This window comes from Streptomyces sp. NBC_01808, assembly GCF_035917395.1.
Classification (GTDB): domain Bacteria; phylum Actinomycetota; class Actinomycetes; order Streptomycetales; family Streptomycetaceae; genus Streptomyces.
In genome coordinates this window covers 2831544-2887482 of the sequence record NZ_CP109072.1, presented here as the reverse complement: position 1 = coordinate 2887482, position 55939 = coordinate 2831544, and the positions used below count along the sequence as shown (strand labels likewise).

Here is a 55939-nt window from a genome sequence, read left to right as displayed (position 1 = left end):
GATAGCGGGCGTCGGCGGGGGTGATGGTCGAGGCGGGTACGCCGCGGGCGGCGGCTCCTGCGGAGGTGGCGGCGGCGAGCTGGCCGGTGCCGAGGGCGGCGGCACCGCCCACGGCCGCGCTCGAAAGAAGTACTTTCCGGCGTGAGACGTTGTCCATGAGAAAACTCCCGTCGGCGCAGGGGGAAATGGGCAGCACAAAGTCAGGCGGCACGCATTTGCGTAGGCAGAAGAATTTCGTCGGGGCGGCGCTCGATGCGGGAAGATGCTAATCCGGGGCGACCGGGACGTAAATCCCGGTTTGGGAATGCCCGTATCCAATTCCCTGATACTCGGCGGGAGTCGACCCCGCCGGAAAGGGGCTGCGGTGGGGCGTTGCGCGGAGCGCAGCCAACGGAATGTAACAGACCGCCTGGGAAAACGCCGGGGCCGGGGATCTGCTTCAGGCCGCGGGGCGGCGCGTCGCGTTGAGCGCGGTGGCGGCGAGTGCGGCGGCGGTGGCGGCGGCGAGGGGGACGGCATACGCGGCGGCGGGCGTACCGGCGGCCCAACCGCCCGCGGCCCAGCCGCCGGTGGCGGACCCGGCGGCGATGCCGGCGAGGAGGGCGGTGACGGCGAGGGTCATGCCCTCGTTGAGGCGGCCGGCGGGGGTACGGGCCTGGACGAGGGACATGCCGGTGATCATCGTCGGGGCGGTGGCCATGCCGGCGAGGAGGAGGGCGGGGGCGAGGAGGACGAGGCGGCCGGTGGCCGCGGCGAGGAGGGGGAGGAGCATGAGGGAGGCCATGGCGAGGACGCAGCGGAGGAAGAGGGGCTCGGGGGCGGACGTGTCCGCGGCCTCCGGCGTCTCCTTGACCGGCTTCTCCGTGACCGGCGCCTTCGCAACCGGCGTCTCCGTAACCGACGCCTCCGTGACCGGCGCCTTCGCAACCGGCGTCTCCGTAACCGACGCCTCCGTAACCGGCGCCTCCGTGACCGGCGTCTTCGCAACCGGCGTCTTCGCAACCGATGCCTCCGCCACGTCCGAACTCCCCGGGCCCGCGGGGGAATCCGCGTACCCCGGCCGCCGCGCCCCGTAGACGAGGCCCGCCAGGCAGGAGCCCGCGGCCAGCAGCGCGAGGATGCCGCCCGCCGCCGCCGGCCGGCCGAGGCGGTCCGCGTACGCGATCGTGACGACCTCCATCGACCCGAACACCGCCCCCGCGCAGCAGAACGCCGCCAGCAGCGGCGGAAACCCGGGCCGCCGCAGCGGCGACCGCGCCCGCTCGCCCGGCGCGCGCGGCAGGGGCGGGGGCTCGGTGGCGCGCTGGGCGGCGAAGAGGAGGATGCCGCTCATCAGCAGGACGGCGCCGGTGACCGTGCCCGCCTCGGGGAAGACGGTGGTGCAGAGGAGGGCGGCGAGGACGGGGCCTGTCATGAAGCAGAGTTCGTCGGCGGCCTGTTCGAAGGAGTTGGCGGTGTGCAGGGCGGCGGCGTTGCCGGGCTCGGGGCCGCGGAAGGCGTGGGCCCAGCGGGCGCGGGACATGCCGCCGGTGTTGGGGGTGGTGGCGGTGAGGACGTAGGCGGCGAAGAGCGTCCACGCCGGGGCGCGCAGGTGGACGCAGAGCGCGAGCACCAGCGAGCCGACCGCGGCGATCGCCGCCGCGGGCACGGCGATACGGGCCTGGCCGCGCCGGTCGACGAGCCGGGCGGTGAGCGGCCCGACGACGGCGGTGGCGGCGAGCCCGGCGGCGGGGACGGCGCCGGCGAGGGCGTACGAGCCGTAGCGCTCGGCGACCATGATGACGGCGCTGACGGAGAACATGCCCATGGGCAGCCGGGCGACGAGGTTGCCCGCGGTGAAGGCGCGGGCGCCGGGGACGGCGAAGAGCCGCCGGTAGGGGGCGAGGAGGTGCCGCGGCGGGCTTATGGGGGACATGCGGAAAAGCTGGCCGCAGGCGGCCGCGCGGGTCCAACACCTGATCGCTGGCCATTCACGCGCGTACGTTGTGAAATGGCCGGATGCCGACCGCACCCCGGGACGTCGAGCCGCGGCTGCTGCGCGCCTTCGCGGCGGTGGCGGACGAACTGCACTTCACCCGCGCCGCGGGACGCCTGTACGTCGCGCAGCAGGCGCTGAGCCGCGACATCCGCAGGCTCGAACGCGAGCTGGGCGCGGAGCTGTTCGTGCGCACCACCCGCCAGGTGCGGCTGACCGCGGAGGGCGAGCGGCTGCTGCCGTACGCCCGCCGGGTGCTCGCCGCGTACGACGACCTGGCCGCCGCGGCGGACCCGCGGACCCGCCCGCTGCTCGTCGACGTCGGCGCCCGCTACAGCACGGGCCAGCGGGTCCTGGACGCGGCGCGCGCGGCGGCGCCGGAACTGGAACTGGTCGCGCGGTTCCACAGCGGTCTGACGGGCGCGGCGGCGGAGATCGCGGCGGGACGGCTGGACGTGTCGTTCGGCCGGGTGGCTGGGCTGGCCCCGGAAACGCGGGCGGGCCTGCGGCACGAGCTGGTACGGCTGGAGCCGATGGCGGTGCTGCTGCCGTCGGCCCACCCGCTGGCGGCCCGCCCCGAGGTGCCGCTGGCGGCGCTGGCGGGCGAGACCCTGTACGGGGCCGACGGCAACGCGGCGACGGCGGAGTGGACGGACCTGGCCCGGGAACTCTTCGCCGCCCACGACATCTGCCTGGCGGCACCGTTCCCGGAGATCGACGGCGAGGCGGAGTTCGTGCGGCTCGTCCACAGACACGGCTGGTCGGTCCTGGCCACCACGGAGTTCGCCCCCATCCCCGCGATGACCCTCCGCCCCCTCACGAACCCGGTCCCGCTGTCCCCGGTCAGCCTCGCCTGGCGCAGCGGCCTGACCCACCCGGGGCTGACCGCGCTACGCACGGCAGCGCGGAAGCTGGCAAGGCAGCACGACTGGCTGCACCACCCACCCGACGCCTGGCTCCCAGCCGCAGACCAAGCCCTGCACACCCCGTGAGCGATCAGGCGCCCGCGTTGGACTACCTGACAGGACAAGTCAGTTCACGCTTCGAGCGACTCGGTGAGCAGGTCACCACGGCCAGGGACAGATACGTGGGGCGTTCGAGGGAGAAGCCGAACGACACGTCCGTTCCAGAATCCGACCGTTCTGCAGCGGAGTCGCCCAGCATGGTCAGCCGAGTGGTGTCGCGGTCCGTCTCCGACGCGAACCGGGGCGCGTACTCGGCCAGCCGCTCCCGACGTGGGGAACTCGGCGGCGACCGCGCCGTACCCCTTGCTCAGTTCCGGCTTGCTTCCGGCCGGGGGCGGCTCGGGGTACGGAGGCCGCCGCAGGGCTTCCTGGTCGAAGTGCTCTTTCGGCCCGGTCCAGAGATAAGCGTGGTGGTGCACGAGTCGTTCCCGTTCGAGAAGTGCCAGCCGGGCCGGACCTTTTTCGGGGACGCGGGTGGAGCCGGCCCGGCTGGGAGGAGGGAGGATCAGGCGTTCAGGCCGAAGCGCGCCGGGTCGATCCCGGCCGCGTCCAGTTCCTCCGTGGTGAATCGCAGCGGCTGCGCCTCCGGCCGCTTGCTGTCGCCCAGAGCCCAGGCGTCGTCAGCGATACGGGCCAAGGTCACGCACCCCTCGGTGCACGGGCCCCCGCACGCCTTCACGAACGAGGCTCCGCCGATGTCGAGCGCATACAGCTCGGAACTTTTCTGCATCACTGCACCTTCCTGCTCGACTGATCGCGGCCACGTTGGACCGCCTCAAGCCGTCCGTTGATCGTCGGCGAGAGGCCGTCCTCGCTCAGATCGTGGCGCCGCAGAACCGCTCGGATGTATTCCGGTGTCTGGAGCAGGCCGGGGATCAGCGCCGGTTGAAACAGCCGCAGCGTCGTCATCGCTCTGTTCACGCCCCGTACGCGGCCCACCATTCGGTGAACGGTTCGGCGTGGGCGAGTGCCGCGTCACGGTGCCGTGCGAATTCCGCAGTTCGTTCCGGTGGCAGCACTTCCGAGCCCAGGTACTTCCCGGCTTCGTCGTATCTCATCACGGCCACGGCCGCTGAGTCGAAGAACCAGAAATCCGGTACGTTCTCCAGGGGGTTGGCTTGCCGGTGATATCGAGGATGAAGAAGTCCTCGCCGCCGGTCATGTTCTTCCGGTAGCCCCAACCGAGTTCGAACCTGAGGTACTCCGTGAGCGGGCGGGACAGGATGTGCACTCGGTAGACGCGCTTCCCCTTCCCGGTGTGGGAGCGCAGTTCCTTGACCCAGCCCGCGTTGTAGTCGTCCGGCTGCGGTTCCCCGGCAAGGTAGGCGTGGTAGGCGTCGACGTTCCCGGACTGGCTGTAGTCGTCCGGGGTCTCCAGGCGGAACGCCTCCCGCTCGAACCTATTGCAGAGGTCGCCGAGAGTTCTAGATGAGGTTGTCACGGATGGCCTTCTGGATCAGTTCCATGGGGATCTCGACGAGGGTTTCGTGAGCGGGAATCTGAAGCCCGTGATCGGCCGGAGTCTCGCCCTGCACCAGGAAGGTGCCGCGATCCGTCGCATAGATCGTCGGGCAGTCCTTGATATCGCACGTGCTCACCAGCTTGGTGACCTTCATGGTCCCGGTGCCCTCTCGCGTGCGCCGCTGCCAGTACCCCGCGTGTGGCTCGATGCTCCCGAGCCTGAGGTACGCGGGTCAAGCGATCACGGTTGACGGAACAGGAAACCGCGTAACCCGCCCCCGCGCCCTCAGGCGCAGTCGGTACGGTGCGGGGGTGGCGGGGTTTCTGGAGCAGGTGCCTGCGCTGGTGGGTGTGGTGGTCGGGGCTGTCGGGTCGTACGTGGCCGTCATGCACGGCGAGCGGGTGCGGTTCCGGCGGGAGCGCGTCGTCCGGTGGGAGGAGCGGCGTCTCGCCGCGTACCAGGGCTACGCCCTCGCCGTGAAGTCGGCCGTCAGCCTGCTGTTCCGCGTCGGTGCCCACCTCGGCAACGACGGCAACCCCCATCCGCTGCCGCCGCAGGAAGCCGCTCCCCGGCTGGGCGATGCCTCGCAGGCCCGCGATCTGGCCTGGGAGGAGATGCTGTTGCTCGGCTCGCCCGAGGTGGTGGAGGCGGGCCGGGCGTGGGCCGAGGCGGTCGCGGCGATGGAGCGGTTCGTACGGGACGGGACCCGCGATCCGGGTGCGTGGTCGGCCCTGGTCGGGGAGCAGCGGGTGGCGCGCGAGGCGTACTACGCGGCGGCGCGGCGGGACATGGCCCTCGGGCCCGGGCACTCGGGCCGGTGGCAGCCGGGAGACAGGCCGTGAGCCGGCGGCCGGGCCGGAGCGGGGGAGGGGCGAGGCCGCGGGCGAGGGGTTCGTACGGGACGGGACTCGCGATCCGGTGCGTGGCCGGCCGGGGCGGACGCCTCCTCGCGACTGCAACAGGGCCCCACCCGGCGCACCTGCGATCACGGCGACGGCATCAGGTGAGCAGGCCGAACTCGGCGGTCACCACGGCCGAGAGGCGTTGCGCGGTGGCGAAGTCGGGGGTGAGGCGGTTCTTGGTGACCGCGAACGACGTCTCCGTGGCGGGGTCGGCGTAGGCGTAGCTGCCCCCTCCGCCGGGCCAGCCGAACGTGGTCGGTGCCTCGTCCGCCGGGGCGCCGAGGCGACCGAGCGGGTAGCCCAGGGCCAGCCGCGCGGGGTTGCCGAAAACCTGGTCGGTGCCCTCGAAGGCGACCGCCGACAGCTCCTCCAGTTGCTCCGCGGCGATCAGCCGGCCGTCGAGGACCGCCGCGTAGACGGTCGCGATCCCCCGTGCGGTGAAGGTGCCCACGGACGGGACGTCGGCCTGGAGGAAGCCGCGGTCGTGGCCCATCGACGCGCGGGGTTGCCGTTCCCACGGGGCGAGGAGGCCGTCGTGCTCCGCCGGTTCCGCGGGCTGCGGCTCGGCGTCCTCCAGCCGGGCGAGCCGGGCGAACTCGGTCGGGGGCACGCCGAAGTACAGCTCACCGGCGATCCCGAGGGGCACGGCGATCCAGTCGTGCAACAGCCGCCGCACCGGCTGCCCGGTGACCCGGCGCGCGATCTCGCCGACCAGGAAGCCGAAGGTGAAGGAGTGGTAGCCGGTCCGGGTGCCGGGCCGCCACCGCGGTTCCGCGCCGGCGAGGGCCGCGCAGATGCGTGGCCAGTCGGCGAGGTCGGCGGGGCCGATGCCGCCGGGCATCGCCGGCACTCCCACCGTGTGCGTCAGCACCTGCCGCAGGGTCGCGGTCTCCTTGCCGTGTGTCCCGAACTCCGGCCACACCTCCGCCACCGGCGTGTCGTAGCCGATCAGGCCGTCCCTGACCAGCAGGTGGCCGATCAACGCGGTCACGCCCTTGGCCGTGGAGAAGCTGAAGAACAAGGTCTCCGGGGACACCGGCCGTCCGGTCGTGCCGTCGGCCACGCCGGCGACGGCGTCGACGACCCGACGGCCCCGATGGTGGACGGCGACCTGCACGCCGGTCTCGGCCCCACCGGCGGCGAGTTCGTCCAGGACGTCCTGGACCCGTTGCCGGAGGGTCAGCACAGCTCGCCGCGCGGCACGGTGTGGCCGGCGGCTGCGGCGGCGGCCGACCGGGGGCCGGACGCCCGGGTGCGGGTCTCCGGCGACTCGTGGGTCCGCCGGCCGCCGTCCACCGTCATCGCCCGGCCACCTGACGGCCGAGGGCGTCGAGCCAGTCGCCGGTGCCCTGCTCGCGCCACTCGGGCTGTTCCCGATCGTCAAGGAACGTGCCCTGTTCGGTGAGGACCAGGCTGGTCCCGTCGCCGTCACGGGTGAACCGCACGGTGGTCAGCGACACGGTCGACAGGACCTCGCCGGTGAACAGGGCCGTGGTGTAGACGATGCGCTCGTCAGGCACGATGTCGTGGTACTCGCTCCGCGCGACGAGGCCGGTCCCGTCGCCACCGTGTACGGCCTCGGTGCCGCCGACCCGGAAGTCCAGCGAGTAGCGGTCGTCCTGGGCCGCGAACCACTTCGCCTTCGTGTCGCGGTCGGACCAGGCCGCGAAGACCGCGGCGGGGGAAGCGGTGTACGTCCGCTCCAGGGTGAACGTGCTGTGCTTCACCGGGTGGTCGGTCATGATCCTCACTCCTTCGTCTGGTCGTCGAGGACCGCGCCGAGGCGGTCCAGGCGGTGCTCCCACGCCGTGCGCCGACGCTGCAGCCACGCCTCGGCGCTCCGGAGGCCGGCCGGATCGAGTTGGCAGGTACGGACCCGCCCGGCCTTCTCCGACCGCACCAGCTCGCTGTCCTGCAGCACCCGCAGGTGCTGGACCGTCGCGGCGACGGTCACCCCGAGGTGGGCCGCCAGCTCGCTCACGGTGGCCGGGCCGTGGGTCAGGCGCTCGATCACCGCCCGCCGGTTCGCGTCCGCGAGCGCGTGGAACACCCGGTCCGCCGCCTCCTCATACTTAAGCATGTACTTAACTTTACTCGTTCGAGCCGCGAAGTCGAGGAGGCTGCGAGTTTCCGGTCCCGGGGGCAACGCACCGGCTGCGCTGGACCGGGACCTGAGTTGGGTCAAACGCGTGAGTGCGTGACGCCGTCGCCGGGTGGGTTCAGGGCGTCCAGGATCGCCTGGTGCCCGGGCGTTGCGGGCCGGGCCGGCAGATCAGCCGGGGGCGCTGACCGGGCTGGTAGCAGACCAGGGCGGCGACGGATAAGCGGCGGCGGGAGCGGCCCCGCACGCGGACAACGGGGGTGTGTCCGCGGCGGGACCAGGTGCGGGTGGTCGGCGGCGTCATCGAGAATCCGGCTTCGTCGCTGAGTAGGCCCGGGGCGCGGTGCCGGGATTGCTCCCGGTCCGTTTCCCCGGACCTCTCGCCGAACCCGCCGTGCGCCTCTCGACGCAACGGGCTCTCCACGGTCTCTGCCGTCAGACGGTCTCGCAGGTCCATGGGGTGGGGATCGTGTTGCCGCGGTAGCGATACCGGGTGACCGGGATCGCGCTGATCTTCCGCAACTCGATCTCGCCCGCGCTGATCGGCCGCCACCGCCCGGTGGGGGTGGTGAGCCGTCTGCGGACGTCCGTCCAGTTCCAGTGATGCCGCTCTTGCAGCAGCCGGACGACTCGCCACCAGACGAGGTTGTCCAGGCTGCTGAAGGTGCGCTTCGCGACGGCATGCCTGAAGTAGTTGGCCCATCCGTGGGTGACCTGGTTGAGGTTCACCAGGACCACGGCCAGGTCCTGCTGCGACGTTCTGTGGGTGAGGGTACGGATCTTCGCCTTCACCGACCGGAGAGGCCGGTCGGCGATGAAGGTGTAGACGTACCACTTGTCCGTTCCGCGTTTGCGGCGCCACTGGATGTGGAACCCCAGGAAGTCGAACCCCTCGCTCAGATGCACCAGCTGGGTTTTGGCTTCCGAGAACCGCAACCCCATCGGTGCGAGGACCTGGGCGACCTCCTCGCGCAGTGCCTCGGCGTCCTGCCTGGTCCCCTTGACCAGGACGACGAAGTCATCCGCGTAGCGGACCAGCCGCCACGAGGGCAGGCCCTTGGCACTCCGCCGTTCACGCCGACCGCTGGTGGACAGCTCCCCGTCCGGCTCCCATGCCCGGTGCAGGTGCTCATCAAGCGCCGACAGGGCGATGTTCGCCAGGAGAGGGGAGACGATGCCCCCTTGCGGCGTGCCGGTGAACGTCTCCTGCTGTTCCCCGAGCTCTGTGAGGAGCCCGGACTTCAGGAACGCCTTCACCGGCGCCAGCACCCGCTTGTCCTTGACCCGGCCCCGGACACGGTCCATCAGCGCGACGTGGTCGAGCTCGTCGAAGCACGCCGCGATGTCCGCGTCCAGCACCCACCGATAGCCGTGGGTGCCATAGAAGTGGATCTCGGCAATCGCGTCCTGGGCCCGCCGCTTGGGGCGGAAACCGTAGGAGACCGGCTTGAAGTCGGCCTCGAAGATCGGCTCCAGCACCAGCTTCAGCGCGGCCTGGACGACCCGGTCGGCGATCACGGGAATCCCCAGCCGCCGAACCTTCCCCGACCCGCCCGGCTTGGGAATCTTGCGCTCCCGCACCGGCAGCGGCCGGAACGAGCCCAGCCTGAGCTGGGCCCGTAGGTCGTCCAGGAACCCCGGGACCCCGAATCGCTTCTCGACGTCGGCGGCCGTCAGGCCGTCCACGCCGGGAGTGCGGGCGCCCCGGTTGCCGGCGACCCGTTCGAACGCCACGATCAGCGTCGCCGGGTCATGCACGAGGTTGAACAGATCATCGAACCGGCGACCAGGATCGGCCACCGACCAACGGTGAAGCTTGGCCTGCATCTCCGATACCCGCTGGCGTGGACCCACCGGGTCCGCCTCCAGCAGAGCACTGCTGTTCAGCGGTGCGTCTTTCGGCATTGCAGCCTCCTTCCCTTCTCGATACCGCTGCCGCCCTTCCCCATGTGCGCGGGCTTTCCCCGGCTCGGAGTACTACGGCGGCTCCGCCCCACCCGGACCGTTCGGCTGTCGATGCACCTATCCCCAACCGGGCACTGGCCGTGCACGACCGGGGAGTTGAGAACGGGTGGTTCCCGTGTTCACTGTGATTCGCTCGTTGGAGTAGGAGCCCGACTGTGTCCCTGCGGCATCGCCACGAGTACGCCGTAGACCTTCCTCGTGGCCTCCCGACCGGCTTCGAAACACCGGCCCAGGAGTTCCCCGCCGCCACCAGGCGACGAGTGCGCACCGCTTCCGGCCCAGATCCGCCAGGTTCGAGCCGGTGTAGTCGTTAAGAGACGTAAAGACGCCGGTTCCTCGCGTACTCCTCTCCATCCCGCTCGCCGGACCCGCACCATCTGGCAGTACTGGCACGTCCCGGCTTTGTCAGGGCCGCTCCCGCCCTCCCCGGCATCACCCGGATCAGGCTGCCCTCAGCTCCACATCCCTGCTACGACAGGTCAGCGGTGAAGGTCTCTCACCTCCACACGAATCACAGCGCCTCACGGCGCAATTCGAAGACGAGCCAGGCGCCGAGCGCCGCCGCGGTCCTTCCCCCTGTGGCCAGGGCTCCTTCACCCAGCCGGCCACCGCCGCCTCGTTGCGCTCCATCGCGCGGCGGGCCGGGACCTGGCAGCTCCAGCCGTGCCGCCTGAGCAGCGCGGCCACGCCCTGGACGGTGTAGCTCTTGTGGAGGCGGCGTCCGATGAAGGTCTTGATGCGCGACAGGGTCCAGGTCTGGTCCGGCCAGCCGTGCGCGAGGGCGCCCTTGGCCGGCTCCGCCTCCAGCACGATGAACAACTCGTCGCTCAGCAGCGGCCGTGACGCCGGTCCCTTGGATGCAAGGGCTCGTGTTCCGCCCTGTGACCAGACCTGCGCCAGCGCTGCACCGACCGCACGCTGATCCGCAGGTCACGGGCGATCACCGCGTTGTCGTCGCCGGCCCGGAACCGCTCGGCTGCCTCAAGTCGTAACTTCTCGCGGAAGGCCCGCCGTTCCTCGGTCAGCCCACCGCCTTGTGCGTACCTCACCCACCCGGCATACCTGCAGGGATCACGAGGCGTCAGCCCACACGACACCACCCTTTGAAGCTCAGTAGTGCGTGAAAAACGCACCAACCCGAACACGCTTCCCCAGGCCACAGCCCTACAGCCTGGCGAAACCCGACCGCGTGACCAAGTCAGGAGGCCGCCGGGTCGCGCCGGACGGGCTCAGCGGCTCGCGGTCGGGCTCAGTCCTCCGGGAAGTACGGCGCGACAGCCTCGGCGATCGCCTGAGCTGTGTCACACATGCCCTCAGCGCCGGCGGACTCGACCGTCGCCAGTTCCACGCTGACCGAGTCGTCGCCTCGGCTGAACTCCACCAGGCAGCCAACACCGGGCGCCTCTAGGACCTTGGCATCACGACCGTCGATGGTGGTTCCGTCACCACCGACCTCGGTGTCGGCCGAGAACTTCACCGCGGTGGTGATGTCCTCGTTGTCGGTGCGGTCGATCATGCATTCGACCAGCGAGGGGTCGTCGAAGGGTTTCAGTTCGTCGACCGGGACCGGCAGTTCGGCGACGGGGATCGCCCCGCAGACCTGCTCGGTGGTGACGTCGCTCTGATCAGCCGGGACCACCGTGGCTCCCGTCAACTCATTGGCGTCGCCGGAACCGTCCTCGGCGCCACCGGTCTGGTCCTCGGCCCCGTCCTCGGCCCCGGCCGACGGGCTCGACCCGTCGCTGTCCGAGCCATCCTCGGACGCACCAGCCTGGCCCTCGGTCACGGCCGACGGGTTCGACCTGTCCTCGCCGCCCGTGTCGTCACCACATGCGGACAAAGTGCACAGCGCGGCCAGCACGGCGGCCGCGATCGTCAACCTTCGTGTCATGACGCGACTATGACAGCCTCGACGGCTCTGCGTCGCGCTCACCCCCGGCGGGTGCGTGAGCGTTGCGGAAACACGCAGCACTGGCCGGCGAAAATTCGGTTGCGCCTGCCGTCGTGGATCGGCGATTGATGAACGGTCATGAGGGCGTCGCGTGATCTGCGACGCGGTCACGACCACCCCGACCAGCGCGGTCATCATGGCCCTGCTCACCACGCGAGTGCTGCCCCGCAACGTCGAACAGGACCGGCTCGCCGGGCTCGGGCACCAGTCCTGTCACCGTCGGCGTCGGCTCGACCCGTGCGGACCCGGCGGATGAACGCCATCCCGGCACCCTGAACCGACACCGCTTAGTGCGTGAAAACGCACCAACCCGAACACGCTTCCCCAGGCCACAGCCCTACAGCCTGGCGAAACCGCCGAGGCGGTCGGCAGTTGTACGGACCTCCAGGCCACGGTCGTGCGGCCGTTGCGCCTGCGGTACGGGGCGCGGTTCCGCGTCGCGCCGCTGCTGACGGTGGTGGATCCGGCCCGGTTCGCGGCCCTCGGCCGGGCCGGGGAGGCGGGCCTCGCGTACCTCTTCGACCGGCAGCTCGCCGACGCCGACGTGATCGCGCTCAACAAGGCGGATGCCGTGGACCCGGCGCTGTCGGCCGCGGTACGGACCGCGCTGGCGTCCCTGCACCCGGGCACACCTCTGCTGACGTACTCGGCCCGTACCGGCGCGGGCCTGCCGGCCCTCGCCGAAACCCTGACGGGCCGCGCGGACGCCGTGCACCTCCCCGCTCCCGCGGACCCGATCGCCCCCGCCGACCCGGCCGTTCACGCCGGCTCCGCCGCCCCCGCGCCGCCCCGCGTCCCCGCCGTACCCGGCGTACCCGGCGCGGGCGCCGGCCGCGACCGCGACCTCGTCATCGACTACGACCGCTACGCCGCCGCCGAGGCCCGCCTCGCCTGGCTCAACCACACCGCCGAGGTCCGCGCCCCGCACTCCGCCGCCGGCTTCCCCTCCGCCCGCTGGGCCGCGACCCTGCTCGCCGAACTGACCGCCGGCGCCGCCCTCGTCGGCCACGCCAAGGTCCACCTCACCGCGCCCGACGGCCGGACGACGAAGGCGTCCGCGGTCGGCGACGGCCGGGCGCCGGCGGTGGACGCCGACGGCGGCGCGATGCGGTCGGCGCGGGTGCTGGTCAACGCGCGCCTCGCCTGCCCCGCGGCCGAACTGGACGCCGCCCTGGCCGCCGCGGTGCGCGCCGCCGACGCCCGGGCGGGCGCGGCGACGTCGGCCACTGCACCCCCCGCCGCCTTCCACCCCGCCTACCCCCGCCCCGTCCACCGGCTCCCGGCCACCGCCCCGCCCCCTGTTACATCCAGGTGAATCCCGGTAAACACCCTGGTCCAGCCCCCGAACCAGGCCCGTCCACCCGCCCTGAGCACCGTTTCCTCACCTGTCAAGTCCCCCTTGAGTGAGGGCAAGGTTGCGCGTGCGTCACTTGTCAACACAGGGTGGAAACCCACCGTCCCTACGGTCACCCTGAACCAGATCCGCCGCCCCGCCCGCGGGTGGCGGCACGCCGACGAAGGGCAGGGACGGCTGCGATGACCGGCTCCGGGCAGACCGCGCGCAAGGGGAAGCGCTGGATCGAGGAGTGGGATCCCGAGGACGAGGCGTTCTGGGCGGAGACAGGCGAGAAGACCGCCAACCGCAACCTCCTCTACTCCGTCTTCTCCGAGCACATCGGCTTCTCCATCTGGACTCTCTTCTCCGTCCTGGTCCTCTTCATGGGCGACGAGTACGGCATCGACGCCGCCGGGAAGTTCTTCCTCGTCTCCGTCGCCACCCTGGTCGGCGCCTGCGTGCGGGTGCCGTACACCTTCGCCGTCGCGCGCTTCGGCGGCCGCAACTGGACGGTGTTCAGCGCGCTGATGCTGCTGCTGCCGACCGCCGCCGCGTTCGCCGTGATGGAGCCCGGGACCTCGTATGGCACTTTCTTGCTGGTCGCCGCGCTCGCCGGAGTCGGCGGGGGCAACTTCGCCTCCTCGATGACGAACATCAACGCCTTCTTCCCGCTGCACCGCAAGGGCTGGGCCCTCGGGCTCAACGCCGGCGGCGGCAACATCGGGGTGCCCGTCATCCAGCTCGCCGCCCTGCTCGTCATCGCCGTCGCGGGCGACGGGCGGCCGCGGGTGCTGCTGGGGATCTACATGCCGCTGATCCTGGTCGCCGCGGCGCTCGCCTGGTGGCGGATGGACAATCTGGCGCCGGTACGGAACGACACCGGGGCGGCGAAGGAGTCGGTCAGGGACGCGCACACGTGGATCATGTCGTTTCTGTACGTGGGCACCTTCGGCTCGTTCATCGGCTACAGCTTCGCCTTCGGTCTTGTGCTGCAGACCCAGTTCGACCGCACCCCGCTCCAGGCCGCGGCCGTGACGTTCATCGGGCCGCTGCTCGGGTCGCTGATCCGGCCGGTCGGCGGCTGGCTGGCGGACCGGTACGGCGGGGCGCGGATCACGCTGTGGAACTTCGCGGCGATGGCCGGCGCGACGGCCGTCGTCGTCTTCGCGTCCGTACGGGAGTCGCTGCCCGTCTACCTCGTGGGCTTCGTCGGGCTGTTCCTCTTCTCCGGGCTCGGCAACGGCTCCACGTACAAGATGATCCCCGGCATCTACCAGGCCAAGGCGTTCGCCCTCGGGCTGCGCGGCGAGCAGGCCAACGCGTACGCGCGGCGGCTGTCCGGCGCCGCGATCGGGCTGATCGGCGCGGTCGGTGCGCTCGGCGGGCTGGGCATCAACCTCGCCTTCCGGCAGTCGTTCCTCGCCAACGGCAACGGCACGGCCGCCTGCGTGGCGTTCCTCGTCTTCTACGCTGTGTGCTTCGTGGTGACCTGGGTCGTGTACCTGCGCGGGCCGCGCACGCCCGCGGCGCGCGCGGACGGCGCGGACGGCCCGGAGCCGCGGCAGCCCGCCTACGCGGGGGTGTGAACGGAGCACCATGGCACGGCACGAACGGCACCGACCGGGGGAGCAGCGAACCATGACCGTACCCGCCGAGGTCAAACCCCTGGAGGGCTTCTCCGTCGGAGTCACGGCTGCCCGCCGCGCGGACGAGCTGAGCACGCTGCTGGCCCGCCGCGGCGCGGTCGTGCACCGCGCGCCCGCGCTGCGGATCGTGCCCCTGCACGACGACGACGAACTGCTCAACACCACCAAGGCGCTCATCAGCGACCCTCCCGACGTCGTCCTCGCCACCACCGCCATCGGCTTCCGCGGCTGGGTCGAGGCCGCCGGCGGCTGGGGACTCGGCGACGCGCTGCTCGACAAGCTGGCGGGCGTCGAACTGCTGGCGCGCGGGCCCAAGGTGCGCGGCGCGATCCGGGCGGCGGGGCTGACCGAGTCGTGGTCGCCGGCGTCGGAGTCGATGGCGGAGGTGCTGGAGCGGCTGCTCGCCGAGGGCGCCGAGGGCCGGCGGGTGGCGCTGCAGCAGCACGGCGAGCCGCTGCCGGGGTTCGTCGAGTCGCTACGGGCCGCGGGGGCGGAGGTCATCGTCGTACCGGTCTACCGCTGGATGCCGCCGGAGGACCCCGCGCCGCTGGACCGGCTGCTGGAGGCGGTCGCCGCCCGCGGCGTGGACGCCGTGACGTTCACCAGCGCCCCGGCCGCCGCGAGCTTCCTGGACCGGGCGGCCGCCCGGCACTGCCGCGAGGAGGTCCTCGACGCCCTGCGCCACGACGTGCTGCCCGCCTGCGTCGGGCCGCTCACGGCGCTGCCGCTGGAGCGGCACGACGTGCCGACCGCCCAGCCGGAGCGCTACCGCCTCGGGCCGCTCGTCCAGCTCGTCGCCCTCGAACTCCCCGGGCGCGTACGGACGCTGCCGGTGGCCGGACACCGCATGGAGATCCGCGGCCACGCCGTGATCCTCGACGGCGCGCTGCGCCCTGTGCCGCCGGCCGGCATGTCGCTGCTGCGCGCCCTTGCACACCGGCCCGGCTGGGTCGTCTCCCGCGCGGAGCTGCTGCGCGCGCTGCCGGGCGCGGGCAGCGACGAGCACGCGGTGGAGACGGCGATGACCCGGCTGCGTACGGCGCTGGGGGTGCCGAAGCTCATCCAGACCGTCGTCAAGCGCGGCTACCGGCTGTCCCTCGACCCGCCCACGGACGACAAATACGCCGAGGTCCGGCCATAACGCATCCGCGCGGGCGGACCGTTGAACGCCCCGGCGGCGGACCCCGTACTCCTCGACCCGGAGGTGAGGGATGCGGGACGATGCCGTGGTGGCAGCGCAGCGCTCGAAGCCGACTCCCGACGAGGAGTTGATGCGGGTCCTCTACCGCGAGCACGCGGGCCCGCTCTTCGGCTTCGTGCTGCGCCTGGTCGCCGGGGACCGGCACCGGGCGGAGGACGTCGTACAGGAGACGCTGCTGCGCGCCTGGCGGCACGCCGACGAACTGGCGGCCGCCGACGGCTCCGTGCGGCCCTGGCTCGTCACCGTGGCCCGCCGGATAGTGATCGACGGGCACCGCAGCCGGCAGGCGCGCCCGCGCGAGACGGACCCCGCGCCGCTGGAGAGCGTCCCGGCCGCAGACGACACCGACCGGGTGCTGCGGCTGATGACGATCTCCGACGCGCTCGCCGACCTGACGCCCGCCCACCGCGCCGCGCTGGTGGAGACGTACTTCAAGGGCCGGACGGCGAACGAGGCGGCCGAGGTGCTGGGCGTACCGGCGGGGACGGTGCGCTCACGGGTGTTCTACGCGCTGCGCTCGCTGCGGTTGTCGCTGGAGGAACGGGGAGTGGTGCCGTGACCGGACAACGGCATCCGGACGTCGGGGCGTACGCGATCGGCGCGCTGGAGCACGACGAGGCGGAGCGGTTCGAGGAGCATCTCGCCGGCTGTGAGCGGTGCGCCGCCGCGCTGGCGGAACTGGTGCCGGTCGCCGGCATGCTGGCGGACGTACCACCGCCGCAGGAGCCGCCGCCGGGCGCGCTCGACCGGCTGCTGACGGAGCTGACGGCGGTACGGGCCCGGCAGCGCCGGGTGCGCCGGCGGCTGATCGTCGCGGTGACGGCGGCGGCGGTGGTGGCGGTCGCGGCGCCGGTGGTGACGGCGGTGGTGCTGACCGGCGACGACCCGGCGCCGGAGCAGCGGCGCGCGGACGTCGCGGGACAGGAGGTCAGGGCCGTGGACCCGGAGACGGGTGTGGAGGCCAGGATCAGCATGCGCCCGGTGACCTGGGGCACGAGCGTGGACCTGGATCTACGCGGGGTGAGCGGCCCGCGCCGCTGCGACCTCCAGGCCGTGGGCAAGGACGGCTCGCACGAGACGGTCACGAGCTGGGGCGTCCCGGCGGACGGCTACGGCGCCGGAGACGGCAGGAACGCGGGCGCGAGCGGCCAGGGCGGCGGCAACAGCCTGCGGACCTCGGGCGGCACGAGCATGTCCCCGGACGACATCGACCACTTCGAGGTGGTCACGTCGGAGGGCGACAGACTGGTGATCGTCCCGGCGGAAGCGGGCTGACGGCGGCGGCCCGGCCGTGTCGTGTGACGTGACGGCCGCGACCCGCCGCCGCACCCCCGCCCCACACCCCCGCCGACCTGGGCTGACCTCCGGTCGCCCCCTCGCGAGAGGTAAGGTGAACGGCTGCCTTGTCCGCACGAAGGGGGCCGCGGGTGACCGCGCACATCACCGCCCCGGACTCCGTCCGGGATCGCGAGATCCAGGCCGAGCAGGAACATCTGGACCGCGTGTACGACCGCCTTGAGGAGAAGATCCACGAGGCGGAGTTCCTCATGAGCGACGCCGCCAAGCGCGGCCAGGTCGGCACCCCCGGCGCGCTCGCCGAGCGCGACGCCCAGGTCTTCCGCGCCGGCGTCCATCTCAACCGGCTGAACAGCGAGTTCGAGGACTTCCTCTTCGGCCGCATCGACCTCCTGCCCGGCAAGGACGGCGTCCGCGGCCCCGACGGCGCGTACACCTCCGTCGAGCCCGCCGACGACGCCGTATCGGCCTCCGGCGAAGGCGGCGAGCAGCGCGCCCGTATCGCGGAGACCCTGCACATCGGCCGCCTCGGTGTCCTCGACGCCGACTACGCCCCGTTGGTCATCGACTGGCGCGCCCCCGCCGCCGCGCCGTTCTACCGCGCCACCCCCGTCGCCCCCGGCCGGGTCGTGCGCCGCCGCGTGATCCGCTCCAAGGGCCGCCGGGTGCTCGGCGTCGAGGACGACCTGCTGCGGCCCGAGCTGTCGGTGACGCTCGCCGGCGCCGCGCTGCCCGTCGTCGGCGACGGCGCGCTGATGGCGGCCCTGGGCCGGGCCCGTACGCACGCGATGCGCGACATCGTCTCCTCGATCCAGGCCGAGCAGGACACCGTCATCCGCGCCCCCGCCGCGTCCGTCACGGAGGTCGAGGGCGGCCCCGGCACCGGCAAGACGGCGGTGGCGCTGCACCGCGCCGCGTACCTGCTCTACCAGGACCGGCGGCGGTACGCGGGCGGGATCCTCGTCGTCAGCCCGACGCCGCTGCTCGTGGCGTACACCGAGGGCGTGCTGCCGTCGCTGGGCGAGGAGGGGCAGGTCGCGATCCGCGCGGTGGGCTCGCTCGTCGAGGGCGCGGAGGCGACGCTGTACGACGAGCCGCGGGTGGCCCGGGTCAAGGGCTCGGCGCGGATGGTGCGGGTGCTGCGCCGGGCCGCGCGCGGGGCGCTGACGGCGGGCGACGTGCCGCAGCGGCTGCGGGTGGTCGCGTTCGGCGCCCGGGTGGAGCTGGACGCGCGGGACCTGCGGCGCGTACGGCAGGCGGTCCTCGGCGGTACGGCGCCGGTGAACCTGCTGCGGGCCAGGGCCCGCCGCTTCCTGCTGGACGCGCTGTGGCAGAAGTCCGGCGCCAGGCCGCGCTACGACGACCCGGAGCTGGCCGCGGAGGCGCGCGCGGGGTTCGACGAGGACATCTCCACCGAGGACGACTTCCTCGCCTTCCTCGACGCCTGGTGGCCGGAGTTGACGCCGCGCGCGGTGCTCGGGGCGCTCGCCGACGAGCGGCGGCTCGCGGGCTTCGCGCGGCGCGTGCTGAACCCCGGCGAGGTCCGCGGCCTCGCCCGCTCGCTGGCCCGCGACGGGCTGACCGTGCACGACGTGGCGCTGCTGGACGAGTTGCAGGTGCTGCTCGGCGCGCCCGCGAAGCCGGCCAGGCCGCGGGAGCTGGACCCGCTGGACCAGTTGACGGGCCTGGAGGAGCTGACGACGTACGGGGAGCGCACCGCGCCCGCCGTACGCAGGCGGGACGAGGAGCGGCAGGAGTACGCGCACGTCATCGTCGATGAGGCGCAGGACCTGACGCCGATGCAGTGGCGGATGGTGGGCCGCCGTGGGCGGCACGCGACGTGGACGGTCGTCGGCGACCCGGCGCAGAGCTCGTGGCCGGACCCGGACGAGGCGGCCGCGGCCCGTACGGAGGCGCTGGGCCGCCGCCCGCGCCGCCGCTTCACGCTGACCGTCAACTACCGCAACCCGGCGGAGATCGCCGAGGTCGCCTCCCGGGTCCTGGCGCTGGCCATGCCCGGCACCGAGCCGCCGGAGGCGGTGCGGTCGACCGGGGTGGTGCCGGCGTTCGCGGCGGCGGGGGCGGATCCGTACGACACGGTGCGCGCGGAGGTCGGGCGGCTGCTGGCGGACGTGGACGGCACGGTGGGCGTCGTGGTGCCCATGGGCCGCCGCGAGGAGGCCCGCGGCCGGCTCACGGAGCTGGGGGAGCGCGTGGTGGTGCTGGGCAGCCTGGAGGCCAAGGGCCTGGAGTACGACGCGACGGTGGTGCTCTCGCCCGCGGAGATGGCCGACGAGTCGCCCGCGGGCCTGCGGGTGCTGTACGTGGCCCTGACCCGGGCGACGCAGCGGCTGGCGGTCGTCGCCACGGCCCCTGACCTCCCGGACGCCGACGGCGTCCCCGACCTGCTGCGTCCGTGAAAAGGCGCCACAGGGGCCGCCGAGACGGGAATGGCCTTACGGGGAGGGTTTGTTAGCCTGGGTACGGCACCGGCCCGATCCATGCCCCCGGGCCCAACCATCGGCGCTTCGAGCGCCCACTTGCCGCGAGGCGAGCTGGCGGGTCGGTGCCACCAGGCTCGTACGGGCCGGGTGTGCGGCAGCGGCCGCGCACCCGGCCTGCGGCCTGTCCCGGCCCGGTCCCGGTCCACCTCCCGGCCCGTTCCCCGCGATACCGTTCTGCGGAAAAATGATTCCGCCTTCCGGAGGGTTTCCGGATACCGCCCAGTAGGTGCGACCATCGATCCGATCCGCAGCGGGGCGTGTCACGCCCCGTGGCTTCACCACACAAGAGGGAACACACGGCCATGGCAACGGCGCCAAGCGTCTCCTACTCGAACACGGTCCGGCTGGAGGTCCCCGCGGGGGGCAACGCCGTCAGCCAGCTCACCTCTGCCGTCGAGTCCTCCGGCGGCAGCGTCACCGGCCTCGACGTCACCGCCTCAGGACACGAGCGGCTGCGCATCGACGTCACCATCGCCGCGGCCTCGACCGACCACGCGCGCTCCATCGTGGAGAAGCTCCGCGGCATCGAGGGCGTCGTCGTCGGCAAGGTCTCCGACCGTACGTTCCTCATGCACCTCGGCGGCAAGATCGAGATGCAGTCCAAGCACCCGATCCGCAACCGCGACGACCTGTCGATGATCTACACCCCCGGCGTCGCCCGCGTCTGCATGCAGATCGCCGAGAACCCCGAGGACGCCCGCCGGCTGACCATCAAGCGCAACAGCGTCGCCGTCGTCACCGACGGCTCCGCCGTCCTGGGCCTGGGCAACATCGGGCCCAAGGCCGCGCTGCCGGTGATGGAGGGCAAGGCGGCGCTCTTCAAGCGGTTCGCGAGCATCGACGCCTGGCCGCTCTGCCTGGACACCCAGGACACCGACGCCATCGTGGAGATCGTCAAGGCCATCGCGCCCGGCTTCGCGGGCATCAACCTGGAGGACATCTCCGCGCCCCGCTGCTTCGAGATCGAGGCGCGGCTGCGCAAGGCGCTGGACATCCCGGTCTTCCACGACGACCAGCACGGCACCGCCATCGTCGTGCTCGCCGCGCTCACCAACGCGCTGCGGGTGGTCGGCAAGGAGCTGGCCGACGTGCGCGTGGTGATGTCCGGGGCCGGCGCCGCCGGGACGGCGATCCTCAAGCTGCTGATCGACGCCGGCGCCAAGCACGCCGTCGTCGCCGACATCAACGGCGTCGTCCACTCGGGCCGCGCCGACCTGGTGGACGCCCCGCCCGGCAGCGCGCTGCGCTGGATCGCGGAGAACACCAACCGCGACGGCCTCACCGGCACCCTCAAGGACGCCGTGCGCGGCGCGGACGTCTTCATCGGCGTCTCCGCCCCCGACGTCATCGACGGCGGCGACGTGGCCGCCATGGCGTCCGACGCGATCGTCTTCGCGCTGGCCAACCCCGACCCCGAGGTCGACCCGGCCGCCGCCCGCGAGCACGCCGCGGTCGTCGCCACCGGGCGCAGCGACTTCCCGAACCAGATCAACAACGTGCTCGTCTTCCCCGGCGTCTTCCGCGGCCTGCTCGACGCGCACTCGCGGACCGTCAACTCCGAGATGATGATCGCCGCGGCCCGCGCCATCGCCGACGTCGTCCAGGACGACGAGCTGAACCCGAACTACATCATCCCGAGCGTCTTCAACGACCGGGTGGCCCCCACGGTCGCCGACGCGGTCCGCGACGCCGCCCAGGCCGCGGGCGTGACGGCGCCGCCCACCACCGGGCCGTAACCGCCCCTGCACCCCGCGTGGGAACGGGCCGGGCCCCGGCGCGTCGGCTGGCTTTCGGGCCGCGCGTACGTCATAAGTGTGCGGATGGACGGGCTGCGGCGTACGACGCGCCAGGGCGCCGGATTGGCGTTTCCGCCGCAGGTGAGGGCAGGATGCGTAGTCGGGCGCGAGGCGCTGTCACGGGACCCGGTTACGGGGACTGTCAGCGGGTCCTGGCAGCATCGGCTTTGATCTCACGCCTCAATGGCAAGAAAACACGGGAGACAGATATGAACCGCAGTGAGCTGGTGGCCGCGATCGCAGAGCGCGCCGAGGTGACCCGCAAGGACGCCGACGCCGTGGTGGCCGCCCTCGCCGAGGTCGCCGGGGAGGTCGTCAGCAAGGGCGACGAGAGGATCACCATCCCCGGCTTCCTGACCTTCGAGCGCACCCACCGCAAGGAGCGCTCCGCCCGCAACCCGCAGACCGGCGAGCCGATCCAGATTCCCGCTGGCTACAGCGTGAAGGTCACGGCCGGCTCGAAGCTCAAGGAAGCGGCGAAGGGCAAGTAAGGCCCGCAGACCGAAGAAGGAGGGCGGCCGGACCCAGCGGGGGCGGCCGCCCTTCGCCTTCTCCACCCGCCCTCCTTCCGTACGCGGACGGGGGCGGGCGGCGCTCAGCCGGCCGCCGCGGCGGCGGCCGGGACGTCCGGCAGCTCCGCGCGGGCGCCGAGGTCCGCGAGCTTCTGCAGGAAGTTCTCGTAGCCGCGGTTGATCAGGTCGATGCCGTGCACCCGCGAGGTGCCCTGCGCCGCCAGCGCCGCGATGAGGTACGAGAAGCCGCCGCGCAGGTCCGGGATGACCAGGTCGGCGCCCTCCAGCTTGGTCGGCCCCGACACGACCGCGGAGTGCAGGAAGTTGCGCTGCCCGAAGCGGCAGGGGGTGCCGCCCAGGCACTCGCGGTAGAGCTGGATGTGCGCGCCCATCTGGTTGAGCGCGGAGGTGAAGCCGAGGCGGGACTCGTACACCGTCTCGTGCACGATCGACAGCCCCGAGGCCTGCGTGAGGGCGACGACCAGCGGCTGCTGCCAGTCGGTCTGGAAGCCGGGGTGGACGTCGGTCTCCAGCGCGATGGCGTTCAGCGGGCCGCCGGGGTGCCAGAAGCGGATGCCCTCGTCGCCGATGTCGAAGGCGCCGCCGACCTTCCGGAAGGTGTTGAGGAACGTCATCATCGAGCGCTGCAGCGCGCCGCGGACGAAGACGTCGCCCTCGGTCGCCAGCGCCGCGGACGCCCAGGAGGCGGCCTCCAGCCGGTCCGGCAGGGCGCGGTGGGTGTAGCCGCCGAGCTGGTCCACTCCGGTGATGCGGATGGTCCTGTCGGTGTCCATCGCGATGATCGCGCCCATCTTCTGCAGCACGCAGATGAGGTCCTCGATCTCCGGCTCGACGGCCGCGTTGGACAGCTCGGTGACGCCCTCGGCCAGCACGGCCGTCAGCAGCACCTGCTCGGTGGCCCCGACCGACGGGTAGGGCAGCCGGATCTTCGTGCCGCGCAGCCGCTGCGGCGCCTCCAGGTACTGCCCGTCGGCGCGCTTGTCGATCCGGGCGCCGAACTGGCGCAGCACGTCGAAGTGGAAGTCGATGGGCCGGCCGCCGATGTCGCAGCCGCCGAGGCCGGGGATGAAGGCGTGGCCGAGGCGGTGCAGCAGGGGGCCGCAGAAGAGGATCGGGATACGGGACGAGCCCGCGTGCGCGTCGATGTCGGCGACGTGCGCGCTCTCGACGTACGTCGGGTCGAGCACCAGCTCACCGGGCTCGTCGCCCGGACCCACGGTCACGCCGTGGAGCTGGAGCAGACCGCGCACCACCCGCACGTCGCGGATGTCCGGGACGTTGCGCAGCCGGCTGGGGGAACTGCCGAGCAGCGCGGCGACCATCGCCTTGGGCACGAGGTTCTTGGCCCCGCGGACGTGGATCTCGCCCCGGAGGGGCGTACCGCCGTGGACGAGGAGGACATCGGCGCTGTCAGGAGCTGTCATGAGGCTCGCGATCCTGGAGACGGACTGGGACAGACAGAAATGCTAATGCCCCGCCGACCCCCTTCCCCCGGGCCGGGGCAGGGCGGGGAACGTCATGAATTCGCTACAGATTCGGAGGGACGAAGCCGGGGAACTCTGCGTACGGCGCCCGGGCGCGCAGGGTGACGGGGCGGGCGTGGGGTTGCGCCTGACGGGTTCGGGGCCTGGTGGGTGGGGGAGTCCCCTCGGGTTGGCGCGGCTGTGTGCGAGGGCCCCGGGGGTTTGAGGGCGGAGCCTCGGGGTTGATGTGCGCCGCGTACGGCGGGCCCGGGCGCGCGGGCCGGCGAGCGCGAATCCGCGGCGCGGCTGGGGGGCCCGCTGGACAGGGGTCCGGGGGGGCGGAGCCCCCGTGGGTTCGCGCGGACGCGCGCGGCGGGGGTTGGGGGCGGAGCCCCCGGTTTCGGGAAGGGGCGGGATCGGGGACAACCCCCCGCCCCGTGCCCGCGGGCGGGGGCGTGAAGACCCCGGGGCCCGGTGGGGTGCGCGCCCCGTCCCGCGCCGGTGCGCACCCCCTGCGTCGCGAGAGGCGGCCGGGGCCGGCCCCCCGGGGCGTGCGTGCGCGCATTGCCGTATTCCTCGGCCGTCCGCTCCCCACGCGCCCGTAACTGCGGGATCATGTCCGCATGACGGAGGTGTCATCCCTCACGGGCCGGTTGCTGGTCGCGACGCCGGCCCTGACCGATCCGAACTTCACCCGGACCGTGGTGCTCCTGCTCGACCACGACGACGAGGGGTCGCTCGGCGTCGTGCTCAACCGGCCGACCCCCGTCGGCGTCGGCGACGTGCTCCAGGACTGGGCCGACCTGGCCGGCGATCCCGGCGTGGTCTTCCAGGGCGGCCCGGTCTCCCTCGACTCCGCGCTCGGCCTCGCGGTGGTCCCCGGCGACAAGGGCGGCGTGCCCGGTGGCGAGGGTCCGCTCGGCTGGCGCCGGGTGCACGGCGCCATCGGCCTGGTGGACCTGGACGCCCCGCCCGAGCTGCTCGCGGCGGAGCTGGGCACGCTGCGGATCTTCGCGGGGTACGCGGGGTGGGGCCCCGGGCAGTTGGAGGAGGAGCTGGACGACGGCGCGTGGTACGTCGTGGAGTCCGAGCCCGGCGACGTGTCCTCGCCCGCGCCGGAGGGCCTGTGGCGGGCGGTGCTGCGGCGGCAGCGCAGCGAGCTGGCGATGGTCGCGACATATCCGGACGACCCGAGCCTGAACTGATCCGCGGTGCCGTCGGTACCCTTGGCCACCATGAGCACTCCTCTCCCCGAGCCCGAACGCGGAACCGGCACCGGCACCCTCGTCGAACCGACGCCGGAGGTGTCGCACGGCGACGGCGACCACGAGCGCTTCGCCCACTACGTCCAGAAGGACAAGATCATGGCCAGCGCGCTCGACGGCACCCCCGTCGTGGCGCTGTGCGGCAAGGTGTGGGTCCCGGGGCGCGATCCGAAGAAGTACCCCGTCTGCCCCATGTGCAAGGAGATCTACGAGTCCATGGGCGCCGGCGGCGGCAAGGACGGCGGTAAGGACGGCGGCAAGAAGAAGTAGCGGCTCTCCGGCCGCGGCCCCCGGGTCCCAGGGTCCCCGGGCCGCGGCCGGAATGGTCTAGTCCAAATCGCCGTCCTGGGGCAGGATGAGGCCATGGATCTCATCCCCGCGCCCCGCAGCGCCGCCCGCACCAGCGACACCGCGACCTTCGTCCTGGGCCAGGGCACCGTCCTCGCCGCAGGCGAGGGGGCCGAAGGCGTCGCCCGGTGGCTGCGCGCCGAGCTCGGTGCGGCGACCGGGCTGCCGCTCGCCCCCGGAGACCCGGCCGCCGCGGACGCCGCCGACGACGCGGACGCCCCCGGCGTCATCCGCCTCGCCGTCGACCCCGCGCTCGCCCTCGCCGGCCGCCCCGCCGGCGCGGCCGGCGCCGAGGCGTACCGGCTGGAGGCCGGCCCCGGCGGCGTACGCCTCACCGGCGGCGGCCCCGCCGGGCTGTTCTGGGGCGCGCAGACCCTGCGCCAGCTCCTCGGCCCGCAGGCGTACCGCACCGCCCCCCTCGGCGAGCGCACCTGGGAGCTGCCGCACTGCCGCGTCGAGGACGCCCCGCGGTTCGGCTGGCGCGGCTTCATGCTCGACGTCTCCCGGCACTTCCTCACCAAGCGCGAGGTGCTGCGCCACCTCGACCTGATGGCCGCGCACAAGCTCAACGTGCTGCACTTCCACCTCACCGACGACCAGGGCTGGCGCATCGAGATCAAGCGCCACCCCAAGCTCACCGACGACGCGTCCTGGCGCCCGCGCACCAAGGTCGGCCACCGCGCCTCCGACATCTGGGACGAGCGTCCGCACGGCGGCTTCTACACCCAGGACGACCTCCGCGAGATCGTCGCGTACGCCGCCGCCCGGCACATCACCGTCGTCCCGGAGGTCGACATCCCCGGCCACTCGCAGGCCGCCATCCACGCCTACCCCTGGCTCGGCAACACCGACGTCGTCGACACCGCGGCGCTCGACGTGTGGGGCGACTGGGGCGTCTCGGAGAACGTCCTCGCGCCGACCGAGGAGGTGCTGCGCTTCTACGAGGGCGTCTTCGAGGAGGTGCTCGACATCTTCCCGTCGGCGTTCGTGCACGTCGGCGGCGACGAGTGCCCCAAGCACCAGTGGAAGTCCTCGCCGGCCGCCCAGGCCCGTATCCGCGAACTCGGCCTGGCCGACGAGGACGAGCTGCAGTCGTGGTTCATCCGGCACTTCGACCGCTGGCTCGCCGACCGCGGCCGCCGCCTCATCGGCTGGGACGAGATCCTCGAAGGCGGCCTGGCCGACGGCGCCACCGTCTCCTCCTGGCGCGGCTACGCCGGCGGCATCGCCGCCGCGCAGGCGGGACACGACGTCGTCATGTGCCCGGAGCAGCAGGTCTACCTCAACTACCGCGAATCGGGCGCCCCGGACGAGCCCGTGCCGATCGCCCAGGTGCGTACCCTGGAGGACTTCTACCGCTTCGAGCCCGTGCCGCCGCAGCTCGAAGGCGCGGCGGCGGAGCACGTCATCGGCACCCAGGCCAACGTCTGGAGCGAGGTGCTGGAGAGCCCGCAGCGCTTCGACTACCAGGTCTACCCGCGGCTCGCTGCCTTCGCCGAGGTCGCCTGGTCCGCCCTGCCGCCGTCCGCCGAGCGGGACTTCGCCGGCTTCGCGGCCCGCATGGAGGAGCACTACGCGCGCCTCGACGCCCTCGGCGTCGACTACCGCCCGCCCGGCGGCCCGCGGCCGTGGCAGCGGCGCCCGGGAGTGCTCGGACGCCCGATCGAAGGACCGCCCCCGATCGTGTGAGCCTCGACGGCCGTCCCGAAAGTAGTACAAGACTCCCCGAAGAGTGACAATCCCCTCGTGGTGTGGAGCAGGTCCCCATCCGGGCCCGCGAGTTGGGCGCCGAGCGGGGTACGCTCGTGTTCTTCCGCGCCGCCGGAGGCGGCCCCGGACCGTGACGGATGTGCCAGAGTTGCCACGTCCCGGCCGGGAGCCCGTACCGTACGGCGGAACGGCCGGAACTCCTGGGGGACACTGCGGAAGGGGCAGCCGGGTTGACCACTCATGCACCGCAGGCCGCACAGACGGTGGTGCTGCCGGACTCGCTCGACGAAGCGGTCGCGGCGCTCGTCGCCATGCCCGCCGCCGTGCCCGTCGCCGGCGGGACCGACCTCATGGCGGCCGTCAACGCGGGCCTGCTGCGCCCCTCCGCGCTCGTCGGCCTCGGCCGGATCAGCGAACTGCGCGGCTGGCACTACCAGGACGGCGCCGCCCTCCTGGGCAGCGGCCTGACCCACGCGCGCATCGGGCGGCCCGACTTCGCCGCGCTCATCCCCGCGCTCGCCGCCGCCGCGCGCGCCGCGGGCCCGCCGCAGGTGCGCAACGCGGGCACCCTCGGCGGCAACATCGCCTCCGCCGACCGCACCGGCGACGCGCTGCCGGTGCTGGCCGCGCTCGACGCCACCGTGGTGATCGCCGAACCTGCGGGCGGGCACCGCGAGATCCCGGTCAGCCACCTCCTCGCGGGCGTGGAGATGCTGCGCACCGGCGAGTTGATCGCGTTCGTACGGGCGCCGCTGCTGCACGCGCCGCAGGTGTTCCTCAAGGCCACCGGGCGTACGGGGCCGGGGCGCGCGGTCGCCTCGGTCGCGTTGGTGGTCGACCCGGCGCGCCGCTCGGTGCGGTGCGCCGTCGGCGCGGTGGCGCCCGCGCCGCTGCGGCCGATGGAGGCCGAGCAGTGGGTCGCGAGCCTGATGGACTGGGACGGCCACCGCGGGCTGCCCCCGGAGGCGCTGGCCGCCTTCGGCGAGTACGTCGCCGCCGCGTGCATCCCCGACCCGCCGCCGGGCGCGGAGGGCGAGGAGCCGCCGCGGCTGCCGGCGGCGGCGCTGCACCTGCGGCGTACGGTGTCGGCGCTGGCCCGCCGGGCACTGGGGAGGGCGCTGTCGTGAGCCGGGACCACGTGGACGACCAGCAGCCGCAGTACGGCACCGGGGGCTGGCAGCCGATGCCGCACGGTGCCGACGGCGACCCGGACGCCACGGCGTTCGTGCAGTTGCCGCCGGAGGCGTTCCCCGAGGCCGACGCGGGCGCGCCGCTGGCGGCGCCCGGGCACGGGTACGTGCCGCCGCCGATAGCGGTTCCGGCGACGGACCCGGGGCAGACGGGGCAGTTCCAGATCCCGGAGGGGCTGAGCGGGCAGACGGCCCAGGAGGCGCCGGAGACTTACGGGCACGGCGAGGCGTACGGGTACGGGCCGGAAGCGGCCGGGCCCGGCCCGCACGAGGGCCACGGCGGGGGCCACGGCGACCAGTACGGCGACCGCGGGGCCCGGCCCCGGCGGTCCGGGGCCGGGGGCTTCGGGCAGGCGGGCATGCGCGCGGTGGCGGAGAGCAGGCGCGCGGCGGCCGATGGGGGTCCCCCCGCCGGTGAGAGTGGGGGCACCCCCGCCAGTGAGGGCGTAGCCGGCGGGGGAGTAGCCGGCGGGGGAGTAGCCGGTGGGGGAGGGTACGCGCAGGACGCGCCGGGCGGCGGGCAGGGCGCGTACGGACTGCAGCAGGACACCGGCCCCGACGGCGGCGCACAGCGGTGGGCGGACCCGGCCTACCCCGCGGACCAGGACCCGGGTACGGGCACGTGGCCCGGCGCCGCCGCGCACGCGGACGCCGGCGAAGGACCGTACGGCGAGGTCCCCCCGGGCGCCGCGCAGCACCCCGCCGACCGCGAAGGGCCTCCCGCCGAGGGGCAGATCAGCGCCTGGCGCCCGGTGCCGCAGGACGGCGACACGTCGCCCGGCTGGGCGATCCCGACCGCGCCCGACGACCTGCCGGAGGACTCCGGCGAGTACGCGCTGCACGACCGCTCCGCGGGCGAAGGGCAGCCGGACGGCGACGCCCGGGAGCACGCGGCGCCGGAGGCGGACGTACCGCGGCCGCCGGAGACCGGCGAGACCGGTCCCGTAGCGGAACCGGCGCCGGAAGCCGCCCCGGCCGAGACCGGGCCGGAGCCCGCCCCCGCCACCGCCCTCGCGGCGGACGAACACCCCCTCGCCTCGTACGTGCTGCGCGTCAACGGGGCCGACCGCCCGGTGACCGGCGCGTGGATCGGCGAGTCCCTGCTCTACGTGCTGCGCGAGCGGCTGGGCCTCGCCGGCGCCAAGGACGGCTGCTCGCAGGGCGAGTGCGGCGCGTGCTCGGTGAAGGTCGACGGCCGCCTCGTGGCGGCGTGCCTGGTGCCGGCGGCGACGGCCGCGGGCGCCGAGATCCGCACCGTCGAGGGCCTGGCCGACCAGGGCGTGCACTCCGACGTGCAGCGCGCGCTGGCCGCGTCGGGCGCGGTGCAGTGCGGGTTCTGCGTGCCGGGCCTGGCGATGACGGTGCACGACCTGCTGGAGGGCAACCACTCGCCGAGCGACCTGGAGGCCCGCCAGGCGCTCAGCGGCAACCTGTGCCGCTGCACCGGCTACCGCGCCGTGCTCGACGCCGTCCAGGAGGTCATCGCGGGCCGCCGCGCCCCGGACACCGAGGACGACGACGCCGACGACGCCGACGACACCGAGCGCGCCCGCATCCCGCAGCAGGCGGGCCCGGGCGAAGGCGGCGCCCACCCCGCCCCCGACACGGTCCGCATGCCCCCGCCCCGCTCCCCGAACCCCCACGAGGGAGGCCCCCGGTGACCCCCTCCCCGGAGCACACGGCCACGACCCCCATCCCCCCGGGCGGCCCCGAGGCGCACGGGATCGGGGCCTCGCTCCCCGCCGCGGACCTCGTCGCCAAGACCGAGGGCACGTTCCCGTACGCCGCCGACCTGTGGGCCGAGGGCCTCCTCTGGGCCGCCCTGCACCGCTCCCCGCACGCGCACGCGCGCATCGTCTCCGTCGACACCTCCGCCGCCGAGACCATGCCCGGCGTCCGCGTCGTCGTCACCCACCGCGACCTGCCCGACGCCGCCGACCACGGCAGGGGCGTACGGGACCGGCCCGTCTTCGCGCACGACGTCGTACGGCACCACGGCGAGCCCGTCGCCGCCGTCGCCGCCGACCACCCCGACACCGCGCGGCTGGCCGCCGCCGCCATCGCCGTCGAGTACGAACTGCTCGACCCCGTGACCGACCCGCAGGCCGCCTTCGAGGCCGAGCCCCTGCACCCCGACGGCAACCTGGTCCGGCACATCCCGCTGCGCTACGGCGACCCGCAGGCCGCCGGCGAGGTCGTCGTCGAGGGCATGTACCGCATCGGCCGCCAGGACCCCGCGCCCATCGGCGCCGAGGCCGGTCTCGCCGTGCCGCGTCCCGACGGCGGCGTGGAGATCTACGCGGCCGCCACCGACCCCCACTCCGTACGCGACCAGGTGTCCGCCTGCCTGGGCCTCGCCGCGGACCGGGTCAAGGTCGTCGTCACCGGCGTCCCCGGCGCCACGGGCGACCGCGAGGACGGCTCCATGCAGTTGCCCCTCGGGCTGCTCGCGCTGCGCACCGGCTCGCCGGTGAAGCTCCTCGCCACCCGCGAGGAGTCGTTCCTCGGCCACGCCCACCGCCACCCCACCCTGCTGCGCTACCGGCACCACGCCGACGCCCGCGGCAAGCTCGTCAAGGTCGAGGCGCAGATCCTGATGGACGGTGGCGCCTACGCCGACACCTCGGCCGATGCGCTGGCCGCCGCGGTGGCGTTCTCCTGCGGCCCGTACGTCGTCCCGCACGCGTTCGTCGACGGCTGGGTGGTCCGTACGAACAACCCGCCCTCGGGCCACGTCCGCGGCGAGGGCGCCATGCAGGTCTGCGCGGCGTACGAGGGGCAGATGGACAAGCTCGCCGCCGCCCTCGGCATGGACCCCGCGGAGCTGCGCGCGCGCAACGTGATGGCCACGGGCGACCTGCTGCCCACCGGCCAGACCGTCACCTGCCCCGCACCCGTCGCCGAACTCCTCACCGCCGTACGCGAAGCGCCGCTGCCGCCCGACGAGGGGACGCTGCTGCCCGGCGGCCCCGAGGGCGCGGGCGAGCCGGGCATCGTGCGCCGGGGCGTGGGCTACGGGCTGGGCATGGTGCACATGCTGGGCGCCGAGGGCGCCGACGAGGTGGCCACCGCGACCGTCCGCGTCAGCGGCGGCGTCGCCACCGTCATCTGCGCGGCCGTGGAGACCGGCCAGGGCTTCGCCACCCTGGCCCGGCAGATCGTGCAGGAGATCCTCGGCGTCGACGAGGTGCACACCGCGCCCGTCGACACCGACCAGCCCGCGGCCGGGCCCGCCTGCCACGGGCGGCACACCTGGGTCTCGGGCGGCGCGGTGGAGCGGGCCGCGAAGATGGTCCGTACCCAACTCCTTCAGCCGCTGGCGCAGAAGTTCGGCATGTCCGCGGAGCTGCTGACGATCGCCGACGGCAAGATCACGTCGTACGACGGCGTGCTGTCGACGACGGTCGCGGAGGCGCTGGAGGGCAAGGAGCTGTGGGCCACGGCGCAGTGCCGCCCGCACCCGACGGAGCCGCTGGACGCCAACGGGCAGGGCGACGCGTTCGTGGGCATGGCGTTCTGCGCGGTGCGCGCGGTGGTGGACGTGGACGTGGAGCTGGGCGCGGTGCGGGTGGTGGAGATGGCCGTCGCGCAGGACGTCGGCAAGGTGCTCAACCCGCGGCAGCTCGCGACCCGGATCGAGGCCGGCGTCACGCAGGGCGTGGGCGCGGCGCTGATGGAGAACCTCCGTACGAACAAGGGCATCGTCCGCCACCCCGACCTCACCGGCTATCCGCTGCCCACGGCGCTCGACGCGCCCGACGTGCGGATCGTGAAGCTGATCGAGGAGCGGGACGTGGTGGCGCCGTTCGGCGCGAAGGCGGCGAGCGCGGTGCCGGTGGTCACGTCGCCTGCGGCGGTCGCGGCGGCGGTGCGGGCGGCGACGGGGCGGCCGGTGAGCCGGCTGCCGATCCGGCCGCAGTCGGCGGCGGTGCAGTAGCCGGGGTGCAGTAGGCCGGGGTGTGGCAGGCCGGGGTGCAGGAGGGGGCGAGGCAGTAGGGGCACCTTCGGGGGCGTTGTGCGCTCAATGCCCGTGATGTGAAGGATGAGGCGATACGGTCCGCGGGAAGAGCCGCGGCCGTACGCACCCGCACCCCCGCCCGTACTCCCGTCCCCGCCCGTACCGCCGAGACGTGCTCCTCCGGGGCCTCCCGCCCCGCCCCCGACGCCGACGCTGCGCAGGCAAGGAGCACGTATGAAGACCGCACCCCCCTCCACCCCCGTGACCTCCCAGGCCCCGCTCAGCTCCCAGGTCACCATGACCCTCGCCGCGCTCGCCGCCACGGCCGCGACCCCGCGGCCCTCGGGGGAGACGGTGGCGGAGCAGACCGCGCGGATCCGCCGGGGCATCGTGGCGCAGTTGCAGAGCTCCACGGTCGTCAGCGGCTGGGAACTGCTGTGGCTGGCCCTCAGCCCGGACAACGCCAACCTCGTCTACGTCGCCCTCAACACCGACGGCTCGAACCAGATCGCCGTCGTCGTCCGCGGCACCGTCGACAACCCGGCCGACATGCTCGAAGACCTCGGCGTCGGCACGCTGGTGACGTTCACACCGGCCGGGAGCGCGGCGCCGCTGGCGGTCTCGGCGGGCGCGATGGCGGCGTTCACGCAGGTCGCGACGGCGCGCGGCGCGGAGGGGCTGGCGGGGGACGTGACCGGCGCGGGGCCCGTCCCGCTGACGGCCACGGTCACGGAGGAACTCGCCGCCCTGCTGCAGAACCTCCCGCCTTCGCCCCAGCCCACCGTCTACGTCATCGGCCACAGCCTCGGCGGCTGCGTCGCCACCATGCTCGCCCCGTACCTCCAGGCGTGGAACTGGCCGGCGAACCCGCCGCAGCTCGCCCTCGTCACGTACGCCGCGCCGACCGCGGGCGGGCAGGGGTTCGCCGACTACGTCGACTCGCTGCCCTGGGCGCAGTACGAGCGCCACGTCAACGCGTACGACCTGATCCCGCTGGCCTGGTCGAACCTCAGGACGGCGCTGAACTGGTACCCGCCGCCGGGCCCTCCGGCGACCGACAAGGTGAAGGAACTGCTGCTGGCGATCGACGGGTTCAGGAAGGGCAACGTCTACGTCCAGCCCCGAGCGGACAACCCGATCACGGCGAACCCGCAGTACCACACGAACGACTCCGCGCTCACCGACAAGACCACCGCGGACTTCCTGGGCCAGGTTGCGTACCAGCACGCCAACGACACGTATCTCGCCCTGCTGGACGCCCCGGCGCTGGACGCAGGACCGGTGGTGACCGGCCTGAGCCCCACCACGGGGCAGGGCGGCACCCAGGTCGCGATCACGGGCACCGGCTTCGACACGAACACCGCCGTCGACTTCGGCACGGTGCCCTGCACTAACTTCACCGTCGACTCCGCCACCACCCTCACGGCCTACGCCCCCGAGGGCGCCGGCATCGCCCACGTCCGCGTCACCAACTTCCTCGGCACCTCCCCGGCCGCCCCGGCGGCCCGCTTCGCGTACGGCCCCTCCGCCCCGGTGGCGATCACCTCGGTCTCCCCGGCCCGCGGCCGGGTCGACACCAAGGTCACCGTCAACGGCACCGGCTTCACCCAGGACGCCAAGGTCCTCTTCCGCAACCACGCCTCCGCGCAGGTCGACCACGAGTCCTCCACGAGCCTCACGGCCAGGGCCCCCCGCCGCCTCCCCACGGACCCGGCGACGGTGGACATCATGATCGTCACCGACTCCGCCACGTCCCCGACGGGCCCGTACGACGAGTTCACCTACGGCGACTGACCGCTCGCGGCGCCCGGGGAGCCTTCCCCGCCACCGCACCCCGCGGCACGGCTAGGCCGGGAGGGAGAAGCCCTCGGGCGGCGAGCCTTCGGCGAACAGCATGCCCACCCGGATCTTGTCCCCGCGTATCTCCCGGGCACGCCGGTACTCGGGAGAGTCGTACCACTCCCGGATCCGGGCCATGTCGGGAAACTCGATGAGCAGGAACCGGAGGGAGTCCCAGGTGCCTTCGACGGGCTCGGGCGTGGGGCCCGCGACCAGGTAACGGCCGCCGTGGCTGAGGATGGACTGCTGGGCCACGGGGGCGTAGGCCCGGCCGGCCTCCTCATCGAGCACCTCGACGTTGACGACGACGTAAGCGGGCATGCGTTTCTCCGTCTCTTTGGACACGGCGTGTACTAATGTCACGGCGGAGACTATCGCACCCCTGTAACCTTTCCCGGGTGAGCATCGACAGGGGCGGATCCGTCCCGGCCGTGATGAGCCGCCGGGAGCGGCTGCGGGCCGAGACGACCCGGGAGATCAAGGCCATCGCGCTGCGGCAGATGACGGAAGGGGGGCCCGGAGCGATCTCCCTGCGCGGCATCGCCCGCGAGATGGGGATGACCGCTCGCGCGATCTACAGCTACTTCCCCACCCGGGACGACCTGATCACCGAGCTGATCAGCGGAATCGCCGCCTCGCTCGCGGAGGCGACGGAAACCGCCTGCAACGCCGTGCCCGAGACCGATCCCGGCGGCAGGCTGCTGGCCTGGGGCCAGGCCCTGAGAGAGTGGGCGCTGGCTCACCCGGAGAGCTTCCGGCTCTTCTACGGCCACCCCGTCCCCGGCTACCGGCCCCCTGAGGAAGGGCCGGTGGACCAGACGGCACGCCGCGTGTGCCGCGAGCTCACCCGCCTGGTGGCCGAGGCCTGGCCCCAGGCCCGGCACCGGCAGCCCGAGGAGACCTCCTGGTCCGACCTCCACCCGGACTACGTCGCGAAGATCCGGACGGATCTCCCGGACGTGCCACCCGCTGCGGCGGCCCTCGCGCTGCGTGTCTGGGGCCGGATGCACGGCCTGGTGGCTCTGGAGGTCGACGGCCACATCCACCCCGTCGCGGGCAATCCGGCCGCCCTGCACCGCGCCGAAATGCTCGACCTGGTCAGGTCGCTGGGCCTGGCCTAGACCCCGCCCACCCGGACGATCCGGGGCCCGGCCTATGCCTTCCGGGCAGCCGTCCCGACGAGTGCCGCGTCGGTGTGGCCGGCGAGATTGGTGCAGAGGACCTGGGGGCGTGCGGTGGTGCGCAGGTCCACCAGCGGCTGATCAGAAGGCGGAGGCCGTGGCGGGAATCGAACCCGCGTTACTCGCCTTGCAGGCGAGCCCCTCAGCCACTCGGGCACACGGCCTTGGTACTCCGTCGAGCGTAGGCGGGGGAGGGGCGGGGCTCAATGCGCAGCGGGGGGATGTCACACGGTGGCAACAGCGTGTGCATGCCGCCGACGTACGCGGGTGCGGCCCGGGCGGGGTGAGCGGGTGGCGTGAGCGGGCGGGGACTAGGACCAAGGGACCGGAGGGTTCGCGACCTCCGACAGGGGCTCTTGTCGGTGTGGGGACTTACGCTGCTGCTCATGGCCAGCCTCGAATCGCGCGACACCGACGTCGCTCCCGCCGGCGTTCCGCCCGCCCCCGAGGGCGTGCTGCGGCGGCCGTACCGGGCGCTCAGCATCGGGATCGTCACCGTCGTCCTGCTCATCGCGTTCGAGGCCACCGCCGTGGGCACCGCGATGCCCGTCGCCGCGCACGACCTGGACGGCATCGGGCTCTACGCCTACGCCTTCTCCGCCTTCTACACCACCGCGCTCTTCGCCATGGTCTTCTCCGGCCAGTGGTGCGACAGCAGCGGGCCGCTGCGGCCGCTGACCGCCGGGATCGGCACGTTCGCGGTCGGGCTGGTGATATCCGGGACCGCGCAGACGATGTGGGCGTTCGTCGCCGGGCGCGCGGTGCAGGGGCTCGGCGGCGGGCTGGTGATCGTCGCGCTGTACGTGACCGTGAGCCGGGCGTATCCGGAGCGGCTGCGGCCGTCGATCCTCGCCGCGTTCGCCGCGTCGTGGGTGGTGCCGTCGGTCGTGGGGCCGCTGGCGGCCGGGGGTGTCACGGAGCACCTGGGGTGGCGCTGGGTCTTCCTCGGCATACCGCCGCTGGTCGTCGTGCCGCTGGTCGTCGCCCTCCCCGCGATACGCCGCCGCGCCCGCGGCCCCGTCGATCCCGCCGCGCCGCCCGCCCTCGACCGGCGTCGTATCCGGCTCGCGCTGGCCATCGCGGCGGGCGGCGGGCTGCTGCAGTACGCGGGGCAGGACCTGCGCTGGCTCTCGCTGCTGCCGGCGCTGGCCGGGGCGGCGCTGCTGGTGCCGGCGGTGCGGGTGCTGCTGCCGCGGGGCACGTACGTCGCCGCGCGCGGGCTGCCGGCGGTGGTGCTGATGCGCGGCATCGCGGCGGGGTCGTTCGTCGCCGCGGAGAGCTTCGTGCCGCTGATGCTGGTCACCCAGCGCGGGCTGTCGGTGACCGGGGCCGGCATGTGCCTGGCGGTCGGCGGGGCGACCTGGGCGCTGGGCTCCTGGACACAGGCGCGGCCCCGGCTGGACCCGTACCGGACTCAGCTCGTCCGTATCGGCATGCTGCTGGCGGCCACGGCGATCGCGACGGCGCCGCTGGTGCTGGTGGAGTCGCTGCCGGTGTGGATCGTCCCCGTCGAGTGGGCCTTCGGGTGCTACGGGATGGGGATGGTCATCTCCGGTACGAGCGTGCTGCTCCTGAAGCTCTCCGCCCCCGAGGAGGCCGGCACCAACTCGGCCGCCCTCCAGCTCTCCGACTCCCTCGCCAACGTCGTCCTCCTGGCCGTCGCCGGCGTCGTCTTCGCCGCCCTCGGCGGCGCGGCCGTCGGCCACGGCGCCCTGGGCGCCGGCGGCGACGCCCAGCCGGGCGCGTTCGTGGCGGTGCTGCTGCCGATGGCGGGGGTGGCCCTGGTCGGCGCGGCGGTGGCGGGGAGACTGCGTACGACGCCGGGGCCGCATCCGGTACCGCATTGATACGCGTCGCGGTACCATTGTGGTATGGCCATGAACCTGAGGCTGCCGGACGACCTCCAGGAGGCGCTGAAAGAGCGCGCCGACGAGGAGGGCCGGAGCATGCACGCCATAGTGCTGATGGCGGTCGAGCGGTATCTGACCGAGGAGGCCGACCGGGCCACGGTCCGCAAGCTGGGGGCGAAGTACGCCACGAACCATGCGGATCTGCTCCGGAGGCTGGGGGAGTAGCGCGTGAAGTACCTGACGGTCCAGGAAGCCCTGGACCTGGCGGAACTTGCCTGCGCCGGACAGCGGGTGGCGGTACGGGATCTGGGGCTGCTCACGTCGGCGCTGGGCCGGCCGCAGTCGCAGATGTTCGGCATCGAGGCGTATCCCGACCTGGTCGAGAAGGCCGCGGCGCTGCTGCAGTCCCTCACGACCAACCACCCGCTCGTCGACGGCAACAAGCGCATGGCCTGGATGTGCACGGTCGTCTTCCTCGACATCAACGGGGTGGAGATGCTGGACATCGACCAGGACCGGGCCTTCGACCTCGTCATCGACATTGCGACCGGCAAGACCGAGGACGCCGCCGTGATCGCGGCGGAGCTCCGGGCCCTGCGCCGGGGCGAGTTGGGCGAAACGGGCAGTACGCGACCCGGGTTCGTGTGAGGCTCCTCTCGTCCGGCGCGCCGCGGGTGGCGCGTGGGGCGGCGGTAGGCTGACGCGGTCGGCGACGAGCGGCCGCCAGAAACGACCGACCCGACCCCACCCGGAGACCGTGAGCACCACCTCTCATCACCTCTCACCGGCCTTCCCCGGCCGTGCCCCCTGGGGCACCGCCGGCAAGCTGCGTGCCTGGCAGGAAGCGGCCATGGACCGCTATCTGCAGACCCAGCCGCGCGACTTCCTCGCCGTCGCCACCCCCGGCGCCGGCAAGACGACCTTCGCGCTCACCCTCGCCTCCTGGCTGCTGCACCACCACGTCGTGCAGCAGATCACCGTCGTCGCGCCCACCGAGCACCTCAAGACCCAGTGGGCCGAGGCCGCCGCCCGTATCGGCATCCGCCTCGACCCCGAGTACAGCGCGGGGCCGGTCGGCAAGAGTTACCAGGGCGTCGCCGTCACCTACGCCGGCGTCGGCGTACGGCCCATGCTGCACCGCAACCGCTGCGAGCAGCGCAAGACGCTCGTCATCCTCGACGAGATCCACCACGCCGGCGACTCCCGCTCCTGGGGCGAGGCGTGCCTGGAGGCGTTCGAGCCCGCGACCCGGCGGCTCGCGCTTACCGGCACCCCGTTCCGCTCGGACACCAACCCCATCCCCTTCGTCGTCTACGAAGAGGGCAACGACGGCATCCGCCGCTCCTCCGCCGACTACACCTACGGCTACGGCAACGCCCTCGGCGACGGCGTCGTCCGCCCCGTCATCTTCCTCTCGTACAGCGGCAACATGCGCTGGCGCACCAAGGCGGGCGACGAGGTCGCCGCGCGTCTCGGCGAGCCGATGACCAAGGACGCCACCGCCCAGGCGTGGCGCACCGCCCTCGACCCGCGCGGCGACTGGATGCCCAACGTCCTCAGCGCCGCCGACCGCCGCCTCACCGAGATCCGCCGCGGCATCCCCGACGCCGGCGGCCTCGTCATCGCCGCCGACCAGGACTCCGCCCGCTCCTACGCCAAGTTGATCAAGGAGATCACCGGCCACCGCGCCACCGTCGTGCTCTCCGACGACGCGGGCGCGTCGAAGCGCATCGACGAGTTCACGGACTCCGGGGACCGCTGGATGGTCGCGGTGCGGATGGTGTCGGAGGGCGTGGACGTGCCGCGGCTCGCGGTCGGGGTGTACGCCACGACGATCTCGACGCCGCTGTTCTTCGCTCAGGCGGTGGGCCGGTTCGTACGGTCGCGCAGGCGCGGCGAGACCGCGTCCGTGTTCCTGCCGACGATCCCCGCGCTGCTCGGCTTCGCGCACGAGATGGAGGTCGAGCGCGACCACGTCCTCGACAAGCCGAAGCCGGACGGCGAGGAGGACCCGTACGCCGAGAGCGAGAAGGAGCTCGCGGAGGCGGAGAAGCAGCAGGACGAAGACACCGGCGACCAGGACGAACTGCCCTTCGAGGCACTGGAGTCGGACGCGGTCTTCGACCGGGTCGTCTACGAGGGCGCCGAGTTCGGCATGCAGGCCCACCCCGGCAGCGAGGAGGAGCAGGACTACCTCGGCATCCCCGGGCTGCTGGAGCCGGACCAGGTGCAACTGCTGCTGCAGAAGCGGCAGGCGCGCCAGATCGCGCACAGCAGGAAGAAGCCGGCGGAGGACGCGGACCTGCTGGAACTTCCCGCCGACCGGCGTCCCGTGGTCACGCACCGCGAGCTGATGGAGCTGCGCAAGGAGCTGAACTCCCTGGTCGGCGCGTACGTCCACCAGAGCGGCAAGCCGCACGGGGTGATCCACACGGAGCTGCGCCGCGTCTGCGGCGGCCCGCCGAGCGCGGAGGCGACGCCGGGGCAGATCCGGCAGCGGATAGCCAAGGTGCGGGAGTGGGCTACCCGGATGAAGTGAGCACGGGGCGGGACGGGGCAGGGCGGGAGTCAGTCGCGGAGCCGGGTCAGTTCCGCCCCGGTGCGGTACAGCTCCACGAGCAGCGGGCGCAGCGCCCGTCCGGCGGGGGTGAGGGTGTAGCGCGTACGGACGGGAAAGCCCGGGAACCGCTCCTGTAGGACGAGCCCGCGGTCCCGCAGCGCGGCCAGCCGCTCGGTGAGCACCTTCGGGCTGATCTGCGGCAGCCCGGCGCGCAGGGCGCCGAAGGAGTGCGGGCCGCCCATCAGTTCGCGCAGCACCAGCGTCGTCCAGCGGCCGGCGACTGCGTCGAGCGCGATCTCCACCGGGCAGTCCGGCTCGGGCCGGCATGTGCGTCCGGCGGGGGTCGGGGCCAGTTCTTCGTCCCAGGTCTCCTCGTCCCGCGTCTCGCGGTCCGCACCGTCGGTTTCCGTTTGGTGAGCCACGCCGCGGTCGGCTTGGCTGCGTCCATGACCACTCACCCGCGCCCCGGCCACGCCGGCTCCCTCCGCCCGTACGAGGCCGAGCAGCTCCCGTACGCCTTCGCCGCCGCGTTCAACTCCGGCAGCCCGGACACCCTCTCCCGGATCTACGCCGACGGCGCCGTCTTCGTTCCCCGCCCCGGCACGTGCGTCTCCGGGAGGGAGCTGGTGGCGGCCAGCACCGCATTCCAGGCGCTGGGCGTGCCCATCCGGGTCGAGCCGCGGCATGTGTACGCCACCGGGGACACCGCGCTGCTCGTCGTCGACTGGGTCCTCGAAGGGGAGGGGCGGGACCGGGCGCGGGTTCACGTCGAGGGCACCGCCACCGACGTCGCCCGCAGGGGAGCGGACGGGGTGTGGCGGTACGTGATCGACAACCCCTTCGGTACGGCGGCCGCGGCGTGACGGACCCGCCGGGCTAGGCTGCGCCATGCCCTCTTCCGACAGCCGGTCCGACGGCACGTACGACGTCAAGTACGACGTCAAGCGCGCGCTCAGGCAGTTCTACGCGCCGAAGAACACCGACTGGGAGCTGGTCGACGTACCGGCGCAGCGCTTCCTCGCCGTCGACGGCAAGGGCGACCCCAACACGAGCGCCGACTACGCCCGGGCCGTCGAAGCGCTTTACGCGGTCGCGTACACGGTGAAGTTCGCCAGCAAGCGCACCCTGGGCCGGGACTTCGTCGTCGGACCGCTCGAAGGGCTGTGGTGGGCGGATCGCCCGGAGGTGTTCGTGGCGCGGGACAAGGGCGCCTGGCAGTGGCGCATGCTGATCAGCCTGCCGGAGTGGATCACCGACGACTTCGTCGAGGAGGCGAAGCGGGCGGCGCTGGCGAAGAAGGGCGCCGCCGCCCTGCCCGCGCTGCCGCTGCTCCGCGTCGAAACGCTTCGCGAGGGCACCAGCGCGCAGCTCCTGCACGTGGGCCCGTACGACGACGAAGGGCCGGCGCTGGCCAGGCTCCACGACGAGTACCTGGCCGCGAACGGCCTCCGGATGACCGGGCACCACCACGAGGTCTACCTGAGCGACCCGCGGCGCGCCCGGCCGGAGAAGCTGAGGACCGTGCTCAGGCAGCCTGTCGAACGGGCGGAGTGACCGCGCGCTCGGGGCGCCGGGAACGCTGGTAGCGTAGAAAGGCCGAGGTCCGGCCGGTGACCGGGTCGTGCTCCAGGACGACGTAGCGGCCGAGGACGGCGAGGGCGACGACGCAGGCGCCCATCTCCAGGCCCTCCTCGACGAGGGTGCCGAGCATGAGCGTGAGGCTGTGGTCGTTCTTGTGCGCCCAGCCGTTGAACGCTTCGACGACCAGCGCGCCCCCCAGATACACCCCGAGCGCCCCCAGCAGCCCGTACCGCAGATCCCGCGGCAGCCGCCGCGCCCACACCACGGCGACCACGACGCCCGCCACGGCGAGGATCGCCCCGGGCAGCACCCAGGCGTGCGACGGGAGCGCCACCCCGGCGGTGTTCTTCCACGACTTGCCGACCTCGCCGAGGCGTTCGTGGAGGGAGACGGTCTCGTCGACGCTGAGCGTCGCGGTGGCGGCGGAGAACCCGAGCCACGACAGTCGGCTGGGACGGGCACCGCGCCCGCTGAGCAGCGCGGCGGCGAGGGCGACGCCGGCGACGGCGAGGAGGAGGGTGCTGTTCCACCAGGTGGCGATGTTGGCTTCGAGGTCGACGTTGACCATGCGGCGGACGCTGGGTATGGGCTCGAAGTGGTTGAAGCCGCGGCTGAGGAGATCCGCGGCGAGGACGAGGACGGTGATACCCCCGGCACCCCAGAGGACCCAGCGGCGGGCGGGGGGCGGGGCGGCTCCGGCGAGGGGGCCGGTGCCGGCGGTGCCGGCGACTGCTGCGGTGCCGGTGACTGTGGCGGCGACTGTGGCGGTGTCGGTGACTGCTGCTGTGTCGGCGACTCCTGCGGTGTCAGCGGCTACGCCCGTTGCGGCAACGTCGGCGGCTTCGGCAGCCGCGGCGACATCCGCGGCTTCGGCAGCCGGGCGGACAGCTTCGCGCTCCCGGCTGGGCCCGTTCCCCCCGCTACCCCCGTCGGCGTCGGCGTCAGCCTTGGTCTTGGACGCGGAATCGGCGGGTCGGCCGCCGGTGCCGTCCGCGTCCGGCTGGTGTATCTCAAGGTCGGTCATAAGCGCGGAGATTAACGGCAGGCGACGGGGGTGAACTGCCCGGGGTGCCCTTGTATGAAGCAGTTCTCACGCTCCTGCATCCATGAGGGGAACTCACCCCCGCCGAGGGAAAATCCGGCAACGAGCATGAAAGCCCCCTTCATCAGCACGTTGTCGCGTCGGGAGCGGGTGAGAGGGGCGGGGGCGCTGTGGGCGGCGAAAGTCGGGGTGGGGCTGGAGTGGGGCTGGGGCGGACCGCCTACGGGAGGCCAAGTCTGCTCGCGCGTGGGCGTCGCGTGGCGTGGGCGTGCGCGTTCGCGTTCGCGTTCGCGTTCGCGTGCACGGGAGTTGGGCTGTGGGCGCCCAGTGCGGGCGAGGGGCCCGGCTCCGGGGGCGGGATGCTGCCTGCGCCGGGGCGGGGGCCGGGTGCGTGGTGGGCCCGGAGGCGGATGCTGCCGGCGCCGGGCGGGGCGGGCTGGTGCGTGGTTGGACCGGGGGCCGGCGCTCCCGCGCGGCGTGGTGCGTGGTGGGCCCGGGGGACTGGATGCTGCGGCGCCGGGGTGGCGGCCCGGTGCGTGGTGGATCCGGGGGCGGATGCTCCGGGGTGCGGGGGCGGCGGCGCGGTAGGCGGGGCCCTCGTCGCCGGACTGCCCGGTGTCGTGGGGAGGGCGGGCGTCGGGGTGGGCGATCTCGTAGGTGAACGGCCCAACGTGGGTTGTGGAGCATTGGGCCCCCCACCTCGGAGCCCGGCCACGTCCCCGGCGGAACCGGCTCCGGCCGCAGCGGCGATCACACGCAAGAACCCGCGGCCTCCAGCACCCGGAGCCCGCCTACCCGGGGAGGCAACGCCCAACTCCCCGCCGCACGACGTGCATCCGCCCGGCGGCGGCGCGCCGGGGCCCTGTCCGTACCGCCGGAGGCGGAGAAAATGGGCCGTAACTTGCGGTAACACCCCTGGATACGGCCCGAATCGGCGCCCAAGGGCCGCCTTTCGCCCACTCGCGCGCACTTGCCGGACCCCGGGCGGACCGGCTCGCCCCAAGGTCGCTCGGAGTGAGCTTGTCGCTTAACCGTTGGGGCGGTCTTGGGCTGCCTTCTCGTGGGCGGCGAGTTCGTCCGGCGTGCCGAGGAAGGCGGGCCCGCAACCGGTTGGCAGGCGTTCCCTCACCATGGCGATGGCTTGAGCGGCTGTCTGGGCAGGCCCCACGGTCTGGGAACGTAGAGGTCCCGAGACCCGGTAACCACCGTCGGCTGCGGGCTGGATGTAGGGGATGTCCCACGTCCACCGTTGTTCGGTGCACCGGCTGAAGTGCAGCTCACCCATGCCCGTCCACGGGAACAACTGCCGGAGTCTCGGTTCGGCGTAGGCGAGGTCCAGCAGTTCCGGACGCACGCGCCCATCAGCGCGGACCGCGCGCCAACCCGCTTCGATCCTGTCGCTCCATGGAGTCGTTGCCATCGAGCCATCATCCACGCCGCGCCCTTGGCGTCACGAGGCGGGAACGGTGCCTGTTCGTCGTGGGTTGGTGCCCTTCATGTGGCGGGCAGGCCGGGCGTACGCCGAAGACTCCCCGGAAGCGTGAGAGTTCCGCGAGCGGATCGCGCTGCACGCCTTGGTCCGCCAGACTCACCGCTACGGCCTTCGCGTCGAGTCCTGTACCGCTTGGACGACCGTCGACCGGCTACTGCGCCGAACAAGGATCACCCGTCGGCTTTCTCTGTCCGCCCTCGGGGGTGAAGGTCAGCGATCCGCTGAACGAGCTGCCGCCGAATCGCACCGCGAGGAGCAGCGGTTGCTCATGCTCGGGTGGCCACGGTTCGGCCCCTGGTTCGCTGCCGTTCCACAGGTGGAAGACCACTATCGGCTGCTGCGGATCCTTCGTGAGGTAGCCGAGCGTCTTCCCGTACAGCGGATTGTTTCCTCCGAACAGCACAGAGGGAGGTCCGAACTCGGCTGTCACGTCAGGCCAGGTGCGGTCAGCCGCGGCGCCCCGGGCGATGGCCTCCCTGCGGAACCTGGCCATCGGCGCACTCCGCCTGACAGGGCGGGACAACATCGCCCAGGGCCTGCGCCATCACGGACGGGACATGACCCGGCCGCTTACGACCCTCGGACTCACGTGATCATTCCCGACCGATCGCGAGAACGACGGAGCCCTGGGTCAGGACCGCCCCGAAGGTCTTCCTCCAGGTGGCCGGCGCGACCGCGGGCGGGCACTGAAAGCGTCGTCGCCCTTTGCCGGTGAACCGGCCTGTGGCGGGGCACGTTGGTACTCGTACAGCAAGCGACTTATCAGATCTGTGGAACGAGAGGGACAAGCACGCCATGGATGACGGACAGCCTGGGGAGACCACCGAAGAGCGGCGGGCGCGGAAGCGACGCGAAACTTCACGTAGGTCTTCACAGAGGCACCGGGACAAGAAGAAGTCGGAGGAGACCCCCGAGAAGGCTAAGGTGCGACGCGCGTATGAGAAGGAGCGGAAAAAGATACAGAGGGCTAAGCGGGATGCCAAGGAGACGCGCGAGCAGCGCGACGAGCGAATCGCGACTGAAACCAAGAAGCGGTCTAGCAGTCGGCTCTACGCGCGGACCAATAAAGAACTAGACAGGGATCTCGCCCGTCTTATCAGGGACTCTGGCGCAGAGCCCTCAGCGACGGGCGCGCCTGGGACGGCTGTTGCGGGCCCGTCCGGGGCCGTGTCACCGCCTCCGCCACCGCCTGCGTGGCAGACAGCGATGTCGCGGCAGTTCAGCGAGATGTCCATCGCCGCACCCGCCGCGCCAGCGCCGCCTCACGTTGCGCAGAACCCTGTGTACATAAATCCGGCCGACCTCACACTCCGCCCGAGCACCACCTACGGCGGGAGCGTCACCGGCACCCCCGGCCAGTACCAGTACCCGTACCACCAGCCGTCTGCCTACAGCACGGCCCAGGGCGCGGCCTACGCCGGCAGCAGCAGCCCCCCGCAGGCGACCTACAGCGGCGACTTCCGCGCAGAGAGCCCGGTCGACGCCGGACATCCGGCCTACGCCCCTCCCTCGACCTCCGCGCAGCACGAGTACGACTCCTCGTCCGACGACGACATCACCCACACCGGCAACAGAGGCCGCGGGCAAGTCGCTTACAGCGACTGGTCACGTGTTGCCCGGTCAGGACCGCCCCGAAGGTCCTCCTCCAGGTGACCGGCGCGACCGCGGGCTACGCCGCGCGCGGCGGGTCGGCGGCCAGGGAACCGAGGAGCGCCCCGTCTTGCTCGGCCCACCACCACCGCGGCACGAGCAGGTGCCGCGGCGTGGAGCGTACGGCGTCGCGCCAGCGGGATTGCGGGTGCGTCACCTCGTCCGCGAGCGCCGCGGCGTGCTCGGGCCACGCCGCGGTCACTGCGGGCCGCCCGAGGGCGGGGGCGGCGGCGTGAGGGGGAACTTGGGCAGGCAGGCGGGCTGGCCCGGCTGGCAGCTCTGGTCATCCGGCGAACAGCCGCCCGCCCTCCCTGGTAGCGTTGATCAGTCGCCGTGGTAGAGGCGATGCGGCTCGATCAGTTGGATGGTGGGGTCGCTTTCGGCGCGGAGGCGCAGGTCGTCGGTGAAGCCGGCGGCGCTGTAGCAGTGCAGTCTCGTGGCGTCGGTAGCTGTGCCGCGTGCCATGAGCAGGGAGCGGATGCGCTGGAGGCGGTCCAGATGTCTCTGCCCCATGACGTCGTTCCACTTGACTTCACCGATGGCCAAAAGCCCCTCGACGCCGTTTTCGGTGTCGCCGTGGACGGCGACGTCGACTTCGTGGCTGGTCTTCGCGGCGGGGTCGTTGACGGTGCCGCTCGCCACTCTGGTGGCCACCCCGCCGTGGGTTTCGGCCGAGGCGTGCCAACGGGCCCACTCGCGGCAGACCTGCTCGAAGTGCGGGCCGACGACTTTGCTGTGGAACGTGGACTGGGCGCGGCGCCACACCGCACCGGCGCGTCCGGGGCGCTCCAGGTCACCCCAGGCAGGACGCATGACTGCGTGGTAGAAGGCGATGAGGGGTTCGGCGATGCGGTAGGCGGAGCGGTTACGGCGGAAGGCGTCAGCCTCGTGCGTGATCATGCCGACGTCCTGAAGGACGCTGAGCGGGTGGGCGAGATCGGTGGACTTACGGCCGAGGTAGTCGGCGATGCCGCCGCGAGCGGTGTTTCCGGCGGCGATGGCGGCCAGGACCGAGTGATAGAGGGCGGTGTCGTGGAGTTCTGGCTCTTCGGCGAGCAGATAGCGGGCTTCCCGGAAGAGCGGGCGGGCAGGATTGAGGACTGCGCGGACGACCCAGGCGTTGAAGTCGTCGGGGCCGGCGGGGGTGTCGCCTTGGGTGAACTCGCGGCGATAGGCGGGAGTACCGCCGACGATGGCGTGGGTGAGCAGCGCGGTGCGCGGGTCGGCGATCTCCCAGAACTCGGCGGCGAGACGGAAGTCCAGAGTGGGGACGACAAGCTCCAGGCCGGCGCGGCCGCGCAACGGGGCGTTTCCGGCGAGGAGCCCTCCCATGAAGGACAGCGCGGAACCGCACAGCAAGAGCCGCACGGGGGTATTGATGCGCTGGGCCGTCGGATCGAGGGCACGCTGGATGATCGAAGGGAGAGCCGGGGACGCCTTCGCGACGAAGGGAAACTCATCAATGACCGCCGTGACGGGGCTGCCCCCGTCCGCGATACGCATGAGCTCGGTGACAGCTTCACCCCAGTCGGCGAAACGGAAAGGCGTTGGCTGATCGCGGTAGTGAGCGAGAGCCCCGCCGAACTGACGCAGGGCGTCAGCTTCCGTGGTCTCCGTAGCTGTGAGGTTTTCTCGTGCGCCCAGCAGGACAGGAGGTGACACCGTGACGTAGCGGTGTTCTTGCTGTTCGGAAGCTCGTCGTCGCCTGCCGGTGGAAGTCCGGTCCGGGTAGCTGTCAGGAGGCCCGGTAGCAGGCTGGCGGCGTCGGAGGGAAACGTCCGGCGTCGAAGCCCAGCGTCAAAGGCCCTGCAAGGGGGAGCGACGATACGGTCCGTAGCATCACGCGAAGCCTGTGGCGTCGTTACTCAGCCACTCTTTCGGGTGGAACGAGGGAGTGCCGAGCCTCTCGAAATCGGGGTGAAGGCCATGGAAGCGGTGAAGATCCTGGACGGGCAGCCGTGAAGGACTCCCCGGCGTATGGGGCGCGGAACGTATCGAAGGTGGCGACGGGAACTGGGGAGGCCCTCCCCGGCCCGATGACCTGCGGATAGATGTCATCGGAAGCGGCGCGTCCTATAACCGGTGATCCCGGGAAGTGGGCGCGGGCCGGGTGGGCGTCGGAGGTGGCCGTAGTACCGGTTGCCATTGGGAGACAACACAACATGTACGAGCATCCTCATGAAAGCGCGAGGCTAAGGAGAATTGAGCCAAACTCGCAGTGACCCTTCCAGCGAACCAGGGCAAATCGCCCTCGTGGGGTGACTTTCGCCCATCGACGTGCACGCGGCCGATTCCGAGGCCGGTGACCGCCGTTCGTGGTCCCCGGGCGGAGGAATTGCGTCGTAACTCGCGGTAACGCCCCCGGATCCGGGCCGAATCGGACCCCCGAGCCCGAGTTTCGCCCGCCCGCCCGCACACACCGGGGTCCCGGGCCCCGGCCCGGATCCGTTGATGAGACCCCCCCGGGCGGCGGGGCACCAGCGATCGGGCGCGGCCCATCTCCGGGCTTCGGCCCCGGCCGTCCGAGGGATCGGTGACCGCACTGAGCCCGGATCCGTGGGGCCGCCCCCGTCCGCCGGAGAAGGCCGCGAGGAGTGCAGCCCGTCTCCGGTCTCCTCCCACCTCGGCCGGGGGCATCGGCGATCGGGGCGCGGCCGGCTCCCGGCAGCCGCTGTCCGTCCGCGGGGCTCCGCATCCGTAGTCCTCTTCGAGGGTGCTCGCTCCCTCCGGGCCACCCTTAGCTGCCGGTCTTTACGGGCCGGAGTCCGGTGTCAAGGGTGGGGCGAAGCCCCATCGCGTAGCGACGTTCCCGGAGCGAAGCGGAGGGAGCGCCCTTGACGGCGGACGGAGGCCCGCATCATCAGGAGTGGGGTGGCCCGGGGGGGAGCCCTTGCGACGCCCTCTTCCCTTCGCCGATCCCCCCGTACACCGGCATCCCAACGCAGCACCGCCCGCTCGACGCCGTACCCCCGTACCCGCCCCGCACGGACACGACGTACCAGCTCAGCGCTCTGCTGCCCCCGCGTTGTCAGACGAGGCGCATACCCTTGGGCGGGAGTGAGGGGATGCACGGGCGCGAGCGGACGCATCAGACCCTGCGCATACCTTGGGCGGGTGTGAGGGGCGCACAGGAGGGGTGGACTTCGATGTCCATCGGACCCTACCCACCCACGTCACCCCCGGGGTGCCTATCCCTCCCGCGACGACGCGCACGATGCCTCCTGGGCTGCCATCACCTCGTCCCCGTGCGCGAAAGCCCACGCCCCGAACGCGCCGATCGGCGTCAGCAAGCCCTCTCCCAACTCCGTCAGCCCGTACTCCACCCGCCCCGCCGCCCCAGGCCACTCAGTCCGTTCGGCCAGGCCGTTGAACTGCAGCCCGCCCAGTGTCTCCGTCAGGACCTTCGAGCTGATGCCGCCGATCCTCTCCCGCAGGTCCACCGGCCTCCGCGGGCCGTTCGCGCAGCGCCCACAGCACCACGGCGTTCCACGTGTGGGAGAGCAGGTCGAAAGCGAGGCGGGCCCGGCAGTCGGCGAGAAACGCCACAGTCGTCACGTACCAAATGGTGTGCCTGCCCCGCCTTCTCACGTCGTTCCGAACCCACCTTCCAGCACCCACGCGAAACGGAACACGCAATGAGATCGGCGTATGGGGAACCGGCAACATGGCCCACGCCCTCGCCACCCCCTGGGTACGCGCCGGGCACCACCTCACCATCGGCGGACGCGACACCCGCAAAGCCCGGCACCTCGCCGCCCGCCTCGGCGGCGCCACCACCGCCGTCGACCTCCGCGCCGCCGCCGAGGGCGGCCAGGACGTCGTCCTCGCCGCCCTGCCCTTCGGCGCGGGCCCACCCGTCGTACGGGACCTCCGCACCGCCCTCGACGGCGAGGTGCTCCTCGACTGCTCCAACCCGGTCGGCCCCGGCTTCCGCCTGCTCGCGGACGGCGGCCCCTCACCCGCCCAGCTCCTCGCCGCCGCGGCCCCCGGAGCCCACGTGGTCAAAGCGTTCAACCTCTGCCACGAAGACGTCTGGCGCATGCGTCCGCCCGTCTTCGACGGGCGCCCCTCGCCGTACCGCTCTGCGGCGACGACCCGGCAGCCCTCGCGCGTACGCGAGTTGATACGCGACGTCGGCTGCAACCCCGTCCCGGGCGGCGGCCTCGAACGCGCCGGGCTCCTCGAAGCGACCGCCGCGCTGTTCATCGCCCTCTGGGTAGGCGAAGGCGCGGACGCCCAGGCGATAGCCCCGCCCCTCGCCTATGCCACCGGTCCTGCCGACGCCGTGCCTTCCGCCACCCCGGTGAATCTCGCGGCGACCCGCCCGGACCATGATCCGCGGAAAACCCACAATCAGGCAATATGCGGTCATTCGGCCCCTTCAACGTCGGGCCTCGCGAGTTGTGGAGCTGAGATGAGGCGTATCCGTCTGGCCGTCGTAGGCGCGGCCGCGATCGTGATGATCACCACCGCCAGTGGATGTTCCGGCAGCGACGGCGGTTCCTCCGCCTCGACGCCGTCGACCGAAGCCTCGGCCAAGGCATCCGCCAAGGCGTCGAAGGCCGCGCAGGCCGCCGGCGACAAGGCCACGGTGAAGACCGCCTCGTCCGACAAGCTCGGCACCATCCTGGTCGACGAAAAGGGTCGCACCCTCTACCTCTTCGAAAAGGACAAGTCGACCACCTCGACCTGCGACGGAGCCTGCGCGAAAGCCTGGCCGCCGCTGCTGACCTCCGGGACCCCCAAGGCCGACGGCTCGGCGAAGTCCAAGCTCATCGACACGTCGAAGCGCTCCGACGGCAAGACCCAGGTCACGTACGACGGGCACCCGCTCTACCGCTTCGGGGGCGACTCCAAGGCCGGCGACACCAACGGCCAGGGCCTCAACCAGTTCGGCGCCAAGTGGTTCGTCCTCGACGCCGACGGCAAAGAGGTCGAGAAGGGCGGCACGGACGGGACGGGCTACTAGTCACCGCCTGTCGGACGGGCGATCGACATGCCGCCGAAGACCGGCCGCCACCGAGCCCCCCGCCGCCCCACCCGGGCACACCGCGTCTTCTTCGCCCTCGGCGCCCTGCTGCCGGCGGCCACGGGGGTGGCGATCTGGCTGGTCGGTCAGCACCACACCCCCGAGTACGCGACGAGCCTCTTCGGTCAGGAGGGCGAAGGCGCCGTCACCCTCAAGGCCCGTCTGGGCACAGCCCTGTTCGGCCTCGCCGTCATCCAGGTTCTGCTCGCCCTGGTGATGTACGGGCGGCGCGGCGGCCTCACCGCCGCCCCCCGCCGCGTCCGCGTCACGCACCGCGTGATCGGCTGGGGGGCCTTCGTGCTGTCGGTGCCCATCGCCTACCACTGCGTCCGCACCTACGGCGTGGAAACCAGCAGCACCCGCGTCTATCTGCACTCCGTCGCCGGCTGCGCGCTGTACGGAGCCTTCGTCGCCAAGGTCCTGGTCGTCCACAGCCGCCACCTGCCCGGCTGGCTGCTCCCGGCGGCGGGCAGCACGCTGTTCGCCGCCATCGGGGTGCTGTGGTACTCGGCGCCGCTGTGGGCCCTCAACGAGTACGCGGTTCCTGGTCTGTAGTGACGGTCTCAGCGACACGACGGACGGTTCAGCATCCACTTCACACATGCCCTGACGCTCAGGTCCATCCCTTGAGGTCATTGATGAAGTCGGTGTACGAGTCGTTCTTCCCTTCGAGAGCAGAGATCAGATCGTGCTCCAGGGCTTTGCGCGCGACCGAGGGGCCGTCGCGCTCGCGAAAGACCGGGGCGCCCAGCCGCTTCTTGAGTTCCTCCTTCGGCTCTCGGAGCCGTCCGAAGTCCCTGCCGCGCAACTGAGCGGGAACTATCCACCCAGAGTTCACATGAGGGAAGGCATTCGGGAAGAGGAGGAGCCAGCCTTCGGATTCCCACGCGGCAAGCGCAAGCGCGGTGTGGTTGCTCCCGCCGCACTCACGAGCGAGCGCGCCCGTCACGGCTGTACGGATCTCCTGGTACTTCCGGTCGGTGTAGCCGTCCAGGTCCTCGTGCACCACAAACCCCAGCAACGTCGCCTTCTGCTGGAGTGCCTTGGCCCGCGCCTTCCCGACGAGAACCCGCGCCGCTTCTGCCAGATGCTTCCCGGACTTCCTGCGTAACCGCACGGGATCGTTGATACGGACCAGCTTGGCCGCGGCACTGAGATCCGGACGATGCGCACGTACCAAGTCGGCCATGATCGCGCAGTCGTTCTGGTCCTCACCGGCGAAGACGATCACCTGGCCCTGGCGACCGGCACGTCGGCCCCCGCCCCGGCCTCTTTCGCTCACAGAGTGCCCCCGGTCAGATCGCCACCGAGCACGCCGGCGAACCACAGTTCGCCGAGCGGCTGCTCACCGGACTCCTCGACGATCTCCGCCACCTCACTCGCGGTCAACGCCGGAATGATCGACGCGCTGTCCTCGTCCCGGTCGCAGACGATGAACTCGTCCGGACGGAGCCGGTTCACAAGGGCAGGCGAGTGTGTGGCGACGATGAACTGCGTCCGCTCGGATGCCTCCCGCAGCCGCTGCACGACCAGTTCCAGCGCCTGCGGGTGCAGTCCGTGGTCGATCTCCTCGATGCACGTGAAGGCTGGTGGGTTGGGGTCATAGAGCAGGGCGAGCAGCCCGAGCAGCCGAACCGTACCGTAGGACGCATCGGCCAGCGGAGTCAGGCGGCGCAGGCCGCGTTCGCGCAGGACGACGATGAGCTGGTCGACCGAACCGCCGAACTCCTCGAATTCGATGTTCTCCAACTGGGGCAGGCACTGTCGGGCGTCCTCGACAAGGTACTCCCAGATTTCCTCCCGCCCGCTCAGATAGACGAGGAAAGCGGCCAGATTCTCGGCGTGTGATGCCAGCCTACTCATGTCTGTCTTACGCAGCGGATTGGGCTGACGGGCCGCATGCACGTCTACGTCGAAGACCCTGAAGGAGGAAAGCCGGTCGGCGAGGCGAGCCACCTCGTCGCCCCCGTCCGCGGGGCCGAGCCTGGGGAGCGTGGACAAGCCACTGCTCAGCCTGCGGATACCGATACTGCTGCGCTCTTCCTCGCTGGCACGACTGTCGATCACCTCTGCTTCTTCGCCCGAGATGGTGATACGCCGTCCGCGTCCCCGCGTCCGCTTGAACGCGAATTCTTCTTTGCGAGACAGCCTATAGGTAGCGCGGTTGCCGTCCTTGTTCGATGGCCGCGATTGGCGCCGGATCGTGAGGCTGTATTCATCAGGAGCCGTGGGCGTGGAGTGAGTCGTCCACGTCGCCTTGAGGTAGACCTTCACGAACGTGGGCGGCTTGGACCCACCCCAGAAGGCCACCTCTTCGAACCCGCCCCGCGCGTCAAGCGCGGGCTGGAGGTCCGTGCGGATGATGTCGGCGAGGAAGTCGAAGACCTTCAGCACGTTCGACTTGCCCACGCCGTTCGGCCCCACGAGCACGGTCAGAGGACCGAGGGGGATGGTTACGGCGCGCAGGCTGCGGAAGTTCTCGACGCGGAGTTCGAGGAGGCGGCTGGGCATGGGACGAACCTATCCGGTGGATCCTCGCATCGACGGCAGATCGCTCAGCCGACCGGCGTAGCAGCACGTCGTCCACGGCTGCGGTGGCCACGCAGGCTGGCTACGGTGCGGACCGGCCGCGACACCGGGGGCACACCGCGAGCCGCGTCGGCCCGCGGTGTGTGGGGTGGTGGCGGGCGTTGCCCGTCAGAGCGTACGGGCGTACGCGACGAACTCAGCCCACGCGTCGGGGGGGAAGCCGAGTATGGGGCCCTCGGGGTTCTTTGAGTCGCGTACGTGGACGGTGTGCGGGGTGGGGGCGACCTCGATGCAGTCGCCGCCCTGCGGGCTGCTGTAGCTCGACTTGAACCAGGACAGCCTCGACCCCTGGGTCTCGGTTTTGGCGGTACTCATAGCTCTCCTGCCACTTCCTCGATGAGGCGAACCGACTCCTCGGTACTGAGGGCCAGCGCGCGCAGTGAACCATAACGAAGCCAGAAATGGCCTGTCTGTTCCCGACCGGCCCGGGACATCACGCAGCCCTGCGCTTCGGCGTAGACGAACTGTTTTCCTTCGGCCGTCTCCAGCAGCACCATGTGCCCGCTCAGGCCGCTGTGCACCGCGCGTGCCGAGGGCATGATCTGGATCTCGACATTGCGCAGCTCTGCGGACTCCAGCAGTCGGCGGAGCTGCGCGCGCATCACGTCGCGGCCTCCCACGATGCGATGCAGCGTCGCCTCCTCGATGATGAAGGCGAACGTCACCAGGGGATTCTTGCGGGTGAGCAGTGCCTGCCGGGCGAGGCGTGCCGTCAGCCAGTTGTCGACCGTCTCTTCATCGACGGGCGGGTAGGTGCCGTTCAGCATGCATCTCGCGTACTCCTCCGTCTGAAGCAGTCCCGGGATCGTCAGCGGGTCGTACGAGAGCCTGACCACCGCATCCTTCTCCAGAGTCGCCAAGTCCCGGAAGAACGTCGGCAACTGCGCGAAATCCACCTCATCCTGCAACTCAGCCAGCACACCCCCCGCCTCCACCACCTCCTCCGCCCGCTCCGTGAACTCCGCCTTCGCCGGACGCCGTCCCTGCTCCACCGACGCGCAGTGGTCCAGCGAGTACCCCATCCGGTCGGCCAACTCCTCCTGCGTCAGACCCGCCTTCGTGCGGAAGAACTTCAGCAGCCTGCCGTACGCGACCCAGCTCCCCGGCCTGCCGTCGTCGTCGATGCGCTTTCCCCGGCGGCGGTTGTTCCCCATCTGCCCCACGCCCCTGTCTGTCGTACGCGCGTGCTACCTGGGTACAACGACACGTATCGGCACGGGTTTCGGGCATCGGCCCGTACAAAACAGCCCCCTTCTCGTACACAACGCCCCTGAGGCCCGGCTGCCCTGCCCGCCCCCTCCCCACCCCCGCCACCGTTGCTCCATGCACGCACCAACCGCCGACCCCACCCTCGCCGCGCTCTTCAGCCCCACCCCCCGCGGCGCCCGCCGTGCCCGGCTGCTCGCCGTGCACCAACTCGCCGCATGGGGCATCCCCCGCACGACGGCCACCGCCGAGGCCGTCGCCGTCGTGACCGCCGAGCTGGCCGCCAACGCCGCCGTGCACGGGCGGCATCCGGGGCGGTGCTTCCGGCTGCGGCTGCAACTCAAGGAGCACGTCGTACGGATCGAGGTCTCCGACGCCCGCCCCGAACGGCCCCTCCCGACGGCCGCCCCGCCCGGCCCGGTTCCCTCCGAGAGCGACCGCGGTCGCGGGCTCGTCCTCGTCGCCGCGTTCGCCGAGCGCTGGGGCTGCTTCCAGCCCGACGCCGTCGTCAAGACCGCCTGGGCCGAGGTCCGGCGGTAGCGTCCCGCCCGCCCGGTGGGGCACCGCCTCAGAACAGCTTGCCCGGGTTCATGATGCCCAGCGGGTCGAAGACCGCCTTGATCTGCCGCTGCAGCTCCAGACCCACCGGGCCCAGCTCCTTCGCCAGCCACTCCTTCTTCAGCAGCCCCACCCCGTGCTCCCCCGTGATCGTGCCGCCCAGGTCCAGACCCAGGGCCATGATCGCGTCGAACGACTTCCGTGCCCGCGCCGACTCGTCCGGGTCGGCGGGGTCGAAGCAGACGTTGGGGTGGGTGTTGCCGTCGCCCGCGTGGACGCAGGTGCCGATGGTCAGGTCGTACGTCGCGGCGATCCCGGCCACGCCGTCGAGGAAGGCGCCGAGGCGGCTGCGGGGGACGCAGACGTCGTCGATCATCGTGGTGCCGCTGACCGCCTCCAGGGCGGGGAGGGCGGCGCGGCGGGCGGCGAGCAGCAGTTCCGACTCGGCCGCGTCCGCCGCCGGGACGACCTCCGTGGCGCCCGCCGCCGTGCAGAGGGCGCCCACGGCGGCGAGGTCGGCGGCCGGGTCCGGGGTGTCGAAGGCGGCGAGGAGGAGGGCTTCCGTGGACTCCGGGAGGCCCATCTTCGTGAGGGAGTTGACGGCCCGTACCGTCATCCGGTCCATCAGCTCCAGCAGCGACGGCACGTGCCCGCCCGCCATGATCCGGCAGATCGCGTCGCACGCCGCCGCCGACGACGGGAACTCCGCCGCCAGCGCCAACTGCGGCCCCGGCGCCGGCTTGAGGGCCAGCGTGGCGCCGACGACCGCGCCGAGGCTGCCCTCCGAGCCGACGAAGAGCCGGGTCAGGTCGTAGCCGGCGACGCCCTTGGCGGTGCGGCGGCCGGTGGTGAGCAGGCGGCCGTCGGGGAGGACGATGTCGAGGCCGAGGACGTACTCCGCCGTGACGCCGTACTTCACGCAGCACAGCCCGCCCGAGCCCGTGCCGATGTTGCCGCCGATCGTGCACGTCTCCCAGCTCGACGGGTCCGGCGGGTAGAACAGGCCCTCGGCGGCGACCGCGCGGGAGAGCGCGGCGTTGACGACGCCCGGTTCGACGATGGCGATCCGGTTGACCCGGTCGATCTCCAGGATGCGGTCCATCTTCACGAACGAGAGCACGATCGCCCCGTCGTCCGCGTTGGCCGCGCCCGACAGGCCCGTACGGGCGCCCTGCGGGACGACGGGGACGCGCAGCTCCGTCGCCGTCCTCAGCACGTGCTGCACCTGCTCGACCGTCTGCGGCAGCACCACCGCCGCGGGCGTGCCGGAGGGGCAGAACCCGGCCATGTCGCCCGCGTACGCCACGGTGACGTCCGGGTCCGTCAGCACCGCCGCGGCGGGCAGGCCCTGACGGAGGGCGGTACGCACTGCCTCGTCCCGGGTCGCGTGTCCGGCTGCCTCATCGCTCATGGCTCCAGACTGCAACGCCTCCGCCCGCCGCGAAACCCCGCCCGCCTCACGTCACCCGCCGTAGCTGGCCGTCCAGCCAGTCCGTCAGGGTCTCCATGTACGACGCGGTGATGTGCGCGCCGTTGCGGTACACGATCACGTTCCCGATCACCGCGGGGCAGGTGCCGTCCTTGCACATCACCGGCTTCGGGTCGATGAGCCCCACCTCGTCGAACTTCGCGTTCGCCCGCGCGCTCACCGGCTCGTACCCGTACCCGTCCGCCTCCGAGAACGCGCAGTCGTCCAGATCCCGGACCGCGCCGGAGACGCAGGACGGGATGTCCTCGGGCGGGTAGGGGTTGTCGGCGAGGGTGACGACGGTGGCGCCGGTGCCGAGGAGGTCGT

The 55939-nt window shown here is 72.4% G+C and carries 55 protein-coding genes, 1 tRNA gene and 5 pseudogenes (2 of these 61 only partly in view); 29 read left to right on the top strand and 32 right to left on the bottom strand.

Annotated features, from left to right (window positions below; genetic code table 11):
* On the bottom strand, positions 1-157 hold the 5' portion of the coding sequence (locus OG946_RS12330) for an FAD-binding oxidoreductase (RefSeq protein ID WP_326796162.1). 1481 nt of this gene lie to the left of the window's left edge; the window shows 157 of its 1638 coding nt (coding positions 1-157); it begins with the start codon at positions 155-157; the stop codon falls past the left edge of the window.
* 282 nt (positions 158-439) lie between these two features.
* Positions 440-1906, bottom strand: coding sequence for an MFS transporter (locus tag OG946_RS12325; protein WP_442814608.1), 1467 nt, complete (start codon positions 1904-1906; stop codon positions 440-442).
* 92 nt (positions 1907-1998) lie between these two features.
* Here OG946_RS12325 and OG946_RS12320 point away from each other — a divergent pair, with 92 nt between their 5' ends.
* Positions 1999-2967, top strand: a complete 969-nt coding sequence (locus tag OG946_RS12320) for a LysR family transcriptional regulator (RefSeq protein WP_326796160.1) — start codon at positions 1999-2001, stop codon at positions 2965-2967.
* 22 nt (positions 2968-2989) lie between these two features.
* Here the strand turns inward: OG946_RS12320 and OG946_RS12315 are convergent.
* From OG946_RS12315 to OG946_RS12295, 5 genes and pseudogenes are all read right to left on the bottom strand, one after another.
* Positions 2990-3359, bottom strand: a pseudogene (locus tag OG946_RS12315) (hypothetical protein).
* Between the two features lie 86 nt (positions 3360-3445).
* The gene (locus OG946_RS12310) at positions 3446-3670 is read right to left on the bottom strand and encodes a DUF397 domain-containing protein (protein WP_326796159.1); all 225 of its coding nucleotides are present in this window, start codon (positions 3668-3670) and stop codon (positions 3446-3448) included.
* The gene (locus OG946_RS12305; RefSeq protein WP_442814331.1) at positions 3670-3849 is read right to left on the bottom strand and encodes a Scr1 family TA system antitoxin-like transcriptional regulator; all 180 of its coding nucleotides are present in this window, start codon (positions 3847-3849) and stop codon (positions 3670-3672) included. Before OG946_RS12305 ends, OG946_RS12310 begins: the two co-directional genes overlap by 1 nt.
* An 8-nt stretch (positions 3850-3857) precedes the next feature.
* Positions 3858-4381 (bottom strand): annotated as a pseudogene (locus tag OG946_RS12300) (DUF6879 family protein).
* The gene (locus OG946_RS12295) at positions 4365-4556 is read right to left on the bottom strand and encodes a hypothetical protein (protein WP_326796158.1); all 192 of its coding nucleotides are present in this window, start codon (positions 4554-4556) and stop codon (positions 4365-4367) included. Before OG946_RS12295 ends, OG946_RS12300 begins: the two are co-directional and overlap by 17 nt.
* A gap of 157 nt (positions 4557-4713) precedes the next feature.
* On the opposite strand from OG946_RS12295, the gene OG946_RS12290 reads away from it, so the two are divergent.
* The gene (locus OG946_RS12290) at positions 4714-5244 is read left to right on the top strand and encodes a hypothetical protein (protein ID WP_326796157.1); all 531 of its coding nucleotides are present in this window, start codon (positions 4714-4716) and stop codon (positions 5242-5244) included.
* Between the two features lie 157 nt (positions 5245-5401).
* On the opposite strand, the gene OG946_RS12285 is transcribed toward OG946_RS12290, so the two are convergent.
* From OG946_RS12285 to OG946_RS12250, 9 genes and pseudogenes are all read right to left on the bottom strand, one after another.
* Positions 5402-6490 (bottom strand): serine hydrolase domain-containing protein, encoded by a 1089-nt coding sequence (locus tag OG946_RS12285; protein WP_326796156.1) that lies wholly within the window; start codon positions 6488-6490, stop codon positions 5402-5404.
* Positions 6484-6606 carry a hypothetical protein gene (locus tag OG946_RS12280; RefSeq protein WP_326796155.1) on the bottom strand — a complete coding sequence of 41 codons (123 nt, stop codon included), beginning with the start codon at positions 6604-6606 and terminating at the stop codon, positions 6484-6486. Before OG946_RS12280 ends, OG946_RS12285 begins: the two co-directional genes overlap by 7 nt.
* The gene (locus OG946_RS12275; RefSeq protein ID WP_326796154.1) at positions 6603-7046 is read right to left on the bottom strand and encodes an SRPBCC domain-containing protein; all 444 of its coding nucleotides are present in this window, start codon (positions 7044-7046) and stop codon (positions 6603-6605) included. Before OG946_RS12275 ends, OG946_RS12280 begins: the two co-directional genes overlap by 4 nt.
* A gap of 5 nt (positions 7047-7051) precedes the next feature.
* A complete protein-coding gene (locus OG946_RS12270) occupies positions 7052-7384 on the bottom strand; it encodes an ArsR/SmtB family transcription factor (protein ID WP_326796153.1) in 333 nt (110 codons plus the stop codon).
* A 181-nt stretch (positions 7385-7565) separates the two neighbouring features.
* Positions 7566-7727 (bottom strand): annotated as a pseudogene (locus tag OG946_RS12265) (IS630 family transposase); the annotation flags it as partial.
* A 113-nt stretch (positions 7728-7840) separates the two neighbouring features.
* The gene (gene ltrA, locus OG946_RS12260; protein WP_326796152.1) at positions 7841-9310 is read right to left on the bottom strand and encodes a group II intron reverse transcriptase/maturase; all 1470 of its coding nucleotides are present in this window, start codon (positions 9308-9310) and stop codon (positions 7841-7843) included.
* 501 nt (positions 9311-9811) lie between these two features.
* Complete coding sequence (locus OG946_RS36070) at positions 9812-10180, bottom strand: helix-turn-helix domain-containing protein (RefSeq protein ID WP_442814607.1); 369 nt, start codon at positions 10178-10180, stop codon at positions 9812-9814.
* 17 nt (positions 10181-10197) lie between these two features.
* Positions 10198-10419, bottom strand: a complete 222-nt coding sequence (locus tag OG946_RS36065; protein ID WP_442814330.1) for a helix-turn-helix domain-containing protein — start codon at positions 10417-10419, stop codon at positions 10198-10200.
* 200 nt (positions 10420-10619) lie between these two features.
* Positions 10620-11456: a hypothetical protein gene (locus OG946_RS12250; protein WP_326796151.1), complete on the bottom strand. Its 837-nt coding sequence runs from the start codon at positions 11454-11456 to the stop codon at positions 10620-10622.
* Between the two features lie 262 nt (positions 11457-11718).
* Here OG946_RS12250 and OG946_RS12245 point away from each other — a divergent pair, with 262 nt between their 5' ends.
* The 8 genes from OG946_RS12245 (at position 11719) to OG946_RS12210 (ending at position 21591) form a co-directional block, all read left to right on the top strand.
* Positions 11719-12636 carry a GTP-binding protein gene (locus tag OG946_RS12245; RefSeq protein WP_326796150.1) on the top strand — a complete coding sequence of 306 codons (918 nt, stop codon included), beginning with the start codon at positions 11719-11721 and terminating at the stop codon, positions 12634-12636.
* Positions 12637-12857: 221 nt separating this feature from the next.
* A complete protein-coding gene (locus tag OG946_RS12240; RefSeq protein ID WP_326796149.1) occupies positions 12858-14243 on the top strand; it encodes a nitrate/nitrite transporter in 1386 nt (461 codons plus the stop codon).
* 52 nt (positions 14244-14295) lie between these two features.
* On the top strand, positions 14296-15444 hold the full coding sequence (locus tag OG946_RS12235) for a uroporphyrinogen-III synthase (RefSeq protein WP_326796148.1): 1149 nt from the start codon (positions 14296-14298) through the stop codon (positions 15442-15444).
* 70 nt (positions 15445-15514) lie between these two features.
* A complete protein-coding gene (locus tag OG946_RS12230; RefSeq protein WP_181790006.1) occupies positions 15515-16063 on the top strand; it encodes a sigma-70 family RNA polymerase sigma factor in 549 nt (182 codons plus the stop codon).
* Positions 16060-16779, top strand: coding sequence for a zf-HC2 domain-containing protein (locus tag OG946_RS12225; RefSeq protein WP_326796147.1), 720 nt, complete (start codon positions 16060-16062; stop codon positions 16777-16779). The genes OG946_RS12230 and OG946_RS12225 overlap by 4 nt, the downstream gene beginning before the upstream one ends.
* Before the next feature lie 152 nt (positions 16780-16931).
* Positions 16932-19220 carry a HelD family protein gene (locus OG946_RS12220; protein WP_326796146.1) on the top strand — a complete coding sequence of 763 codons (2289 nt, stop codon included), beginning with the start codon at positions 16932-16934 and terminating at the stop codon, positions 19218-19220.
* Positions 19221-19606: 386 nt separating this feature from the next.
* Positions 19607-21040, top strand: coding sequence for an NAD-dependent malic enzyme (locus OG946_RS12215; RefSeq protein WP_326796145.1), 1434 nt, complete (start codon positions 19607-19609; stop codon positions 21038-21040).
* A 269-nt stretch (positions 21041-21309) separates the two neighbouring features.
* Complete coding sequence (locus OG946_RS12210) at positions 21310-21591, top strand: HU family DNA-binding protein (RefSeq protein ID WP_027773875.1); 282 nt, start codon at positions 21310-21312, stop codon at positions 21589-21591.
* Positions 21592-21695: 104 nt separating this feature from the next.
* On the opposite strand, the gene murA is transcribed toward OG946_RS12210, so the two are convergent.
* A complete protein-coding gene (gene murA / locus OG946_RS12205; protein WP_326796144.1) occupies positions 21696-23057 on the bottom strand; it encodes a UDP-N-acetylglucosamine 1-carboxyvinyltransferase in 1362 nt (453 codons plus the stop codon).
* Positions 23058-23719: 662 nt separating this feature from the next.
* Between murA and OG946_RS12200 the strand changes: the two genes are divergently transcribed.
* The 7 genes from OG946_RS12200 to OG946_RS12170 all read left to right on the top strand — a co-directional run bounded on the left by OG946_RS12200 (position 23720) and on the right by OG946_RS12170 (position 33361).
* On the top strand, positions 23720-24301 hold the full coding sequence (locus OG946_RS12200) for a YqgE/AlgH family protein (protein WP_326796143.1): 582 nt from the start codon (positions 23720-23722) through the stop codon (positions 24299-24301).
* Between the two features lie 30 nt (positions 24302-24331).
* Positions 24332-24631 carry a DUF3039 domain-containing protein gene (locus tag OG946_RS12195; protein WP_018843843.1) on the top strand — a complete coding sequence of 100 codons (300 nt, stop codon included), beginning with the start codon at positions 24332-24334 and terminating at the stop codon, positions 24629-24631.
* A 93-nt stretch (positions 24632-24724) separates the two neighbouring features.
* On the top strand, positions 24725-26398 hold the full coding sequence (locus OG946_RS12190; protein ID WP_326796142.1) for a beta-N-acetylhexosaminidase: 1674 nt from the start codon (positions 24725-24727) through the stop codon (positions 26396-26398).
* Positions 26399-26649: 251 nt separating this feature from the next.
* Positions 26650-27546, top strand: coding sequence for an FAD binding domain-containing protein (locus tag OG946_RS12185; RefSeq protein ID WP_326796141.1), 897 nt, complete (start codon positions 26650-26652; stop codon positions 27544-27546).
* Positions 27543-29270: a 2Fe-2S iron-sulfur cluster-binding protein gene (locus tag OG946_RS12180; protein WP_326796140.1), complete on the top strand. Its 1728-nt coding sequence runs from the start codon at positions 27543-27545 to the stop codon at positions 29268-29270. The genes OG946_RS12185 and OG946_RS12180 overlap by 4 nt, the downstream gene beginning before the upstream one ends.
* On the top strand, positions 29267-31546 hold the full coding sequence (locus tag OG946_RS12175; RefSeq protein ID WP_442814328.1) for a xanthine dehydrogenase family protein molybdopterin-binding subunit: 2280 nt from the start codon (positions 29267-29269) through the stop codon (positions 31544-31546). Before OG946_RS12180 ends, OG946_RS12175 begins: the two co-directional genes overlap by 4 nt.
* A gap of 255 nt (positions 31547-31801) precedes the next feature.
* On the top strand, positions 31802-33361 hold the full coding sequence (locus OG946_RS12170) for an IPT/TIG domain-containing protein (protein ID WP_326796139.1): 1560 nt from the start codon (positions 31802-31804) through the stop codon (positions 33359-33361).
* A gap of 51 nt (positions 33362-33412) precedes the next feature.
* Here the strand turns inward: OG946_RS12170 and OG946_RS12165 are convergent, their stop codons facing one another.
* Entirely contained in the window at positions 33413-33727 is a 315-nt protein-coding gene (locus OG946_RS12165) for a DUF1330 domain-containing protein (protein WP_326796138.1), read from the bottom strand.
* Between the two features lie 77 nt (positions 33728-33804).
* On the opposite strand from OG946_RS12165, the gene OG946_RS12160 reads away from it, so the two are divergent.
* Positions 33805-34527 carry a TetR/AcrR family transcriptional regulator gene (locus OG946_RS12160; protein ID WP_326796137.1) on the top strand — a complete coding sequence of 241 codons (723 nt, stop codon included), beginning with the start codon at positions 33805-33807 and terminating at the stop codon, positions 34525-34527.
* A gap of 152 nt (positions 34528-34679) precedes the next feature.
* On the opposite strand, the gene OG946_RS12155 is transcribed toward OG946_RS12160, so the two are convergent.
* A tRNA-Cys gene (locus OG946_RS12155) sits at positions 34680-34751 on the bottom strand.
* A gap of 222 nt (positions 34752-34973) precedes the next feature.
* On the opposite strand from OG946_RS12155, the gene OG946_RS12150 reads away from it, so the two are divergent.
* The 4 genes from OG946_RS12150 (at position 34974) to OG946_RS12135 (ending at position 38976) form a co-directional block, all read left to right on the top strand.
* On the top strand, positions 34974-36434 hold the full coding sequence (locus tag OG946_RS12150; RefSeq protein WP_326796136.1) for an MFS transporter: 1461 nt from the start codon (positions 34974-34976) through the stop codon (positions 36432-36434).
* A gap of 24 nt (positions 36435-36458) precedes the next feature.
* Entirely contained in the window at positions 36459-36662 is a 204-nt protein-coding gene (locus OG946_RS12145; protein WP_442814327.1) for a ribbon-helix-helix domain-containing protein, read from the top strand.
* Positions 36663-36665: 3 nt separating this feature from the next.
* The gene (locus OG946_RS12140) at positions 36666-37085 is read left to right on the top strand and encodes a type II toxin-antitoxin system death-on-curing family toxin (protein ID WP_326796135.1); all 420 of its coding nucleotides are present in this window, start codon (positions 36666-36668) and stop codon (positions 37083-37085) included.
* 109 nt (positions 37086-37194) lie between these two features.
* The gene (locus OG946_RS12135) at positions 37195-38976 is read left to right on the top strand and encodes a DEAD/DEAH box helicase (protein ID WP_326796134.1); all 1782 of its coding nucleotides are present in this window, start codon (positions 37195-37197) and stop codon (positions 38974-38976) included.
* 29 nt (positions 38977-39005) lie between these two features.
* On the opposite strand, the gene OG946_RS12130 is transcribed toward OG946_RS12135, so the two are convergent.
* On the bottom strand, positions 39006-39419 hold the full coding sequence (locus OG946_RS12130) for a winged helix-turn-helix transcriptional regulator (protein ID WP_326796133.1): 414 nt from the start codon (positions 39417-39419) through the stop codon (positions 39006-39008).
* A 24-nt stretch (positions 39420-39443) separates the two neighbouring features.
* On the opposite strand from OG946_RS12130, the gene OG946_RS12125 reads away from it, so the two are divergent.
* A complete protein-coding gene (locus OG946_RS12125; RefSeq protein WP_326796132.1) occupies positions 39444-39860 on the top strand; it encodes a YybH family protein in 417 nt (138 codons plus the stop codon).
* A gap of 25 nt (positions 39861-39885) precedes the next feature.
* Positions 39886-40551 (top strand): GyrI-like domain-containing protein, encoded by a 666-nt coding sequence (locus tag OG946_RS12120; protein WP_326796131.1) that lies wholly within the window; start codon positions 39886-39888, stop codon positions 40549-40551.
* On the opposite strand, the gene OG946_RS12115 is transcribed toward OG946_RS12120, so the two are convergent.
* The 3 genes from OG946_RS12115 to OG946_RS12105 all read right to left on the bottom strand — a co-directional run bounded on the left by OG946_RS12115 (position 40523) and on the right by OG946_RS12105 (position 43605).
* Positions 40523-41602, bottom strand: coding sequence for a hypothetical protein (locus OG946_RS12115; protein ID WP_326796130.1), 1080 nt, complete (start codon positions 41600-41602; stop codon positions 40523-40525). The two genes, OG946_RS12120 and OG946_RS12115, sit on opposite strands and share 29 nt — an antisense overlap.
* A 1045-nt stretch (positions 41603-42647) precedes the next feature.
* Positions 42648-43040: a DUF6193 family natural product biosynthesis protein gene (locus OG946_RS12110; protein ID WP_326796129.1), complete on the bottom strand. Its 393-nt coding sequence runs from the start codon at positions 43038-43040 to the stop codon at positions 42648-42650.
* 223 nt (positions 43041-43263) lie between these two features.
* Positions 43264-43605 (bottom strand): hypothetical protein, encoded by a 342-nt coding sequence (locus tag OG946_RS12105; RefSeq protein ID WP_326796128.1) that lies wholly within the window; start codon positions 43603-43605, stop codon positions 43264-43266.
* A 302-nt stretch (positions 43606-43907) separates the two neighbouring features.
* Between OG946_RS12105 and OG946_RS12100 the strand changes: the two genes are divergently transcribed.
* Entirely contained in the window at positions 43908-44765 is an 858-nt protein-coding gene (locus OG946_RS12100; RefSeq protein ID WP_326796127.1) for a hypothetical protein, read from the top strand.
* 16 nt (positions 44766-44781) lie between these two features.
* Here the strand turns inward: OG946_RS12100 and OG946_RS12095 are convergent, their stop codons facing one another.
* The 3 genes and pseudogenes from OG946_RS12095 to OG946_RS12085 form a co-directional block, all read right to left on the bottom strand.
* A complete protein-coding gene (locus tag OG946_RS12095; protein WP_326796126.1) occupies positions 44782-44964 on the bottom strand; it encodes a hypothetical protein in 183 nt (60 codons plus the stop codon).
* A 122-nt stretch (positions 44965-45086) separates the two neighbouring features.
* On the bottom strand, positions 45087-46130 hold the full coding sequence (locus OG946_RS12090) for an AAA family ATPase (protein ID WP_326796125.1): 1044 nt from the start codon (positions 46128-46130) through the stop codon (positions 45087-45089).
* Positions 46131-47950: 1820 nt separating this feature from the next.
* A pseudogene (locus tag OG946_RS12085) lies at positions 47951-48317 on the bottom strand (winged helix-turn-helix transcriptional regulator).
* 109 nt (positions 48318-48426) lie between these two features.
* Here OG946_RS12085 and OG946_RS12080 point away from each other — a divergent pair.
* The 3 genes and pseudogenes from OG946_RS12080 to OG946_RS12070 form a co-directional block, all read left to right on the top strand.
* A pseudogene (locus OG946_RS12080) lies at positions 48427-49038 on the top strand (NADPH-dependent F420 reductase); the annotation flags it as partial.
* 138 nt (positions 49039-49176) lie between these two features.
* Positions 49177-49731: a COG4315 family predicted lipoprotein gene (locus tag OG946_RS12075; protein ID WP_326800226.1), complete on the top strand. Its 555-nt coding sequence runs from the start codon at positions 49177-49179 to the stop codon at positions 49729-49731.
* Positions 49732-49758: 27 nt separating this feature from the next.
* The gene (locus OG946_RS12070; protein WP_326796124.1) at positions 49759-50346 is read left to right on the top strand and encodes a DUF6529 family protein; all 588 of its coding nucleotides are present in this window, start codon (positions 49759-49761) and stop codon (positions 50344-50346) included.
* A gap of 58 nt (positions 50347-50404) precedes the next feature.
* On the opposite strand, the gene OG946_RS12065 is transcribed toward OG946_RS12070, so the two are convergent.
* The 4 genes from OG946_RS12065 to OG946_RS12050 all read right to left on the bottom strand — a co-directional run bounded on the left by OG946_RS12065 (position 50405) and on the right by OG946_RS12050 (position 53534).
* On the bottom strand, positions 50405-51022 hold the full coding sequence (locus OG946_RS12065; RefSeq protein ID WP_326796123.1) for a hypothetical protein: 618 nt from the start codon (positions 51020-51022) through the stop codon (positions 50405-50407).
* Between the two features lie 47 nt (positions 51023-51069).
* Positions 51070-52302, bottom strand: coding sequence for an AAA family ATPase (locus OG946_RS12060; protein ID WP_326796122.1), 1233 nt, complete (start codon positions 52300-52302; stop codon positions 51070-51072).
* A 186-nt stretch (positions 52303-52488) separates the two neighbouring features.
* Positions 52489-52695, bottom strand: a complete 207-nt coding sequence (locus tag OG946_RS12055) for a DUF397 domain-containing protein (RefSeq protein ID WP_326796121.1) — start codon at positions 52693-52695, stop codon at positions 52489-52491.
* Positions 52692-53534 (bottom strand): helix-turn-helix domain-containing protein, encoded by an 843-nt coding sequence (locus OG946_RS12050; protein ID WP_326796120.1) that lies wholly within the window; start codon positions 53532-53534, stop codon positions 52692-52694. Before OG946_RS12050 ends, OG946_RS12055 begins: the two co-directional genes overlap by 4 nt.
* Positions 53535-53703: 169 nt before the next feature.
* Between OG946_RS12050 and OG946_RS12045 the strand changes: the two genes are divergently transcribed.
* Positions 53704-54126: an ATP-binding protein gene (locus OG946_RS12045; RefSeq protein WP_326796119.1), complete on the top strand. Its 423-nt coding sequence runs from the start codon at positions 53704-53706 to the stop codon at positions 54124-54126.
* Between the two features lie 28 nt (positions 54127-54154).
* On the opposite strand, the gene OG946_RS12040 is transcribed toward OG946_RS12045, so the two are convergent.
* Together OG946_RS12040 and OG946_RS12035 are read right to left on the bottom strand one after the other, a co-directional pair.
* The gene (locus tag OG946_RS12040) at positions 54155-55555 is read right to left on the bottom strand and encodes an FAD-binding oxidoreductase (protein ID WP_326796118.1); all 1401 of its coding nucleotides are present in this window, start codon (positions 55553-55555) and stop codon (positions 54155-54157) included.
* Between the two features lie 46 nt (positions 55556-55601).
* On the bottom strand, positions 55602-55939 hold the 3' end of the coding sequence (locus OG946_RS12035; protein WP_326796117.1) for an acyltransferase family protein. Its footprint extends 1828 nt past the window's final position; 338 of the gene's 2166 nt are visible here — the last part of the coding sequence; its start codon lies off the right edge, out of view; it ends in the stop codon at positions 55602-55604.

Coding starts and splice junctions, on each gene's coding strand:
- OG946_RS12320 (WP_326796160.1), top strand. CDS start 1,999: ATGCCGACCGCACCCCGGGACGTCGAGCCGCGGCTGCTGCGCGCCTTC.
- OG946_RS12310 (WP_326796159.1), bottom strand. CDS start 3,670: ATGCAGAAAAGTTCCGAGCTGTATGCGCTCGACATCGGCGGAGCCTCG.
- OG946_RS12305 (WP_442814331.1), bottom strand. CDS start 3,849: ATGACGACGCTGCGGCTGTTTCAACCGGCGCTGATCCCCGGCCTGCTC.
- OG946_RS12295 (WP_326796158.1), bottom strand. CDS start 4,556: ATGAAGGTCACCAAGCTGGTGAGCACGTGCGATATCAAGGACTGCCCG.
- OG946_RS12280 (WP_326796155.1), bottom strand. CDS start 6,606: ATGACGGTGGACGGCGGCCGGCGGACCCACGAGTCGCCGGAGACCCGC.
- OG946_RS12275 (WP_326796154.1), bottom strand. CDS start 7,046: ATGACCGACCACCCGGTGAAGCACAGCACGTTCACCCTGGAGCGGACG.
- OG946_RS12270 (WP_326796153.1), bottom strand. CDS start 7,384: ATGCTTAAGTATGAGGAGGCGGCGGACCGGGTGTTCCACGCGCTCGCG.
- ltrA (WP_326796152.1), bottom strand. CDS start 9,310: ATGCCGAAAGACGCACCGCTGAACAGCAGTGCTCTGCTGGAGGCGGAC.
- OG946_RS12250 (WP_326796151.1), bottom strand. CDS start 11,456: ATGACCGCGCTGGTCGGGGTGGTCGTGACCGCGTCGCAGATCACGCGA.
- OG946_RS12240 (WP_326796149.1), top strand. CDS start 12,858: ATGACCGGCTCCGGGCAGACCGCGCGCAAGGGGAAGCGCTGGATCGAG.
- OG946_RS12235 (WP_326796148.1), top strand. CDS start 14,296: ATGACCGTACCCGCCGAGGTCAAACCCCTGGAGGGCTTCTCCGTCGGA.
- OG946_RS12230 (WP_181790006.1), top strand. CDS start 15,515: ATGCGGGACGATGCCGTGGTGGCAGCGCAGCGCTCGAAGCCGACTCCC.
- OG946_RS12215 (WP_326796145.1), top strand. CDS start 19,607: ATGGCAACGGCGCCAAGCGTCTCCTACTCGAACACGGTCCGGCTGGAG.
- OG946_RS12210 (WP_027773875.1), top strand. CDS start 21,310: ATGAACCGCAGTGAGCTGGTGGCCGCGATCGCAGAGCGCGCCGAGGTG.
- murA (WP_326796144.1), bottom strand. CDS start 23,057: ATGACAGCTCCTGACAGCGCCGATGTCCTCCTCGTCCACGGCGGTACG.
- OG946_RS12200 (WP_326796143.1), top strand. CDS start 23,720: ATGACGGAGGTGTCATCCCTCACGGGCCGGTTGCTGGTCGCGACGCCG.
- OG946_RS12195 (WP_018843843.1), top strand. CDS start 24,332: ATGAGCACTCCTCTCCCCGAGCCCGAACGCGGAACCGGCACCGGCACC.
- OG946_RS12190 (WP_326796142.1), top strand. CDS start 24,725: ATGGATCTCATCCCCGCGCCCCGCAGCGCCGCCCGCACCAGCGACACC.
- OG946_RS12170 (WP_326796139.1), top strand. CDS start 31,802: ATGAAGACCGCACCCCCCTCCACCCCCGTGACCTCCCAGGCCCCGCTC.
- OG946_RS12165 (WP_326796138.1), bottom strand. CDS start 33,727: ATGCCCGCTTACGTCGTCGTCAACGTCGAGGTGCTCGATGAGGAGGCC.
- OG946_RS12150 (WP_326796136.1), top strand. CDS start 34,974: ATGGCCAGCCTCGAATCGCGCGACACCGACGTCGCTCCCGCCGGCGTT.
- OG946_RS12145 (WP_442814327.1), top strand. CDS start 36,459: ATGGCCATGAACCTGAGGCTGCCGGACGACCTCCAGGAGGCGCTGAAA.
- OG946_RS12125 (WP_326796132.1), top strand. CDS start 39,444: ATGACCACTCACCCGCGCCCCGGCCACGCCGGCTCCCTCCGCCCGTAC.
- OG946_RS12120 (WP_326796131.1), top strand. CDS start 39,886: ATGCCCTCTTCCGACAGCCGGTCCGACGGCACGTACGACGTCAAGTAC.
- OG946_RS12115 (WP_326796130.1), bottom strand. CDS start 41,602: ATGACCGACCTTGAGATACACCAGCCGGACGCGGACGGCACCGGCGGC.
- OG946_RS12110 (WP_326796129.1), bottom strand. CDS start 43,040: ATGGCAACGACTCCATGGAGCGACAGGATCGAAGCGGGTTGGCGCGCG.
- OG946_RS12105 (WP_326796128.1), bottom strand. CDS start 43,605: ATGGCCAGGTTCCGCAGGGAGGCCATCGCCCGGGGCGCCGCGGCTGAC.
- OG946_RS12100 (WP_326796127.1), top strand. CDS start 43,908: ATGGATGACGGACAGCCTGGGGAGACCACCGAAGAGCGGCGGGCGCGG.
- OG946_RS12075 (WP_326800226.1), top strand. CDS start 49,177: ATGAGGCGTATCCGTCTGGCCGTCGTAGGCGCGGCCGCGATCGTGATG.
- OG946_RS12070 (WP_326796124.1), top strand. CDS start 49,759: ATGCCGCCGAAGACCGGCCGCCACCGAGCCCCCCGCCGCCCCACCCGG.
- OG946_RS12060 (WP_326796122.1), bottom strand. CDS start 52,302: ATGCCCAGCCGCCTCCTCGAACTCCGCGTCGAGAACTTCCGCAGCCTG.
- OG946_RS12055 (WP_326796121.1), bottom strand. CDS start 52,695: ATGAGTACCGCCAAAACCGAGACCCAGGGGTCGAGGCTGTCCTGGTTC.
- OG946_RS12050 (WP_326796120.1), bottom strand. CDS start 53,534: ATGGGGAACAACCGCCGCCGGGGAAAGCGCATCGACGACGACGGCAGG.
- OG946_RS12045 (WP_326796119.1), top strand. CDS start 53,704: ATGCACGCACCAACCGCCGACCCCACCCTCGCCGCGCTCTTCAGCCCC.
- OG946_RS12040 (WP_326796118.1), bottom strand. CDS start 55,555: ATGAGCGATGAGGCAGCCGGACACGCGACCCGGGACGAGGCAGTGCGT.